The following is a 57671-nucleotide window of genomic DNA, read 5'->3' on the forward strand; positions in this document are numbered from 1 at the left end:
ACTGCCCGTCGCACAAAAAGAACCCCTTTCGGGGTTCAAAACCAACTCAACGAGTTAATGAATTATTAAATTTTTATTTCGCTACCTAATTCGGGTATTCCAAACTGCCCTAAGATTCCATTGAAATCTCCAAGCGAGAGTCCTGGCATAGTCTCCATTATACGAATATAGGTTTTATCAGGATCAGAATAATAATTTAATTTGTTATTTGATTTATCAAATAACTTTTGTGTTATTCTCGAACTTAATCTCATGCCTACACAAATCGCCATCAAAACATTAGTAGTCATGTTGTTATAGTTGTTTTTCTTAATTTTACCATGATAGTTTATGTGCAGTCCTGTCTCTTCGTTAAATTGCTTAGGATAGTCCCATTTTCTATTCTCCATCAAAAACCATAAACACTCGCACAGTGATTTAGTTGGGTCTCCTATCATCTTCATAAGTTCAATTTCTTCTTGTTCATCATAAGAAGCTAACTGTTTATAAAATGCTTGGTAAGCCTCTTCTGGTTCACACATTAAAGAAGACTGATATTTTGGATGGAATGTAAGAAGTCTATTGTCAATTCCTTCTACTTTTCTAAGTACCGCATAACCAAGAAAATCCTTATCAGCATTTTCATATGTAGTAAACTTTTGCTCACGAATATTAATAACACATTTAGCAAGATTTTTCTTTGCTTTAGCAGTTAAATGAAGCACTCCATCTTTTTGTTTTACATACTGGATGTCAGCGAGAACAAAGTACCCGTCAGCATAAACAAATCGTCCATCGCTTATCCATCCTTTAAGAACTGAATCTGTATCAACAATCTTTAATGCTTCTACTGGAGTTAATTTGACAAAATCTTTATTGCTATTGATTTCTTCATAGACATCTTCATAATCTGAAAACCTTGAAATTGTATCTTTAAGACCAACCTCACTCAATCTATATTTTACTGATAACCGTGACGTTTTAAAGAAGATACTTAAATCTTCAATCAAAGTGTCACACGATAATATAACATTTTCTCCAGCCTCTTTATATTGTTGTATAAACTCCAGTGCCTTCTTTTTAAAGCTGTTTTTTGGCATAAGGACTCTTGGTGCTAATCTATGTGCCTGCCATTCCAACCACCTTACTTCATTTTCTTTTGTGTTCTTTCCCTCAGGTGGAGTATAGAAAGTCTCAGATTGACGGCATAAAATAGGGTATAGCTTTTCAGATGCATTTTTATTTTTTATCTCAAGGATTTCAAAATACCTCTTATCTTTTTCCCAATGCAGTGCCTCATGGATTAGTGTGTTTCTGCTCGAACCTTCACCAAATACAGCTTCAGATAATGGATCAATCAATACAGTTCCAGCATTAAAAGCGGTTGATGTATATTGCCTTGTTTCTTGGTCATAAACATCGATATGTGCATCTAATAGCAAACAGCAACCAAAAACATCTAAATTGCTAGATAAGGACACTTCTTGTACTGTAAGTCCCATATCCTGAAGAATCTCCTCAACTGGAAGAGGCATTGGATCAACCAATGCCTGCTTACAATATTTTGTTAAAAATTTAGTTGCATAATCATCAAGTCGATTCTTTCCAAGTATCAATGCGCCCGATTTTTTATTAATATCAAAAATATCACTAGATGTTATTTTGCTCTTCATTCTCTACCCACTCCCCTTTTTCAATATAATCCAAAGGCAGCTCTGCTAATAGCTTTCTTGCCTCTTTCCAGGTAGGGTAGAACTCCTCAACAAGAGCATGGAATCTATGGGTGTGATTCTTTTCTATCAAGTGTACTAGTTCATGTATAACCACATACTCAAGACATTCGACTGGTTTTTTAGCAAGCTGCAAATTAATCCATATTCTTTTTTTATCAATATTACAAGTACCCCATTTTGTCCTCATATTTTTTATTTTGTATTCATTAGCATAAAGATTTGTCTTTGCCTCGCACCTTGAAACCACAACATTCAATACTCGTTTAAGTTCTTCTCTGTACCATTCGTTAAAAGCCCTCTCCCTAGATTCTTTGGTCGATCTCTCGGGAGCAGTTAGCATTATTTTATTTGGTAGTTTCGTAATTTCGTATTTGTTTCCTTCATAAACGACCTGCAAACGGTAAGGCTTTCCCCATAAATAATGTGATTCGCCAGACACATATTCACGTTCAGTTTGACGTGGTTGTGACAACATCCTATCTCTCACCTTGGTAATCTCCGGCATTTTCTTTAGAACAAAAAGCCTTATTTCTTCATCTGGATAATCACTAGGAGTGCTTACAGTTACATTTCCTTCTGGGGGATTAACCCTTATATAAAGATTTTTAAGATTTTGCTTTTTGATAATCTCTATTGGCATACCGCCAATTATTACTTCATTACACATCGTATTCTCCCTGTCTTTCAGCTATTTCGAAGACGGCATTGGTTTTATCAGTTGCTACATCTTCGTCATAACCATATACCAATAAATTTTGATATATAGCAAGTCTTATATTTTGTTGTTTCTGGAAATTTCGCTTCCAATCAGGACGTATTGCATTACGGATAGCATTGTCACTATTTATAGCCAGTTTTTCATCTTTATCAAAGTAATCAAAGAAAGCTCTTCTGGCTTCGCTATTCTTAACAGCATCCGGATAATCAGAATTTTCTTCTGGATGTAGAATCGCTTGTGCTAGTTCTACCACTTGACGTAGATACTCCTCATAACTCATAGCCTCAATTCGCCTTTGGTCAATAATTATTTGGAGCATTTCTGATAGCTTGCCATAGTAAACTTTATTTGAAGACATCTTTTTAACGATTTCATGTTGCAAGTTATTTTCAATGGTCTCAGCCTTCGCGTTATCACTTCCTGGAAGTTCTTTCACTAATGCATCTATTGGTGTTGTAGTTGTATTATTTAATAGCAACTCAACCAATGGCATATTGGCAAGTTCGCTTACAACCTTAGAATCGTCGGCCCGAATGTAGGTGTCGAGGATATAACGCATATCCGCCTCATAAGGCTTTAAGTCAATATAATCACAACTTGCAAGTTTAATCATTTCTTTTATTTTGTTATATCCAGAAATATCACTCCTAAGCTGGTTAACTTGATTCTCTGAATAACCATAGTTGCTCACAAGTTTATCGCAGCAATTTGCAAAGGAACGAGTCAGGGATGCAGTAAGAGCGTACAAAATATCCCGGCGGCCTGTTCTCTCATCATCCTCACTATTTTTACCACAGAAATACTCAATATAATCAGTATCCTCTTTTGAATCATTTACGTTTTCAAGCAAATCCTTAAGAGATGCAATTGCACCCACCATTTCAGATTTGGCTTCATCATAACGATTCTTAATAAGTCCTTCAACATCTTCTTTATCAAAGTTATCGAAAGCTTCGGTTGTATAATCAGCAACCGCCAACTGTACATTACGGAACAAATCCATATAATCTACAATGTAACCATAGTCTTTATCCTCACCATCCGGCCTATTAACTCGACAGATTGCTTGGAACAAGTCATGATCACGCATAGATTTATCAATATATAGATAAGTGGCACTTGGTGCATCAAAACCCGTTAATAGTTTGTCCACCACAATAAGAAGCTTCATTTTAGCCGGGTCTTTTTTAAAGCGTTCCTTTACTTCTTTTTCAAATTCAGCTAATTTTTTGCCTTTAAGCATACGCTCATAAATAGACTTCTTATATTCTTCTTCACCTTCTTGATTTAAGTCGCTCGTAGCCGTTCTAACACTTGCAGTTGAAGGTTCGTAAGAGGTGACAACAGCACATTTATTAAAGCCATTGCTAGTAAAGATATCCCAATATCTACAAGCCTCGTATATACTGTTGGCAACAAGCATAGCCGTTCCACGTTCATTTTTAAGGCGCGGTTTTAAATTCATATCAAAGATAATATCACCCGCAATTTTCTCAAGTCTTTGTCTTGAACTATATAATTTATTGATTGAAGTCCAGCTTTGTTTTAACTGTGTCTTTGCTTTTTCTGTAAGACCTAAGGTTTTATTATCAAACCACAAATCTACCTTTTCCCTATTGGATAAATCTTGGTCAACATCTCTTGCTTCATAACGTAAATCAAGAACAACACCATCTTCAACACCCTCATCAAATTTATAGGTGTGGATATACGATCCAAATGTTTCAAGGCTGGTTTTCTTGTCTTTTTTAAGTAGCGGCGTTCCTGTAAAACCGATAAGCACTGCTTCAGGCATCAAAACTTTAACAGCCTCGTGTAATTTCCCCGAGTTTGTACGGTGGCATTCGTCAATAAAGGCGATAATGTTTCCTTTTGCCTTAAAGTCAGCAGGCAAGTCCTTTAATAACTCTTTACGATACTGATCCACATCGGATTGTTTACCTGCATTGTGTCCATACTTATGAATCAAAGAGCATATGATAGAATCATCATTTTTATTTAGTATTTCTCTTAAATCAGAGCCACTCTTTGCTCTTTTAACTTTCTCATCAACGTCAATAAATAGGCTCTCTATTTGGTCGTCAAGCTCGTCACGGTCTGTAATGATAACTACACGGCTATCTTCCACATTTTCAATAATCCACTTAGCAAGCCAAACCATTATCAATGACTTACCGGAACCTTGTGTATTCCAAATGATACCACCCTCATTTGCAATAATCCTTTTTCTTGCAGCAATATTCGCAAAGTATTGATTATGTCTTGTAACCTTCTTCACTCCAGCATCAAAGATAATGAAGTCATGAATCAACGATAAAAAACGTTCTTTTTGACAAAGAGAGACTATAGCATCTCTTAGCTTATTCTTTTCTTTAGATTGAATATCCTTGACAGTTGCAGAAAGGTCATCGGTAGCTTTGATATCTTCTTTCCATTTAAGAAAATACTTTTCAGCCGTTTCGGTAGTACCATACTTAAGCCTCTCTGCCTCATTACCTGCAAAAATTAATTGAACGGTGCTAAAAAAAGGTTGAATATACTCCTTTTTTTGATTTGTAAGATTTTGACGAATACCTTCGCCAATACTCACGCATGAACGCTTTAACTCAAATATGCCAAGTGCGATGCCGTTTATATACAGTACCACATCGGGACGTTTTCTTTCTATCTGATTAAAACAAAGTACGCTTACTTCTTCAGCAACATAAAAATCATTATTCTCTACATTATCCCAGTCGATATAATGCACAGTTTGACGGTTTTTATTATCGTCCTTTACGCCTTGCTTTCCGTAACGAAGTAGGGAATAGACCTCTTTATTGGTTTGATATAGGCTATCCACTTGATTGTTTGCCTTAGTAACAAGTTCATTTACTGCTTTTGAAATTTGTTCTTTCGTATAACCGCGCTTTTCTAGATTCTTCTTTAGCAAATCCTCTTTAACTGGTGTGTTGTCTTGATCCTCAAGGTTGCCAAGATATGTGTAGCCTAAGCCACCATCTTTTTCTTCATCTATTAACCAGTGGAGGACTTTATTTTGTAATTTTCTTTCTAAATCAACAGACATAAACTTAACCTCCTCATACTGTAAGACGCACACGGCCTGTTAAAAGGTCGTCCATTGCACCTTCTCTAATTTGAATCATCTTTGCTTTTTCCATTTCAAGAGATTCTATTTCTTCATCCATTGCTGTTAGGATAGAAGATATGGCTTGTTGTTCTTCAATATCAACTGGAATTTTAAATTCAAAGAGTGATATATCTTTAGCTGATAAGTTTGGTTGAGATGAGCCTGTATTGGCAGCTTCTATTCTATTTTTTATAATTGATGAAGACATCAATTGAGCAAGAAATAAAGGGTTGATTGTTTCTTTGGCTCTCACAATACAAAGAGATGATGCAGGTGCTCCCTCATCAAAATCTGCTAATGCAAACTTTCCAAGTGAACCACGCAAACAAAATAAAATGTCATTTTTTATAATCTTTCCACCTCCCAACAAACAATAATGCTCTTTGGATATGTAATCCATACCGTCGAACAAAACTTTTCCGTTGCTGAGATGACCTGCGTTCACAAATGGAACACCATAAGATGTAAACGCAGATTCTGATGGATAATTTACACCTCTGTCGCCATTAAGAATAGTAGTTACAGTTCCAAGGTTAACTTCTTTCCACTCACCGCCAAATCCATCAAGCCTAGTCCTGCCACTAACCAAATCCTCCAAAGCACCATCACGGATTGCTTTTTTCTTTTCGATTAGTTCGGTTAGGTTATCAATATGCTCGTCAAAATCTAACAATGCTTTAACAATCTCGTTTTGCTCAGGTAAAGGAGGATACGGAAACTCCATTTCAGCTATCATATCGCGTCGCACTGAATCAACTGATGATTTAGCTGTATATTTTTCAACTTCTTTTCCGAAGTTGTTTGAGAAATAATAGTAGAAGTACTTACCATCAACATTTTGAAAATTGCTCATAACATAAACACGCTGATGTGCTGCAAACTTACCGTTAATGTAATGAAATACCTTTCCTGTACCTACCCCATCTCCTGCAGTCAACACAGCTTCACAATCAAAATCCACCACATCTATACGTTCAACGATAGGAGAACGTACAAAAAACGGATACCTTCCATTAACCTTGTTATCTTGAGTATCTCTGCAACCAGTTGTGATATTTGCAATATCTTTAATTGTATCGCATCTCCAACCTTCTGGATAAGTTACCATGTGTACCCCATCCTTTCTAGGGCAGACTTCACTTTTACTTTCGACCGAGCTGTCTTTTCCTCGATCTCACCTAAAGTATGCTCATAGCGTTTTGCAATTAGAACAACTCTTGACGCTAGAGCATTTAACACCTGGTCAATAGCATTTGTAATATCACTCTCAAGCCTTGCAGTCCACTTTTTATCGAATAACAAGTATTTAATTTCATCAACTGATAACTCACCATATTTTGCAAGTACTAAATCATCAAGTGCCTTTTGGGCTTCTTTTACTTCCTTGTCAGCTTCTTCTTTTGCTAACATCTTATCTTGATATGCAAGTAATGCGTTATACTCTTCTGCATAAATCTCTGGAATAGTTGCCTTGTCGCTTGCCTCTTTTAAAGCTGTCTTTAGCTTTGATTTACCAAATGAACCGTTCTTATTTCTAAGTTCGTAACCCTTTAACTCACTGTTATCTTTGACGGTTTTCTCCATTTCAATTGTATTGCCCTCATCAAACAATTCAATCAACTTTATAATATCGCTCATTACAGGTGAGGTCTTTTTACTTTCGAGTTCCCTAATCCGCTTATTAAGATTTGCCTTTGGAATGCTGTCACCTTTTTCATTTAGGGCATTTACAAGCAAGCCTTCATCACCGGATTCATCTTCACGTATTTCATCCAGTTCAGATTCAAGCAAGGTTGATTTTTCGCTCAACTCATTAAGTACAATTAACTCTTTTTCAAAATACTCATGTTCGATAATTTCTCTTGGAATTAACGCCCCTTCAAACGACTTCATTTTAGAAGTATCATCAACTTTTATTACTTCTCCATTTTCATCTTTTGCTTTCTTTTGAGCATACACATATTCAATCTCACGACCAGCCTCATATCCACTAGCCTTAATAACATACACATCATCTTGCATTTTCTCATTCCAATAATTTAGCAAGAAGTCGTACACATCATAATTGTCTAAAAGCTGTGCCGATTCGAAATTGTGCAGGATTTCAAGGCCAATGTTACGAATTAACTCCTTTGGATTTGTATCCTCATTGATGTTTAGCAGCACGTTTTTTACTGCAGTTCTCCAAGCCCCGAATAGTTCACCACACTCGGTTTCCTTTTGGCTCTTGATATTTTCATCTTCAGAGATAACCGTTTCAATCTCGTTTGGTGACATAGCAAGGTCATAGACATTATGCTTTTCATCAACACAGGTAAATATCTCTTGTTTCAAATTTGGTGAAACCGTCCATAGTTTTTCTATTGAATCAATATCAATTTCCGGAATTCCACCCTTTAGATGGGATGCAATATTTTGTGGCAGTGTATCATCAATCTTTTGGATATATCGAGGGACATTCAGGTTACCATCGTTTTCTTCTAAGATTTCTTTATAGGTAACAAAACGAGAATAGCCCCTAATTTCTTCTTTATTTATGCATGTTTGTACTATTTTCTCAATATCTTGTTCACGAAGGCGATTCTTGTTACCGTCTTTCTTAAATCCACGACTTGCATCTACCATAAAGATGCCCTCACGATTATCAGCATTTTCTTTATCAATAATTATGATGCAAGCAGGAATACCTGTGCCGTAAAACAAATTAGCGGGCAGACCAACTATGCCCTTGATGTATCGCTTATCAAGAACTGCTTTTCTAATGGTCTCTTCTATATTCCCTCTAAATAGCACACCGTGGGGCAGAATAATTCCTGCCTTACCATTACTATCTAACGCCTTTAAAACGTGCAAAAACCATGCATAATCACCATTCTTCTCTGGTGGAATGCCATAGCCATCAAATCTTTTAAATTTATCTTCTGTGATTTTTATTCCATCACTCCAGTCCTTATCAGAGAAAGGAGGATTCATAACAATAAAGTCAAATTTCTTAAGCCCACCAAAATCATCGGTATATGCTGGGTTTGCTAATGTATTACCACTCTTAATTTCACCTGTACCTTTGTTATGCAGGATAAAGTTCATCTTTGCTAAACCTGCAGTATCGGGATATTTTTCTTGACCAAATATTGTAACGATAGAGTCACCATTTTCGTCCATAGGGGCTTCATCTGCTGCACGAATTAGTAGGGAACCACTGCCCGCAGCAGGGTCATGAAGTGTCCATTTCTTTCCTGTTTCTTGCTTAACATCACCAATACCAATAAGTCTAGCAATGATACGTGACACCTCACTAGGCGTATAAAATTGACCCTTGCTCTTACCAGATTCTTGAGCAAATTTCATCATGAAGTACTCATAAGCATCTCCGATGATGTCATCGCCACTTGCTCTGTTACTTTTGAAGTCAATAGCAGGATTTTGGAATATAGCAATAAGTCCAGAAACTTTATCAACTAGTTCCTTGCCAGAACCCAGTTCATCTGGGTTATTAAAACTAACATCAGGAAGAGAACCTTGAAGACGGTTTTCCTCTAGAAACTTTTGGATAATCTTATCTACTCGTTCACCGACATCGCTCTTGCCCTTTGCAGCAATTAAGTCATCAAATGATGCACCTTCGCTTACCGTAAACTCAGCAAATCGTTGTCCTTTGTATCTATCTGATACATATTTAAAAAACAATAGTACAAGTACGTAGTCTTTGTATCTTGACGGCTCTACGCCACCCCTTAATTTATTACACGCTTCCCATAGTAGGGAATATAGTTCTGATTTTTTCACGGCCATTCATTTTACCTCGCTCATCTTTAATATTCTGTTATATCAATACCTGATTTCAAAAGCCTTTCATAGCGTTCATTAGACAGTAGAACAGCAATAGGCTTTCCATTTTTTAAAACGAAAGCAGTCCTATCCTCATCAGATAATTTAGTTATTAATTTCGAGGATTGTCCTCTTAAAAAATCTGACATATTATAAAAGTCCATAGGCTGTTTTTGCACTTTATCTTCACTTTCCATATCCACACCTGCTTTTTCTTTTTATTATACCAAGAAAACCAGTCTATAGGAATGACTATTTACACCTGAAATGTAATTACTTTTTCAACTCAAATATTAAGATTTGTATATCTATAATATAGAGATAGGGATATCCCTTCATTTCAAAATTAGGGAATATTTCATCTTTCCTATCTCCACAACCTCATGAAGTTATCTAATCTGTCTCCACAACCCTACGAACATTTTTGCAGCAGATATGTTTCCTAAAAAAAATAAAAATAAGGATCTTCAAGGCTAAAAGGTACCGCCAGATGTTAGGCAGAAAATCCTCCAATCTTGAAAATCCTTTATTTATAAGTGTTTTGAATAGTCCTATTTCTCCACCCTTGACATCAAGACAACACACTCAACGTGGTTCGTATGCGGAAACATATCTACCGGCTGTACCTCGATTGTTTTAAATCCGCCATCTTCTAGGATACGCAGGTCTCGTGCCAGTGTTCCCGGGTTACAAGAAACATAGACTACCCGCTTCGGTTTCATTTTAATGATCGTTTCAAGTAGTTCAGTATCACAGCCTTTGCGAGGCGGATCGACAACGATGACGTCAGCTTTAATACCTTGTTGATGCCATGCCGGGATGATTTCCTCTGATTTTCCTACTTCAAACTCAACATTAGTCATGCCATTAAGTTTCACATTTCTTTTCGCATCTTCAATCGCTTCAGGCACAATCTCTACTCCGTACACTTTCATAGCTTTTTGCGCTAAGAATAATGATATAGTTCCAATCCCGCAATAAGCATCAATGACCGTTTCTTCACCGGACAATTTAGCGTATTCTAATGCTTTATCATATAAAACCTTTGTCTGTTCCGGGTTAACTTGGTAAAAGGAACGGGCTGAGATTGCAAATTGAATATCTCCAATTGAATCGTATAGATATTCGTCGCCCCATAACACCTTTGTCTTATCACCAAAAATGACATTTGTTCGCTTTGAATTAATATTTTGGATGATTGATTTTACTTGTGGAAAAGCTTCATGAATATCGTCAATGATTTTATCTTTATGCTGAAAATTTTCAGTTCTCGTTATAAGCACAACCATAACATCCTGCGTTTTCCGACCATAGCGAGTTACAATGTGGCGGAGTGTACCTGAATGTGTTTCTTCATTATAGGCTCTCATTCCGTATTTTTCCGCAATTCGTTTAACACCTTGAACAACACGGTCATTCTCCTCTGCCTGGATTAGACATTCTTCCATATTAATGATCGTATGACTCCGCTGTTGAAAGAATCCTGCCACCAAGCCACCTTCGATTTCACCAACTGGGACCTGTGATTTATTACGATATTTCCACGGGTCCTTCATTCCAAGGACGGGATGGACAGTGATATTTTCCAAATGTCCAATTCTTGTTAGTACTTCTTTTACTTGTTTTTGCTTAAATTTCAGCTGTGCTTCATAACTTAAATGCTGAAGCTGGCAGCCACCGCATTGCTTATAGATGGGACAGACTGGTTCAATGCGATCAGGGCTTTTTTTGTAAAATTCAAGAATCTTCCCATATCCATACCCTTTTTTCACTTTAACAATCTTGATTTGGGCCTGTTCTCCAGGTAAACCATTGGGGACAAATAGCGGGAACCCATCAACCTTTGCTACCCCTGCCCCTTCATGTGTTAAATCTTCAAAAGTTACCTCTATCACATCGTTTTTATTTATCGGTGCTTCTAGTTTTGCCATGTCAATCTTCCTTTATTGTTATTTCTTAAAGTAGAAAAAGGCAAACCATTTATCGGTTTTGCCCTCATTTTTACTAGAAATCTTTTGGTACAAACACTTCAATATGCTGATAATAATTAATAAACTCCGCAGGCAAAACACCGCCAAATTCACCATCAAGATTAAGCTGGACTTTTTCATCAGACGTCACTTTTATACGATTAGCTTTCGTATAAATGATCAGATCATCGTTAAGATGCTCCCCTCTTAACACTAATGTTGCAATCCTTAAAAAGTCAGCCATATTCGCTTTCTTAAGGATTAAAAAGTCAAATAAACCGTCTGCAAGATCGGCTTTTGGGGCCAACCTCTCAAATCCGCCGACAGAGTTCGTATTAGCCACTAAAAATAGCATGACTTCACCTTCAAAAAGCTTTCCGTCATACTCTATTTTCACCGGAGTTGGTTTAAGTGTTGGGAGCATTTCGACTCCTTTAATATAATAAGCAAGTTGTCCTAATACCGTTTTTAACTTACTCGGAACCTCATAAGTCAACTCAGTCAAACGCCCGCCACCAGCAATATTAATGAAATATTGATCATTTACTTTTCCAATATCCATTTTTTTCGAATAACCTGCAGCAATTATATCGACTGCTTTATCTATCGAACCATTCGCTTTAATTGCACGTGCGAAGTCGTTCGTTGTCCCAACAGGAATAATTCCAAGTTTCGGACGGACTTCATGAATAGCTAAGCCATTAACAACTTCATTAATTGTCCCATCACCACCAGCTGCAATAACGACATCAAATCCCCGATTAGCCGCAAGACTGGCAGCAATCGTTGCATCCCCAGGACCTTTTGTCGCATGACATGAGGTTTCATAACCAGCAGCCTCAAGCTTCATTAAAACCTCCGGGATATGTCGTTTAAAAAGCTCTCGTCCAGAAGTTGGGTTATATATAATACGCGCTCTTTGCATATTTACCATCCTACCATTTAATTCAATTTTTCAATTCCACTATTTAACATCATATCGAATTTCACATGGATAAGCAATTCTTTTAGGGCTCTAGTCCATTTGTCGAAAAACTTGGTTTATTGTTAAATAAAATCATATTAAAAAACTTTTTGCACTCCATGAAACGTCTTATAGATAGAAAGAGAAAAGAGGAGGTGTTTCCGGTGAAGAATAAGGAGCTGGAAAAATTACTAACCGATTTAATTATCGCAGAAAAGGAGAAGTTCTATAGATTGGCCTTCTCTTATGTAAAAAACAAAGAAGATGCGCTGGACATCATTCAAGAATCGATCCATAAGGCCCTGAAATTCGTATATAGTCTTGAACGCCCAGAAGGATTGAAAAGCTGGTTTTATCGGATCGTAGTAAATACTTCACTGGATTTATTACGTAAACAGAAACGAGAAATTAGTGTCGATGAAGAAACTTTGGAGTTTGTTAGTCCCAATAGCAATGATACTTATGAAAATGTTGATTTAACAAGAGGACTGGATCAACTCCCACCAAAATATCGGGTTATTATCATTCTAAAATTTTTTGAAGACCTAACTCTTCGTGAGATTTCAGAAATCCTGCATGAGAATGAAAACACAATAAAGACCCGTCTATATAGAGCACTTAAGCTGCTCCGAATCCAAATTGAGGACAAAGATCAATCCATTCTAGGAGGTAAGTTAAATGGATAAAAAGATTGAAAAATTAAAGGCTGATTATGATAATATCCCTATTCCTAATGAATTAGACTTTGTTGTAAAAAAAGCCCTTCAGCAAAAACCGAGGAAAAATAGAAAAACAAAATGGATTGCAGGAGTAGCAGTTGCTTCGGTGGTGTTCGTTGGTGGATTAAATGTAAACGAGACATTCGCAAAAACGATGGCTGAGGTTCCTGTTATCGGAAACATTGTGAAAGTATTGACCTTTGTCGAATTTAAAGTTGATGAAGAAACCTATAATGCTGACATAAAAACACCTGCCATTCATAACCTTAATAATGAGGGACTGCAAGCTACTTTAAATGAAAAATATTTAGAAGAAAGCAAGGCACTATATGAACAATTCCAGGCTGATATCGAGGAACTAAAAGCAGCTAATGGAGGCCATTTAGGGGTAGACAGCGGATATGAAATAAAAACAGATACCGATCGAATTTTATCAATTGGACGCTATGTTGTGAATACAGTTGGCTCCTCTTCAACGACCTACCAATTTGACACGATTGATAAACAAAAAGGCTTACTCATCACATTGCCTAGCCTTTTTAAGAATGATGCCTATATTAACGTGATAAGCGAGGAAATTAAAAGACAAATGCTCTCGCAAATGGAAAAGGACACTTCCCTAATTTATTGGGTAGATAATCCTAATAAGCAAGAAGAAGATCTCTTTGATCCATTTGAGAAAATAAAAGCGAACCAATCCTTCTACATTACTAAATACAACAAATTAGTGATTGTATTTGATAAATATGAGGTGGCACCGGGTTATATGGGTGTTGTGGAATTCACCATTCCATCAGAAATCTTAGCGGACACTCTTGTTAGTGATGAATATATAAAATAATGGGATGAAAAAAAATGGAACACGAGACCCCGTGTTCCATTTTGTATATGATCTATTATTCTTATTAGACTAATTGTAGTTCTTTTTCCTTTTCTTTTTCAGCTTCTACTACTTTTTCCACTACTTTTACACTTACTAACTCTTTAACTTGTACTACTTCTTTTACTTGGGCAATTGTTTTTGCCTGGAACTCATTATCTACATAAACAACGTGCTTCTCATTGAATTGTCTTGGTGAAGTTAAGCCTGCAGCGGCTGCCAACATGAACAATTCTTCACGAAGAGTTGTCATATAATTGGTTACCCGGTATCTCTTTTCCTCGATAACTAGAGCTTTTTGCAGCTTAGGATCAGTTGTTGCTACACCAACAGGACATTCATTGGAGTGGCATTTTTGTGCTCCAATACAGCCTACTGAAATCATAAGTCCTCTTGCGATTTGGATAACATCTGCCCCTAGTGCTAGAGCTATCGCAATTTTATCAGGAGAGAATAACTTGCCGCTTGCGATAATGGTTACTTTGTCGCGCATTTTGTATTTCTTCAATACCCTTTGTGCAATCATTAAAGCTGGTTTAATCGGAAGACCTACAGAGTCAGCCATTGCTTGATAAGTGGCACCTGTACCGCCTTCTCCACCATCAATCGTAATGAAATCAGGGTAACGATTGGTTTTAGCCATAAAACCAACAAATTCTTCAAAGGTCTCTTCACTGCCGATTACAATTTTAATTCCAACCGGTTTTCCAGATACTTCTCTTATCTTTTCAATAAAGTCCATCATGGTCTTCATGTCATGGAACTCTTCAAAACGGTTTGGTGAATCAATTGTTTTATATGGTTCTACACCGCGAATTTCTGCAATTTCTGGTGTAACCTTAGCAGCTTCAACGTGACCACCGCGAATTTTAGCACCTTGGCCAAGCTTTAATTCAAAGGCTTTAACCTGTGGAATTGCAGCCTTTTTACGAAGTTCCTCATATGAAAATGAACCGTCTTCATTTCTGAATCCAAATTTGGCCGGGCCAATCTGAGCAATGATATCTGCTCCACCTTTTAAATGGTAGGGCGAAATTCCACCTTCCCCAGTGTTCATATAAGCACCTGCGTCTTTTAAACCATATGATAAAGCAGTAATTGCATGATCACCTAAAGCACCATAACTCATACCACTCATAGCTACTGGACTTTTGATTTTATAAGGAATGCGACAAGTGTCTTTTCCCATGACAACAGCGTCACGATCTGTATAATGCCAAGGTTTGATCTGTGCCTCCACACTATGTTCATGACGTGCAAATAATGTATCTTTATCAGTTACATATTTTTGTGTATCAATTAATTTCTTGTTATCTGCTTCTAAATCTGTTATTTGTTTTGCAAAAAAAGCATTTCGAATATAAAAACCTGGCTTCTCAAAATCCCGCTTACTACCAAAAGCAATAATCGTTTTAGCATATTTACCAGCTTTGACAATAAATTGGAAATCCAATCGAGAAAATGGCTTTGCTTCATGGTCTCCTTCGAAAAGGTACTGTCTTAGTTCCGGTCCGATATGTTCTGAAATATAACGGATATGAGAAAGAACTGGGAAATTCCTTCTAATAGAATGCTGCGTTTGCTGTGTATCCCTTTTTCTCAATACCATGTATAAAATGAACCCAGATACAAGCAATGCAAAAACAATAAATAGAATTAGTGCTGCTCCTACCATAACAAATAAATTAATATTTTCCATTACTATATTCCCTCCCGGCTACCTATCTATGAAATTATTAAACGCTTCCATTTTTCCCTCGATAGCCTTAACACATTATAATCCCATCCTACAAAATCCGAGTCAATCCAATAATTTTAAAATTTTTTATGTGTTTAATGTTTGGAAAAACTTAATATTTACTACTTGATAAATTAAGAGTATATATTAAAGAAGAAATAATTATTTTTATAAAGTATATAGACAAGAATTCGGAGGCATCATAAATGGATGAATTTAACTTAGGGATGTTAGCTTTCTTAATTATTTGTGGCTTTGCTGCTGCTTTTATCGATTCGGCAGTTGGAGGCGGCGGGCTCATTTCCATCCCTGCCTTATTATTTACTGGTCTACCCCCATCCATTGCGTTAGGTACTAATAAGTTAGCAGCAACAATGGGCTCTCTAACTAGTACCATCTCCTTTCTTAGTTCAGGAAAGGTTAATAAAAAGATTGTTTTAAAGCTTTTGCCACTGTCTATCATTGGATCGGCGATCGGTGTTTATGTTGTCCATTTAATACCGGCTGATTTTTTGAATAAGCTTGTTTTGATTATGCTAATTCTAGTTACGGTATACACAATCTTTAAAAAAGATTGGGGAGTTAAATCAAAGTTTAAGAAACTATCAACAAAAATGATGATTTTCATTGCTTCTACTGCCTTCATTTTAGGATTCTATGATGGGGTTTTGGGTGCAGGGGTTGGATCGTTTCTTATTTTTTCTTTCTTATTTTTAGGCTTTGATTTTGTAGAAGCAGCCGGGAATGCTAAAGCTTTAAATTTTTCTAGCAACATCACGTCTCTTATAATCTTTATCATTTTCGGCTCCGTTAACTTCCAATACGGCATACCAATGGGGATTGCGATGGTCCTTGGTGCATTTGTGGGGTCGAAAATGGCGATAAAAACCGGGGTTGCTTACGTAAAAGTGTTATTTATCGCAATTACAGTTGTGCTAATCGGGAAAAATATTTGGACTTACATGCATAAGATTCATATTTTCTAAATAGATCACGGGGGCTCGTACCGCGGGGTCGGGTTCTCTGTCCCACTATTCAAAAAGCCTTGCTGATATTTGATATCATCAAGGCTTTTAGTATTTTAGTATGTTTATTAATGATTCACTAGTGTCCTAGATAAGCTTCTTTAATGCTTGAATCCTCCAGCAATTGTGCTGCAGGTCCTTCCGCAACAACCTTTCCAGTTTCAAGTACATAGCCGTAGTCAGCTATTTTTAATGCTTGGCGCGCATTTTGCTCTACGATTAAAACTGTTGTTCCTGTAGTATTAATTTCTTTTACAATTCTAAAAATATCTTGAACGATTAGCGGTGCTAATCCCATGGATGGTTCATCTAATAACAGAAGCTTCGGCTTAGACATAAGCGCTCTTGCAATAGCAAGCATCTGCTGCTGTCCACCAGATAACGTACCGCCTAATTGGGATTTTCGTTCACGAAGGATTGGGAATCGGTCCATTACCATTTCCAAATCCTGTTTTACTTCTTTATCATTTCGGTGATAAGCTCCCATTTCAAGATTTTCTAATACCGTCATGCCTGTTAAAATTGCACGACCTTCTGGTACTAGAGCAATCCCTTTTCGAACGAGTTGAAATGGCTCCAATTTTGTAATGTCCTCGTTTTGGAAAGAAATCTTCCCTTCCTTCGGATGGAGCAGACCACTTATTGTATTCATAGTCGTAGTTTTACCGGCACCATTTGCTCCTAGAATGGTGACAATGGTACCTTCTTTTACTTCTAATGAGATGCCTTTCAGCGCTTGTATTTTCCCATAATAAGTACTAATCCCTTGAACTTTAAGCAAGTTCCTCGTCCTCCTCTCTGCCAAGGTAGGCTTCGATTACGACAGGATCATCTTGAATTTCCTTTGGGGTACCTTCGGCTATTTTTTGTCCGAAATTGAGTACAGCAATACGATCACATGCCTTCATTACTAAAGGCATATCATGTTCAATTAATAAAATCGTTAAGCCTTTGCTTTTGATTAAGAAGATTAAATCTAATAAATCTTGTGTTTCTTTTTCATTCATCCCAGCCGCTGGTTCATCCAATAATAATAGTTTGGGTGAACTAGCAAGAGCCCGGGCAATCTCCAAACGCCTTTGCTGACCATATGAAAGATTTTCGGCAATCGTATCCTTATATTCTAGCAACCCTACTAATTCTAGAAGGCTTTCCGCTTTTTCTATTACCTCTTTTTCTTCCAGCTTTTGCGACTTTGGTCTGAAAACACTTTTCCAAACACCAGATTTTGTTCGGCAATGTGTACCAACCATTACATTTTCAAGTACAGTCATTTGTTGGAATAAACGGATATTTTGAAATGTCCGGCAAATTCCTTTATCCGTTATTTGGTAAGGCTTCAAACCCGTGATATTCTCTTTTAAAAATTTAATCTCACCGACAGTTGGTGGAAACATAGATGTAATAATATTAAACATCGTTGTTTTCCCGGCACCATTCGGACCTATCAACCCGAAAACTTGACCCTCTTCAATTGAAAACGTTACATCAGTTAATGCCTGGAGACCACCAAAGCTTTTACTAACTTGTTTAATTTCAAGCACCATGGTCAGCACCCCTTTTCACTGAAGTTTTACGTTTTTTAGATAGTTTTATATTTCTAAACCAAATTGGATCAAGAATACCTTGTGGACGGAACGCCATCATTGCTACAAGGATAGCTCCATAAATCATAAAGCGATATTCTGCGATACCTCTTAAAAACTCTGGTAACGATGTTAGTAATGCTGCACCGAATACAGGACCCCAAATGACTTCACTACCACCAAACACAGCGAATATTAAAATTTCTACTGCCTTATGATAAGAGAAATCGGCCGGGCTAATATAAGCAACAACATGAGCAAATAACGTCCCTGCAAATCCCGAAATCATAGCACCTTGTACAAAGGCTAAAATTTTATAGTAAGTTATGTTAACACCCATAGCTTCCGTCGCTTTTTCATCCATTCTGATTGCGGCAAAGGCGCGGCCAACTCGTGAATTATTTTGACGGATGAAAAACCATAACAATATGATCACAATTAACAATAAAAGAACGAAAACTGCTAAACTAATAAATTGATTGTTTCGAAGACCCCAATCAGCAGGATTAATTCCCCACTCTTTTGCTGTTGCAAGAATTTCACGTCCAATATGCGGGATTCCGGAAATTCCCACAGCTCCATTAGTTACAGATTCCCAGTTAATAAAGAAAACCCGGACTACTTCACCAAAACCTAGCGTACAAATAGCTAAAAACACGCCTTGAAGTCTTAATGTTGGTAAACCTACTAAAAGACCAACAAATCCAGCCACAATTGTTCCCAATACTATTCCTATAATAATAGGTAGATCAAAGTGGATTGTAACAAGCGCTGAAGTATAAGCTCCAATCCCCATAAAACCGGCATTACCTAACGAAATCTGACCAGTAGCGAGTGTTATATAAATACTGATACCCAGAATGATATTGATTAATACGAATGAAGCTACTTGTAAATAATATGGATTAATCATATTTTCTAACATCTCATCACGGCCTTTCCGCTGTCGCAGATCCAAATAGTCCTTGAGGACGAACTAATAGAATGATGATGATCATAACAAAGGCAATCGCGTCACGATAACCTGAATCACCAAAAGCGACAACAAATGTTTCAGATAAACCTAAAATTAAACCGCCAGCCATAGCGCCTCGGACGCTACCCATGCCGCCTAAAATAATAATGGCAAGTCCTTTTAGGCCCATCGAAAGACCCATTTGCGGTGTAACTGAGTTAAATGCCATTCCAACTAAGATACCCGCAATACCTCCCATAGCAGACGCAAGGATCACGGTTAAAGTAATGATTCTTTTTGTGTTTACGCCAAGTAAGCTTGCTGCATTTAGGTTTTCTGCACTAGCCCGTAATGCTTTTCCGGCTTTTGTCTTTGATAACCAATAGGATAGCCCGATCATTAATATGACGGAAATAACAAAAATAACAATTTGCACAACGTAAATTGTTATGGATCCAACCTTTATACTAATCTCTGAAAAAGAAGTTCTAAATGGGTGATTCCCCGCACCAAATAAATGATGGGCAAGATTTTCAAGAAATATAGATACCCCTATGGTACTTATAAGAGGAGCAAGGTGTGATACACCTTGCTTCCCTCGTAGTGGCCTTAATGCGAAACGTTCCAAGAAATAACCCATAATGCCTGTAACAGCAATAGCAACTAGGAACCCTACCCATAAAGGCAATTGATAAGTCTGAGTTACAAGCACTCCCATAAAGGCACCGAACATAAATATTTCACCGTGTGACATATTGATAATATTTAAAACACCGAATACTAACGTAAACCCCAGTGCTACTATTGCATAAATACTACCAAGCGTTATGCCGTTGATTAACTGCTCTATAAACAATTGGTGCCTCTCCTTTCACAAACCATTATTCAAATAATTTGAATTGACCCCCGTCAATTACCAATACAGTTGGATCCATTACGATATCCCCAACTTCGTCAAATGACATAACACCTAAAATACCTTCAAAGTCTTTAATTTCTGCTAACGCATCACGAACTGCATCACGGTCTGCTTCACCTGCATTTTTAATAGCTTCTGCAAATAAGTAAAGGCCATCATATGCTTGTGCCGCGAATTGATCAGGTTCTTTACCGAATTTTTCAGTATATTTCTTAACAAATTCTTGTACCTTTGCATCTTCTTTAGCACCAAACCAAGGTGTTGCAACGATTAAACCATTTGCTGCATCACCAGCAATTTTGATAACTTCTGGCGAGTTAAATCCATTACCGCCAACGAATGGTACTGTAAGTCCCATCTTACGAGCTTGGTCCATAATTACAGCCCCTTCATTATATAAAGCAGAACAAAGAATTAACTCAGGATTTAAATTCTTAATTTTTGTTAATTGTGCATTATAGTCTGATTGACCTTTTTGGAATGTTTCAATTGTTAAAATTTCTAAGCCCATTTCTTCTGCAGTAGCTTTCATTGTGTCAAAACCTGACTTTGTGAATACATCGTCGTTTCCATACATGATTGCTACTTTTTTAACACCATATTTATCGATTGCTTTTTGCATCGCTGCTGGAATTGCTAAAGACTCAGGAATGGAATCCCTAAAAATATAGTCCCCAATTTCTGGAATACCCTGTGCAGTTGTTGACGTTCCCATTGTAGGCACACCGGCTAAATCTGCTTCAGGTCCAACTACGTTCATTTCAGTACTTAATGTAGGTCCAATTAAACCAGTAACATTATCAGAGTTAATTAACTTTTGTGCTGCTGATAATGCTTGCTCCTGCTTACCAGCAGAATCTTCGACTACTAGATCAATTTTCACTTCACCTTTAGCATTGATTTCTTCAAGCGCTAAGTTAATTCCATTTGTAATTGCTTCCCCATAACCAGCGCCAGAACCAGTCATCCAAGCAATAACTCCGATTTTTGCTTCAACTGCGCCAGCAGACTTTTCTGCATCTCCTCCAACTTGTTCTTTTGATTCATTGCTGTTTGTAGCTTCATTACCCCCACCACAAGCAGCTAGGAACATTGCCATCATCATAGTCAATGCCAACAATAAAATTTTGACATTTTTCATCATAATCCCCCTAAAAAATTATTTTTATATTATTCTATTAAATTATATTTTCTGAATTTTGTAAATAGAAATAGTATATTTATTTTTTTGAAAACGGTTTCTTGTTAAATGGGGTACAGGAATAATCGACGGTAAAATAGGTTTATCGTATTTTATATTAATATGTGGACTTTATTTAACTAGTAGAACATGCTATATGAGGAATTATTTTAGGGGAATATTAATACACCAAAATACAATAAATTAATTTAGGTTACTCTGGAAATTTCACAAGGAAAGCCCGTTTATCATAATATAACGAATAGCCATTGGAAGAATGATAGAAACGGAAAATGTATTGCAACAGATTAATCAAAGGTTGGATGGACTAGAAGTCCAAGTTAAAAATATTAAGACAGATTTGGAAGATCCAGTTAAAGATTTAAAGACTGATTTAGAAAGTCAGATGGTTGATTTAAAATCAGACCTCGAGGGTCAAATGAATGAATTAAAGATCGGCCAACTGGACTTAAAAGATGGACAACAACAGATATTGAAAGTAATCAGTTAAATCCCAGAACAATATGAATATGAGGAATTAAAAGCTTTTGTTCGAAACCAAGAATGAATCATTGAAACGCTTTCCTGTCGTTCTATCAAGTAAGGGGTTGAAATTAAGGATTTAAATAAATTAGTCAGAAATCAATGAGAAAGATTTATCTCTCTATACCATAATTTACCAACCTCATTTACGTCTATCTCCACTAGTTTCATTAATCTACTAAATCTGCCAACTTGCCCTACAAACAAATTAGAATTGCTACAATAATAATTAATATTAGACCATTGATTAAATTCGCAGTCATCTTAGCTTCACCAAATCCACGCATCCGCGTGGGATGCGACGGCTTATTTCCCCAGAAGGACCCATGTTTTTTCTATTTCAATCCACGCATCCGCGTGGGATGCGACTTATTTAAAAAAGCTATATCACAACAGCAAAGGATTTCAATCCACGCATCCGCGTGGGATGCGACCCCTCTTCCTGCATGTTTTTCACCTGCTTTACGAATTTCAATCCACGCATCCGCGTGGGATGCGACCCATTGCACTGGTGTTATTCCATGCTCTTTAACATTTCAATCCACGCATCCGCGTGGGATGCGACACAACATTGACATAATTCTGTTAAATATTATCAATTTCAATCCACGCATCCGCGTGGGATGCGACTTATTTAATCTTACTTTCTACTAGTAAGACTAAGATTTCAATCCACGCATCCGCGTGGGATGCGACACGTGAAAATACAAAAGAGTGGACAGGTGGTAGTATTTCAATCCACGCATCCGCGTGGGATGCGACAGTCCATTCAAATTTGCGCTCACGGTCTTTACTTATTTCAATCCACGCATCCGCGTGGGATGCGACTATGCGTAGCTGTTTGTGGATATTTATCAGCAGGATTTCAATCCACGCATCCGCGTGGGATGCGACTCAACTAGACACCTATGGTGCATTGCTTCAAGGGATTTCAATCCACGCATCCGCGTGGGATGCGACAATTTGCAAGAGTCATAACAAAACGAAACTGTTATTTCAATCCACGCATCCGCGTGGGATGCGACTCATTCCAATCAATAAAAATATCTTACCGTTTATTATTTCAATCCACGCATCCGCGTGGGATGCGACGATGATGTATATTGTCACGTTACAGGATGCTACATTTCAATCCACGCATCCGCGTGGGATGCGACCCTAAAAAGAAGGTGAAGAATATGAAAAAGATTTGATTTCAATCCACGCATCCGCGTGGGATGCGACATTAATCAAAAACAAAATTAAAAATAAATATAATATTTCAATCCACGCATCCGCGTGGGATGCGACTGTTAATTTTAATTTTTCCCAATCTACATTACCATTTCAATCCACGCATCCGCGTGGGATGCGACCAGCATAAAAAAATGAATTCATGGGCGTTGTTTAATTTCAATCCACGCATCCGCGTGGGATGCGACTTTGAGTGTCTTTTATGGTGCATAGTGTTTTAACTATTTCAATCCACGCATCCGCGTGGGATGCGACTTTAGAGGAAATAAAAAAGGACACCCGAAATTCATTTCAATCCACGCATCCGCGTGGGATGCGACTCTTACATTTTCTACTGGTAGATCGGGATTCAAAGATTTCAATCCACGCATCCGCGTGGGATGCGACAGCACTTCTAGTTGTTGTTGTCTACGTTACGATAGATTTCAATCCACGCATCCGCGTGGGATGCGACTGAGCGAGCTGATGCTGTAGCAATCTTAATTATATTTCAATCCACGCATCCGCGTGGGATGCGACTACTATACGGTAGCTTTTCCTCGTTATCTTTCATAATTTCAATCCACGCATATTTCAATCCACGCATCCGCGTGGGATGCGACTACTATACGGTAGCTTTTCCTCGTTATCTTTCATAATTTCAATCCACGCATCCGCGTGGGATGCGACTACTATACGGTAGCTTTTCCTCGTTATCTTTCATAATTTCAATCCACGCATCCGCGTGGGATGCGACATTAATTTACCGACATATAAACTCAAATCTAAGATTTCAATCCACGCATCCGCGTGGGATGCGACTTTGGCTATGATGTAGTTTTTATAGTTCAAGATGATTTCAATCCACGCATCCGCGTGGGATGCGACGGAATAGTTAGAACCCACTCAAAACTATTTCCCAATTTCAATCCACGCATCCGCGTGGGATGCGACGCACTTCTAGTTGTTGTTGTCTACGTTACGATAGATTTCAATCCACGCATCCGCGTGGGATGCGACACCAAATGGCCCCCATGTTAAACCTGAAAAATCATTTCAATCCACGCATCCGCGTGGGATGCGACCTTTGAGTACCTATCTATTGATGTTACTACTGGTATTTCAATCCACGCATCCGCGTGGGATGCGACATCAAAAGAATCAACGCTAATATTTATAGGTTTTATTTCAATCCACGCATCCGCGTGGGATGCGACCGCAAAAAATGGATTGCATTTCTCTCACAGTCTCGATTTCAATCCACGCATCCGCGTGGGATGCGACTCCACCCGCAACCGGTAGAGCCTCACCAATTGAAATTTCAATCCACGCATCCGCGTGGGATGCGACGCTTAAAGCATTTACGACTTGTTCGTCAAACACTGATTTCAATCCACGCATCCGCGTGGGATGCGACGTTCATCTGCTTTTACATTCCAATCCCTAGAATTATTTCAATCCACGCATCCGCGTGGGATGCGACGTAATCAGTAGCTATACTATTCTTAAAATCTACAATTTCAATCCACGCATCCGCGTGGGATGCGACTTTTATGGTTATTTCACAATTAGTACACTAAAAAATTTCAATCCACGCATCCGCGTGGGATGCGACAACGGTTTCAAAGTTTTATTCGTACTGGTACTGGTATTTCAATCCACGCATCCGCGTGGGATGCGACATTTGCTATTTATTATGTTATTAGATGGTTATTAAATTTCAATCCACGCATCCGCGTGGGATGCGACATGTTCAGCAGGAACTCCACCTCTATTGACTATAATTTCAATCCACGCATCCGCGTGGGATGCGACCGTACCCTCGATATAACTATTTATTTAAAGTTTTATTTCAATCCACGCATCCGCGTGGGATGCGACGCTTGGCTTTTCTATAACTAAATTAATTTCAATTATATTTCAATCCACGCATCCGCGTGGGATGCGACTGCCTACCTTTTTTTATTTTAGGTAGGTGACGAGATATTTCAATCCACGCATCCGCGTGGGATGCGACAGCATTTAGGACATTATTTCATGGTGGTCGAGGAATTATTTCAATCCACGCATCCGCGTGGGATGCGACTATTATCTTCTTGCAATGGTGTTGCAAGTGAATAATATTTCAATCCACGCATCCGCGTGGGATGCGACTGTAGCTTCAGTTGTGATTGCTGATGTAGATAGATTTATTTCAATCCACGCATCCGCGTGGGATGCGACAAATAATCTGTAGTTTGTTGTACCTACAACTTCGTATTTCAATCCACGCATCCGCGTGGGATGCGACGACTTGCTTAGAGCAATAGTAATGTATCTCTTAAATTTCAATCCACGCATCCGCGTGGGATGCGACTGTATATACAATGTATTATAATAAGAGTATCAAAGATTTCAATCCACGCATCCGCGTGGGATGCGACTTATTTAAAACTACAAGACCAGTATGCTCCTAATATTTCAATCCACGCATCCGCGTGGGATGCGACTTATATCAACCCCCTGAGTTATTAAACACTTTTTATTTCAATCCACGCATCCGCGTGGGATGCGACTGACTAGGGCCCTTTATGTAAGTTGACTTAAAAATTTCAATCCACGCATCCGCGTGGGATGCGACGTTAAGGCTTTTTAAAGAGTATGCGGAATGTATATTTCAATCCACGCATCCGCGTGGGATGCGACGTAATCAGTAGCTATACTATTCTTAAAATCTACAATTTCAATCCACGCATCCGCGTGGGATGCGACAGTATGCTCCTAATGAATTTCAGTTTAAAGTATTAATTTCAATCCACGCATCCGCGTGGGATGCGACTTTAATAGACTCGTTGACTATTTCATATTCACCTTATTTCAATCCACGCATCCGCGTGGGATGCGACTTGGCTTTTCTATAACTAAATTAATTTCAATTATATTTCAATCCACGCATCCGCGTGGGATGCGACGATAAGGTCACTAAGCGTCTTAAAGAGCATATGAAATTTCAATCCACGCATCCGCGTGGGATGCGACATTTTTGTTCTGTTTTTAATATAAATAAAAAAAAGATTTCAATCCACGCATCCGCGTGGGATGCGACATCAAAAAATCTTTTAATCTACTATGAATATTTATTTCAATCCACGCATCCGCGTGGGATGCGACTTTAAGTTTACGAGTAAAACTATTCATCATGGTAATTTCAATCCACGCATCCGCGTGGGATGCGACCGCAATTAGCAAGCAAAATCCATAAACAATGTAATTTCAATCCACGCATCCGCGTGGGATGCGACATAAATAATGTTCTGGAAGCTGAAAAGGTAAAAATTTCAATCCACGCATCCGCGTGGGATGCGACGGTTATGTTGTTGGTCTAGCTATAAACCTTCTGATTTCAATCCACGCATCCGCGTGGGATGCGACCACGTTATCATATAAGCCAGAAGGTATGATTGTAATTTCAATCCACGCATCCGCGTGGGATGCGACCTTATTATATTGTCAGAATTGCAGCACGTTGGTTATTTCAATCCACGCATCCGCGTGGGATGCGACGGTTCAAAATTGGTACTAGCATAGTGCTGGTAACATTTCAATCCACGCATCCGCGTGGGATGCGACAACTGTGTCTTTTACGCAAGATGTAATGGATTGGTGATTTCAATCCACGCATCCGCGTGGGATGCGACCATTTATGGATAATGGACAAGGATATTTCACTTTCATTTCAATCCACGCATCCGCGTGGGATGCGACAGTGGAATCCCAAAACAAGAACATGGGAAGATTCATTTCAATCCACGCATCCGCGTGGGATGCGACCAGATGATGGACACCCTAACTGTTTATTTATCTACAATTTCAATCCACGCATCCGCGTGGGATGCGACGTAAAACAGCGGAGAAACATGGATATTATTACGTATTTCAATCCACGCATCCGCGTGGGATGCGACGGAGGTTTACCACCCGATAAACCACCTGATGGTATTTCAATCCACGCATCCGCGTGGGATGCGACTAGTTGATATACATTACAAAGGTCTAACATTACTATTTCAATCCACGCATCCGCGTGGGATGCGACTGGAAGTACAGTCATCATAAACAGTATGACAACCATTTCAATCCACGCATCCGCGTGGGATGCGACGTAGATAAATAAACAGTTAGGGTGTCCATCATCTATTTCAATCCACGCATCCGCGTGGGATGCGACTTCTAATGTTATTATAAACGATTTATATTTTAAATATTTCAATCCACGCATCCGCGTGGGATGCGACCAGAAGGAACAACCAAAGCATTGATTAAAGCAGTAATTTCAATCCACGCATCCGCGTGGGATGCGACGAAACTGGCGAAAAAATAGCTTAGGTTTGTTATGATTTCAATCCACGCATCCGCGTGGGATGCGACACGAAACTGGCGAAAAAATAGCTTAGGTTTGTTATGATTTCAATCCACGCATCCGCGTGGGATGCGACACAAAATTGTTAGTTTCTAAATAATTTCGTAGGATTTCAATCCACGCATCCGCGTGGGATGCGACTGAAATGTTTCCAGATATTAATGGGGCGATTTTAATTTCAATCCACGCATCCGCGTGGGATGCGACGTATTGTGGGAAGGAACAAGACACCTATATACTATAATTTCAATCCACGCATCCGCGTGGGATGCGACAAATCGTTTCTGGCTCCAACAAAATCTATTTCATCATTTCAATCCACGCATCCGCGTGGGATGCGACTGGCTAAAATCGCAAAAACTTTTCGCCTAGACGATTTCAATCCACGCATCCGCGTGGGATGCGACAAGTGTAATTTATAATGTTATAACTTTACCTCAAGATTTCAATCCACGCATCCGCGTGGGATGCGACAGCGAATCCCGAACAAAATAGCATAATATTGTACTTTTTGTTCTAAAACTCGCTATTTTCTTTAAATAAATAAAGAACACTTAACAAAAATACACAAAATCCACAAAAAAAACAGTGAAAAACCGGTGCGAATGTATATGGAATTCTATGTTCACTATACATTCGCACTAAAAAATCAAAGGTCCTTCCAAATCTATTGATTCTTTTACACCAATATGTTCTACTTTTGTTTTATAATTATTACCTAACTGATAGAATCTAAGACTATCTTGATTGTGGTCAATGATATCGGCAAGTTCATATTTTAATGCTGTAAATTGTGCAGCATCCACAATACATTCAAACACTGAGTTTTGAACCCGCTGACCATAGTTTTGACACACTTTTGCAACCTTCCGCAATCTTTTCTGCCCCGAACCACTAACTGTACTGACATCATACGTAATTAACACTAACAAATATTACACCTACTTCCACAAAAATGGTGGGTATTCATCTAGATCATTACGCAAAAACCGAGCCAACAATATGGCTTGAGCATGTGGCACTAAGCCCCAAGATATCTTTTCACTTAGATATGGATGTGTTATCTTTTCTTGCTTTCTATTTTGCCAAGCGGCTAAAAATTTCTTCCTAGCCTCCTCCGTCATAATAACAGCACCATTTTCTTTCCGATAAAAATCGCCCTTATTTACAACTTTTTTATTAATTAATGATAGTACAAAACGATCTGCATAAACCCCTCGCAGTTCTTCCATAACATCTAAAGCCAATGATACCCTTCCTGGCCGATCTCTGTGCAGAAAACCAACATATGCATCAAGGCCTACTCCTTCCAATGCCGATGCCACATCATTTGCTAATAATGTATAAGCAAATGATAGCATAGCATTTACATTATCCAACGGAGGTCTTCGTGAACGAGAATGAAAATAAAAATCGTCTTTTTGTTGTAAAATCATCTGATTAAATATTCTATTGTAACTAATAGCTGCTTGCCCTTCTAAACCTCTTAATCTTTCTAAGTCATCACAAACTCTTACTTCCTGAATAAGAGATGATAAATGTCGAGAGATTTCTTTAAATTGGGAGACATCTATCCGCAATGGATAATCTCTAGTCATTCTTTCAATTATCCATTTATTATTGTATATTTTTCCAATAATAAAATTCCTAGCAATCTTAGCTGACACGTCTTCATCTTCAGACATTAAATATTGTTTCTTTCTTAAAACAACATTGCCTTTACTTTTTCCAATCACTCTTGCTAAAAATCGTCCATTCATTGTTAGAAATACTAATGAAATATTTCTTTCAGCACAATAACCCATTAGTGCCGGACTTGCACCAGTGTAACCAAAGGAAACAATGGATTCTAAGTTATGGAGAGGTACCCTCCCCAACTTTTCCTGATCCTTTAATGCTACGACATTATCTCCCTCCAATGATAAATAAACATCGGTTTGAGTTATAAATAATGTATTAAGGAGCTTTTTCATTCATTGATCATCCCTTCAATATAACTTTTTACTGAGCGTTTATTCATTATTTTTGGTAAACAAATATCTTGAAGGGAACAGTTATTACAAAAAGAACCAGTCTTTACTTTCGGTGTATAGTTGCGTTTATAATATTCATGCATTTCTATAAAAATAGATCTTACCTTGTTTTTTATTTCTTCTGTTAATGGTATTTCAACTCTATGTTTTGTTTCATTATAAAATAAATAACCTTTGTTAATCTCACAGAGTAGCATTTCCTCTAAACACATAGCTTGTGCTGCTAATTGTAAAACATCTGAATCATTCATTTTAGGCTTCCCACGTTTATATTCCACTGGATAAGCGACATACTTTCCTTCTGCACCATCAATTTCAACGCCACTATTATCTTTAATGAACTCTACTACATCACATATTCCTGATATTTTAAGTTTACTAGATTTAACAGGCATTCCTCGAACAATAAGTCTGTCCCCCCGTTTTTCTCTGATATATGGATTATCAGCCTTTTCATGAAGGTGTTGCCCTTCGATTGTTCTAACATTTTCTTCCCACTGCTGTTCAATATGGATTAAAGCCCATTGGCGTTTACAAAACTGAAAATGCTGAATGCCTGATAACATAAGATAATCTTCTTCTACGCTATTATCCATAAATGATTCCAGCTTCAGCCCTCCCTTCGCTATGCCTAATCAATATTTATTTTATAACAAACCTATAGTTTCTCTAATATCTCTAACCCACTTGGAATATTTTCATAATCAATCACTATATCAAAATTTCCGATATTGCGTGGTATATCAATATCTTTCTTTAGATTTACTTTTACTCTTTCAAATAGCTTATGTGAAGGTGCATTTCCAAAAATTGAATCATGCTTGAATACTATTAATTTTTGCGCCATCATCTTTCCTCTTGATGAAGATCTATCAAACTCAAACATGTTAATCAGCGCATCAAAAAACAAATTCAAGTCCTCCTCAGTAAAACCTGTTCCACCGTTCTCCAAAATAGCTTGATTAGCATCAATGTAGCCCTCAACGCGATATAAACCATATGGTATATATGTTTTTCTACCCATAGTTTGACCCTTTTCTTCATCTTTTTCATTAGTAACAGCCATCCGAGTAATTGTTAATTCCTGAGGAATAACAGGATGAACACTTTTAGAAAAATTAATCTGAACAGGCCCTCTAACTTGTCCACAATTATAATCACCAGTAGTCATGACTGCTCCAAAAGTTCGAACATCAAAAAAGTTCTGACACATAAAGCTTCTTGCCTCAATCTTGTTTTCCTTACTTTTCTTTTCGCCCTTCTTAATTCCAAGTGATTCATAAGCATATTTTTGTGTATTATTTAAAACTGTTCCCTCTCGAACATATATATTGTAACCAATTTCCCCTTTTTTCCGTAAATCTACATAATTTCTAATCTTACGCTTCAAACAAACATCTGTTACAATTCCAATACTTGTTTCTGGATCGATGCGTGGTAAATTCCCTGCATCAGGATCACCATTTGGATTTCCGTTCTCAACATCAAATAACAAAACAAACTCATATTTATTTTCTATTACAGTACCCATTATTCTCTATCTCCTTTTCTATATAATTCTTGTTTTTGTTGGTAATACCCAAGCATAAAATCTCCTTGCTCCTCTAAGTTTAATTGAGGAGGTACAGTTGCGATTTTTTCTAAAATTTGGGTAATCAATTTGTCGTGATTGACTTGAAGCCCTTTCATCTCCTTTGCTAGTTTATCTTGATGATATTGATTTAGTCGAAGTAATGTTGAAAATACGACTTTTGGTGTTGAACTTGCTCTAGAAAAATAAGTTGTCCTTAACGTTCTTTCAATGCCAGGATTCGCCGCAAGTTGGGTACTTTCCAAAACCGCAAATAATCTACCAAATAAATAGGCAAAATCTTCTCGATCCTCATTTAACGACACAGTAATCAACCTCTCCCTTACTATATTATTCTCAAATCTAGCCTTTCTCACCAAATACCCTTTTATAGAAGCTGCTTTATAATGATTAATGCTTTGCTCTGCACGTATTCGCAGTAGTATTTGTTGATAAAACATATTTGGATATCTAGTTCCATTTAGTAAAGTCTTTAACAAAGTACCTCCCAATAATGGATGAACTTTATCGTTTACAGCCGTCTCACTTAACATTCTCCATGGAATAAGTGGTGCATAATTATTTTTTGAATACAATTCAGTATCTTTGTAGTGTCTTGCAATATTTTGAACAGTATCACCAAAACTCTTTTTATAAAAATATCGAATAGAAATCCTGGCATTGTTTGGGGAGAGGCCTAATATATAAAATTCAGTGTTACGATCTATATTTGTATGATCCCAATCTATCGGATTTCCCTTTTGTATTCCCTTTAAAAATGAATGAATAAGCATAGTATCATGTTCATTTTCTTTTTTTTCTTCAGATTCTGCTAATTCATTTTCAATATCTCCCCCTGTTAACAAAGCATATATAGCATTAGTCTGATCAACATTGTTAGTTTCAGACCAAAAAACCGTTGTAGCATCAGCAATTTGAATCCGTTGTCCTTTCCTAGAAAGCAGATAATTTAGCACTGTTGTATATTGAAACATTTCTTCTTCAGTAATTGGGGAGATGTATCCTTTTTCATGTCCATATGATTCAAATGCCTTAGCATTAAATGATACAATCCTTGCACCTGCTGATTGTGCATCTTTTACCCCACTTATTGTGGCATGATTCTCTGATATTGAACCTTCTTTACCAGAGATTAGTGAAATCCCTTTAACATTACCTTCCTTTTGACTGTAGTAATTTTCCCACACTTTCTTTATTGCTGGTCTCTCATGAAGATATTGGGAGTCCCCTTCGAGTCGAAAAACTAATAACTCCCCATTGTTCAAATCATCTTCAATCTTTGCTATTAACTCATTTTGACAATTATTCTTCTTATGTTTATCCAAAAATAACAGCAAAGCGGTTGCACCAGCATCAGATGTATTTTTTAATATACTTTCATGTAAATTGCAGAAAAATTGAAATCTCTTTTGTGTCATTACTTTTTTATCAACTTTACCCTTATCTTTTTTCTTTTCCACCCCAAGAGCATATTCAGCATTTTCCCAAAAACAGTTTGATCTAATGCCACTAGACTTTTGGACACGTTCAGGCAATGTTAATTTTATCGGAACAAGCTTCGATGATTTTTTATTATCACTATTATCTCTAAGATCACGCACACTTTTTAAATTACCATCCTCATCTAACATAAGACAGAAATGCACATTTTCCTCGCTATAACCAAGTTTAGGTATATGACTATCATTTTGATTTATAAGCATCTGATAATAGTTAACTAGCGATTGCAATATCATTTTTTCACCTCCAAAGATTGGGAACCTCTATTTCTCCATTTATCATCTTAGGGCGATAAAATATCGGTTTACAGTTGTCAGCAAAATTTATATCGTAAAGCATCCATCCTAAATCTATTTCACTATCAATATATTCAGATCGTACTGTATCAGTTTCCTCTACAATTTCAAAATGCGCAGAGAATTCCCGACAACCTAAATACGGACGACTATAACACTGCCCTTTTCTCAATCGTCTCAAGATGATGTTGTAATGTTTTTCAACTGTATCTGATTCTCCTGCATTATCTGTTAATTCAAAATGTGCCTCAATAATATATTCCACATCTTTAAGTAGCATCGTCGCTCTTTGCACTCTCTTAGAATTGGAATCTAAATATATTTCTGTATTAACACCATTAATAGCTTTTTCAATGGCGGATACTGACAATACTGGCATTTTATCTTCAACTTCATTTCTTCTTATATTGTCAAATTTAATTGGTTTAACAACAATAATCTTGTCAATTATCCATCGTATCGCTGGTTTCCAATGAACACTCTCCAATATTCCCCTTGCTGCAGAAGGGGTGATTACATCATAGCTTACCCTCTCAACTTTCATTTCCGGGCGAGTAAAGCAAGCATAATCACCCCATACTCTTACTTTAATTCCATATCCCATTTATCACACCCCGCTTATATATTCAAAAACTCAGTCAAATATTTACTTTCTACCTCAACTAACAATCCCTCTTCTTTAGTGTATAAACTGTCATCGTCGTTTAAGACATATAGACCATCCTGAACTAATGCCACCGATTGATTGATTATCAATTTATTTAATTCATACGGATAAACATTTACAATATATCTTTGTAGTTTTCTAACTATTGATAGCGGATATTGTGCATAATGTAATTCCTTTATCAATTCTTTTGCATCGTCATTCCCCTGTATAATAACTGGGTACGTTTGGCTATCAATTAAAGAAAGCATTTCTGATAGTTCTTTAAAGTTATAATACAAGGCATTTTTATTATATTCTTTGTATATTTCCTTTTTATCAAGTACTGTTGCATCCTTAGAAAATAATTGTTTAAAATATTCTTCAATAGCCCCTAATGAAAGTGGATCTTGATATTTACCTAGAATTTCTTTTCCAATACTTGCTGTATAACTCATCCATCCTTTTGGTAATGCATGTGCTTCGCTGGATTCGAATACAAAAACCTGACCATTCATCTCGTTTCCATGTTCATCCTTGAGCACTCCTTCCCTATTACATCTACCAGCAGCCTGGGCAATGCTATCAATACCTGTCAATGATCGATAAACATACGGAAAAGAAATATCCACCCCCGCCTCAATAAGAGATGTAGAGATAACAATACATTTCTGCTTGGATTCAAGCCTTTTTCTTATTTCATTTAATGTTTCTTGGCGGTGCTTCGGATACATGTGGGTGCTTAAATGATAGACACCTTCTTTATTGCTTTTACTCACTTTTTTATATAGGAGATGGGCATGCCTTTTTGTATTTACAATACACAAAGCCTGTTTATGTTCACATAACCTCTCACTTAACTGTTCATCGCAAATATCATGTAAATATATTACATCTACCCTTTTTAATTCCTCATATAATTTAATGGGTCTTGAAATAATTTCTTTAGGTGGAGCCCTATTTTTGAAAAATTGTTTAATATAAGGTTGGGTCGCTGTACATAATACAACTGTCGAATCATATGAACGAGATAACTCTTTTAGCCCCTCAAGACAAAGTCGAAAATAATCAACAGGGATACTTTGTGCTTCATCAACAATAATCACACTTTTTACCATATTATGTAGTTTTCTACACCTTGATGTTTTGTGATTAAATAACGATTCAAAGAATTGAACACTCGTAGTTACTATAAAAGGTATATCCCAATTTTCTGAAGCCAATTTCCATCTTTCTTGTTGAAGTGATTTGATATTGTTTTCATCATCAAAATTCTCACTAAAATCTACATTGCTATGATGCTCTAAAATCACATCTTCTCCAAGATAGTTACGGAAAACGTTTGCATTTTGCTCAATTATGGATGTGAATGGAATAACATAAATAATTCGTTCTAATCCATGTTCTTTTGCATGCTTTAAAGCAAAGGCAGCAGATGATAACGTCTTCCCTCCCCCTGTTGGTACTGTTAACGTAAACATACCTATATCATTCTTGGCAGCTTTTATACAATCTTCTAAAATCTCATTTCGAATTTTATTGATTTTAATTGGTTTTGCACGATTCTTCATATCTTCTATACCCTTGAAGAATTTTTCACTTAAGGATTCGATCGGAATATTAATTCCTCTTTTTATAGCCTTTTCTTTATTAATGAAACGCTCAGTATCTAAAAAATCGGCATCGACTAGACAAGAAAAAATCATTCGAATGTAAAAAGATAATGAAAAAGCCATTTGATCTTTCGACAAATTCTTTATATTAAGTGATACCTTCTCAGGGAACACAATTTCATTAATATAGTTATCAAAGTTTGGAAGCTTGTCTTTATCCATGTTTAATCTTTCCTGAATACTTGATCCACTACCTTGTATTCCGTAATAGTCCTTTAATCCCCCGTGATGTCCAGTAATGCCATAAGCTAAAATCAAACCAATAATTTCCTTATATTTTTCCATCATTACCTTGGCGCCAGCAGTAGAGTGATTTACCCTCTCAGTATCCCCAAACAAACGTTTTTGAAATTCAATACTGTACTTTCCAATATCATGTGCTAATCCAATAATTTCTCCCATTTCTTTATTACCGAATTTTCCTGCAAACTCTCCTGCTAGTTCGGAAACATTTGTCAAGTGCTCTTTTAACGACTGCCATTCTTCGAGTGGACTTCCTTCTTTTGAATGGGCATAGTACAAGTTTTCCACCTCCAATACATTCCAAAAAAACTTCTTATTAATTTAATTATTAATTAATATTTTTATTATTTCAGAAATCAATTAAACATGCAACAAAATTTAACACATAAAAAAATATGGTATACTATACTGGTCGCTTTATTAAGCGTGGATTGAAACTTATTAATTTATTTATTTGCGAAGGACTCATCTTTTTAATGACAGATGGGTCTTTCTTATTTTGGAATTTCAATCCTTATCCATTCCATACTTACCCACCATCTCCTTAATTTCTTCTTTGATTTCCTGCAGTAAACTTTCTGGTTCCATCACTTCTGCATATTTCCCAAAGCCTAAAATTCATTTTTTAATCTCCCACGTACCTTCGACCTCTACGGTAAAAACCAAGCAACCATCATCTAAACTTTCTAATCGCTGCGAATCATGCCAGATGGCTTCCGAAATAAGCTTTGAAATCGGTGGAGTGAATTTTATGACAACTTTTGTTTTTTCACCTTTTGCAATGGACCAACTATTTTTGATGTACTCATCTATATCGAATTCTTTGTCTAAAATAAATTTTTCATGTAACATTTGAAGTTCCTTAATACGATCAATTCGAAATGTTCGTATTTCATTTCGTAGGTTGCAGAAGCCAACTAAATACCAAAAGCCATCATGTAGAAAGACGTGATATGGGTTTATCGTTCTTCTATTAACTTGTTGACTTGAAAAAGAGTCATATTCTATTTCAATTTTTAATTTCGCATTCAATGCTTCCTTTATTTCAATGATCAACTTCTTCGTTTTTTCAGTGTTTCCTCTTGGTGGCAGCATAATTGAAAGGTAATCATCTTTCACGTTACTCATCTCAAATAAATTGCTGCTAATTTTATTTAAAATACTTGACAACTCGCTCTTAAACGGAAAACCTTCAGCGCATATTAGTGAATTCACCACTAGTGTGAGTGATGTTCGTTCTTCAGGCGTTAAAAAGAATGGATTCGACTTATATCCATTTCGAAGCAAAAAACCACCCATATGTCCACTGCTTGCTTCTATTATTAAACCGGCTTCTCTTAATTGTTTTACATAACGCTGAACTGTTCTTGTCGAAGTTTGAAGTTGATTGGCAATTTCTGATGAGTTGATTCCTGGTGAGGTTTGGATGATGGTTATTGTTTGCATTAATTTTTTTAATTTATCTTGAATTTGTGACAATTTATTTCACCTCGCATAAGACAATTATACCCTTTTCTTGAAATTTTGGGATAATTAATCGCGACAACTGGTTGTCAGTCAATATATGTTAAAATATACACAAAGAGAAGTTAAGCTGAGGTAAGGAAGGCAAATAATAAAAATTTTATTGAAAGTGAGATCATGGTTTTTGAGTTAGAAGGAGATTACTATCAAATTACAACAGTTGATAAAAATTTCATTCAAAAGCAAAAAAGTGAAATAACAAAATGTGTTTTCCAAAATGAAGGGACTCTTAAACAATTAAATAATTTACTACAGAAGATGATGATGAACTTATAGGAGCAATCGATGGGGCTCAACGTGATAAAAAGTACCACCAATTGAATTTGTCCTTAAATTGGCGGTACTTTTTTATATTCTGAAAAATATTTACCCAAACACAACCGTCTTATTTTTAAACGGAATTACTCGATCTTCTAAATGCCAGGCTACTGCTCTTGCTAACACGCTGCGTTCAACAGAACGACCGATTCGTTTTAAATCCTCGGCATTATTACTATGATTGACACGCTGCACCCCTTGTTCGATGATTGGTCCTTCGTCTAAATCATCTGTCACGTAATGCGAGGTTGCACCAATGATTTTTACTCCTCTATCGTAAGCACGTTCATATGGTCTCGCTCCGATAAATGCCGGTAAAAATGAATGATGGATATTGATTATTTTTAACGGTTGAGCAGCGATGAACTCTGGTGAAAGAATTTGCATATACCGTGCCAACACAGATACATCTATTTTATATTCCTCTAGCAGTTTTAATTGTTTTTGTTCAGCCTCTTGCTTAGTTTCCTTTGTCACAGGGATATGATAAAAAGGAATGCCAAATTGCTCTACTGTTGGCCCAAGATCAGGGTGGTTGCTAATTACAATAGGGATATCTGCAACTAAATCCCCCGCTTGCCACTGCCATAGTAGCTCCATTAAGCAGTGATCCTGTTTGGAAACAAATATCGCCACCCTTTTGATGTGATAGGCGTAGGCAAAATGCCAATCCATTTTAAATTTTTCTCCGATAATTGAAAATTCCTCTTCTAAATGTTTTTCTCGTCCAGATAGATTTGGCAATATAAATTCTACTCTCATAAAGAAGCGTCCGCCACCTTCTGGATCTATCGAATATTGATCCGATTGCAGAATATTAGCTCCATGATCAAATAAAAACTTTGATACGGCTGCTACTATCCCTGGTTGGTCTGGACATGAGATTAAGAGCCGTGCTTTATCCTTATTATTTTCTTGAAAAAGTTGTATCTTGCGTTGTCTTAAGCTTGTCATTTCTACCTCCGATGTAAAGTTTCAAAGTCTTCCAATATAAAAAACTATTCATTTTGAATTAGTAATGGATAAATCAGATTATACTATAATAAGGTAGCCATTTCCTATAACTTTGCAAGTAAAGTCAGCATAGAATTAAGATATCTAAAAAAAGATTTTTTATGGTGTTTAGACTGAAAGGGCTAATTAAACGTTTATTTAACAACTATCTTTATAATCGGATGTTGCCAATATTTATCCATCATTTACACCTTGAATTTTCTAACTATCTCATTTAGCTCCTCAGCCATTTTAGACAATGAAGAAGATGAGGCTGTGATTTCTTCCATTGATGCAAGTTGTTCTTCCGTTGCTGCTGACATGTTTTGGGTTCCAATTGCAGCCAAATCAGCGGTTTCAGCAATTAATTCAACTGATTGAGCCATTTGCTCCGCACCTACTGCCATTTTTTGAACGTCTGAGACAGCTTCTTGTATCTGAGAAGTAACTTCAAGAACTGCCTGTTTTATTTGTTCGAATAATTTACCAGCATCGTGAACAAAATTTATTCCTTCCGTTACTTTATTCGTTGTATCCTCCATTGCTTTTACTGTCTCGTTCGTATCCGATTGGATAGTTGAAATGAGCTGAGAGATTTCTTGAGCTGAACCTGCTGACTGTTCGGCTAATTTACGAACTTCATCAGCAACAACAGCAAATCCACGCCCATGTTCCCCTGCCCTCGCAGCTTCAATGGCCGCATTCAGTGCTAGTAGATTTGTTTGTTCGGCAATCCCTGTAATAGCTGCAACTATTTTGCCTATTTGATTTGAACGTGCGCCTAATGTTTTAACCATCACCGAAAGTTCTTGAACTGTTTCATTAATTTCATTCATTTGGGCAACAATAGTGGCCACCGCTTTGTTTCCTTCTACTGCCTTCTCTGAAGTATGAAGAGCTGTAGATTTTACAACTTCCGAACTAGTGCCAAATTGGCTTAATGAAGTTGACATTTCATGAACAGTTATTGAGGTTCCCTTCACACTTTCAGCTTGTTTAGCTGTTCCAATAGCAACCTCCTGTACTGTTAAAGCTATTTGCTCTGTCGCCCTTGTGGTTTCCTCGGAGCTTGCGGTTAGCTGTTCAGATGCCGCTGCCACTTGTTCGGCACTATAACCTACCTGTATTATTAATTCGCGTAACTTTCCAATCATGTTATTGAATGAACATGCCATTTCACCGAGTTCATCCCTTGAATCTAAATCAATGGTCTGAGTAAGGTCCCCTTCTCCTTCAGCAATTTCTTTCAAGCGTGCATTCATTATAGTAATCGGTTTACTAATAGATCTAATGATGAAAAACGCTATAATAATTCCAGCAATAGTAGATAATAGAATGGTTGAAATTAGTATATACGCCTCCGTTTTTTGCTTTTTAGCTAATAAAATTTTATCATTATTTATTTCACTAGTAATTCCACTTATAATCACTTCAATACTTGGATCCAATAATTCTTTACGGATGCTTCTCTCGTCTTCAAAATGGATTTTATAGGCCTTTTCCCTTTCCCCACCTAGAAACGCTTCTACCATTTTATTATTTGCTTCTTTATAGACTAAGAAGTTTTCTTTAATTTTATTAATAGGCTCTTTATCTAAATGTCGCATTTTTAAAAGGTTTTCAAAATATCCATTTATTTCTTCAACTTTATCAGCCATTCCAGAAATTAATTCTTCATCTCCAGTAAGAAGAAGGGATCTTTCATCATTGGATAAACCAGTGATTCTATACTGCAGTGATTTTAGCATTAGTTGTATGTCTTCATCCTCTTGCATTTCAAGATATGCTTCCCCCGCACCTTTCAGCTGGCGGGCCGAAAGTAAACCTGTAATGATTAGTCCCGTAATTAATAATGATACTAACAAAATTAATTTAACTTTAATTTTCACAAAAATCCTCCTCTTACATTCCAAATCTCGAGGTAAAAATATAGCCAAATATAACAGTATAGTTTTATTAATATAATTTTATATCAACCTTTATTTGAATTATATAATATATCACAAACAATGACTAATCATAACAAATAGTGAATTTTTATAAAACACGAAGAGCACCCTTACCAATACATTTTGCTGCATCAGTAAGGGTGCTCACTTTACAAGGTTGCAGCCAAGGGACCCATCCCCTAGGGCTCGCTACTCGATTACAATTTCTCCAACTCTTCCGCAATCAGTTGGTTAACCATTTGCGGGTTGGCTTTTCCTTTTGTTGCTTTCATGATTTGACCGACGAAGAAGCCAGTTGCCTTCTTATTGCCGCTCTTATAGTCTTCAATAACTTTTGGATTGCTGGCAACTACTTCGGCAACGATGCCTCGCAGTTCGCCTTCATCCGAGATTTGGACAAGTCCTTTTTCTTCAACAACCGTTTCAGGGTCGCCACCATTTTCAACTAACTCTTTGAAAATGTCCTTGGCAATTTTTGAAGAAATCGTTCCTTTTTGAATTAGACCGATTAATTTTGCCAATCCTTCTGCTGTTAGCTTAACATCATGTAACTCAACATTATTCGCGTTTAAATAAGCTGAAAGTTCACCCATGATCCAGTTTGATGCTTGCTTAGCATCCGCCCCGGCCGCAACTGCTGCTTCGAAGAAATCAGAAGTTTCCTTAGAAACGGTTAATACAGCTGCATCATAGGCTGGTAGACCAAGTTCACCTACATAACGCTCACGTCGTACATCCGGAAGTTCAGGAATTTCCGCGCGAACACGATTTTTCCATTCATCATCAATTCGAATATCAACTAGGTCTGGCTCAGGGAAATAGCGATAATCATCGGAACCTTCCTTGACGCGCATTAGGATCGTTTTCTTCTTTGCATCATCGTAACGACGTGTTTCCTGCTGAATGACACCGCCAGCAATAAGCACTTGCTCTTGGCGTCTTTCTTCATATTCCAAGCCATCGCGCACGAATGCAAAGGAGTTCAAGTTCTTTAATTCCGTTTTTGTGCCGAATTTCTCTTGGCCAACAGGACGAAGAGAAATGTTCGCGTCACAGCGTAAAGAACCCTCTTCCATTTTACAATCAGACACACCTGTATATTGAATGATAGACTTTAATTTTTCTAAATAAGCATAAGCTTCTTCGGGTGAACGCATATCAGGCTCAGATACGATTTCAATCAGCGGTGTACCTTGACGGTTTAAATCCACTAATGAATGGCCATCACCTGTGTGTGTTAGCTTACCAGCATCCTCTTCCATATGAATTTGCGTAATTCCGATTCGTTTCTTTTCCCCGTTCACTTCAATATCGATCCAGCCATTTTTCCCAATTGCATTTTCAAATTGAGAAATTTGATATGCTTTCGGATTGTCTGGATAAAAGTAGTTTTTGCGGTCAAATGTTGTATTCTGCGTAATTTCACAATTTAATGCCATGCAAGCCTTCAATGCAAACTCAACTGCTTGACTGTTGACTACTGGAAGTACACCCGGATGCCCTTGGCATATCGGACAAGTATTGCTGTTAGGGGCTGCACCAAATTCATTTGGACAATCACAAAAGATTTTTGTATTTGTTTTTAGCTCAACATGGACTTCAAGTCCAATGACTGTTTCAAAAGCCATTTCTCGTTCCCCCCCTTACAGATTCGGTCTTTGACGTGTAAAATCAGTTGCTTGTTCATAAGCATGTGCTACACGGTAGACCGTACTTTCATCAAAGTGCTTTCCAATGATTTGTAAGCCGATTGGCAGACCTTCACTTGAAAATCCGCATGGAACTGAAATTCCTGGCACACCTGCAAGGTTCATAGGAATCGTTAAGAGATCTTCAACGTACATTGTTAACGGATCATTTGTTTTTTCACCAATTTTGAAGGCTGGTGTTGGGTTTGTTGGTCCAAGGATGACATCATATTTTTCAAACACTTTGTCAAAATCATTTTTAATTAATGTACGTACCCTTTGTGCTTTTTTATAGTAAGCATCATAATAACCGGCACTTAATGCAAAAGTTCCAAGCATGATGCGGCGTTTTACTTCCTCACCGAAGCCTTCGCTGCGTGAATTTTTATATAACTCGATAATATTTTTCGCATTATCAGAACGGACACCGTAGCGGACACCGTCAAAGCGTGATAGGTTTGCAGATGCTTCTGAAGAAGCTAATAAGTAATAAGTTGCAACAGCATATTTAGAATGTGGCAGTGAAACCTCTTCCCATACAGCACCTTGTGCTTCAAGTACCTTCAATACATTCATAACTGCTTCTTTAACATCTGCACGAACGCCTTCGCCAATATATTCCGTTGGAACAGCGATTTTCAAGCCTTTTACATCTCCTGTTAAGGCTGATAAATAATCAGGTATTTCAACATTAGCTGATGTTGAGTCCATTCTGTCATGTCCAGCGATTGTTTGTAATATGTAGGCATTATCTTCAACGCTTCTTGTAATTGGACCAATTTGGTCTAATGAGGAGGCATAAGCCACTAATCCAAAACGTGATACTAATCCATATGTAGGCTTCAAGCCAACGACACCACAAAAAGCAGCTGGCTGTCGAATAGAGCCACCTGTATCAGATCCTAATGCAAATGGTACTTCACCTGCTGCAACTGCCGCAGCAGAACCACCACTTGATCCACCTGGTACATAGTCTACATTCCAAGGATTTTTTGTTGGATAAAAACCAGAGTTTTCATTTGATGAACCCATCGCGAATTCATCCATATTACATTTACCAATAATAATAGCTTCAGCATTATGTAATTTTTCTGTAACAGTTGCATCGTATACAGGGTCAAAGTTTGCTAGAATTTTGCTGGCACATGTTGTGCGAAGCCCTTTCGTTACGATGTTGTCCTTCACACCGATTGGCATTCCAAACAATAGACCGAACTGATCCTTTGCACCAATTTCGCTATCAAGCTTTGCTGCCTGCTCTCTTGCTGCTTCTTCATTTAATGTAATAAATGCTTTTACTTTATCTTCTACTTCACCAATTCGCTTGTAAGACTCGTCAACAAGGTCGGTAACAGTAATTTCCTTTTTATGTAACATTCCATGTAATTCTGAAATTTTGTTTTCAAATAAAGACATGCTTTGCCCTCCTCTCCTTATTCAATAATTGATGGCACTCTAAATTGACCGTCTCTTTGTTGTGGCGCATTTTTCAATGCTTCCTCTTGTGTTAGCCAGTGACGTGCAGTATCTTCTCTTAACACATTTTTAATGTCTAAAACATGTGTTGTTGGTTCTACATTTTCTGTATCAAGCTCATTTAAAAGTTCTGCATATTCAATAATCGCATCTAAATGCTGAGTGAATTTTTCTGCTTCTTCCTCTGTAACCGCTAAACGGGCTAAATGCGCAACGTGCTTTACTTGTTCTATTGAAATTCGTGACATACCGTTCCCCCCAATCTTATGTAAAAATGTAATTATAGATTAGTCTACTAAATTAGACATAATTCATTAGCACAATACAATGATAATACCAAAGATTTGTGCAATTGTTCAAGATATGTCGAGATTTGCTTAGGATTGATGATGAAAACGAACCAATTATTGCGACCAGCCTTTGATCGGACTATATAGGAATCTTGATATTTCACATACTAAGTCTCCAAGCGTTAAGACACGAATGTTGTCTCACTTCCTGAACTACCCAGATGTTCATTCGTGTTAGCTTAGAGACTTATTGCTTACTGAAAATTAGTAAGTCCGATCAATAGCTTGGGAGCAATAATTGGATTAGTGGATGGAACACTAGAACCGTCCCCATGTTCCATTACCTATAAATATGAACAAATGGTTTTTCCTCGCCGCCATTCCACCTTATCAGCGCTTCCTGCCCATCAATGGAGGTTATATAAACCTGAACAGATATGTATGGAGGAAAATGATCTAGCATAAGCCCTGTAATATATTCTGTGAAGCCGATGATTTCCGCTTTCCCATAAAACTGGATTGGAATATCAATTGTCATTTCCTGCAATTGATCATCCACATAGTAGCCGCGGCCGACTACACCAACAAAGTTCGGAAAATACTGTTCAATATCGCTTTTAAAGTTAATCATTCGTTGATAGTCATCGTAATAGGAGTCTTTCCCTTCTTGAGATGGGAACAGAACGTACCGCTCATTAATTTTTTCCCATTTAGAAATTGAATTGCTGTTTCCACTAATATAAGTCTTTGCAAAGAAATTTCCTGGTACAACAGATTCCCTTGGTTTTTCCTGAAATAGTGCGATAACGATTGGGACACCATCTAACGCCTTGATTCCATGCAGTCTTTGCAAAACTTGTGTAGCAATTGCTTTTCCTTGCTTTTCAATTTCCTCTAGTGGTATTGGTTCCTCTCTTGGATACCCCATTGTTGGCTCATTAAAATTATAAACAGATTTTAATGCTAACCCAATAACGACCCCACCGAGTTCTACCTTATTTTCATTGTCCTTTTTTAAATAATTATGCTCCATGACATGGGAAAGGTATTTCGGATTTTGCCGAAACTGCTCAGTAGTTGCTGTTTTTTCATTTAATGGCGGATTCAAACCCTCCGTATTTTTTTCACTCTGTCTTCCAACCCATTCCTCTACCATATCAGAGGTCACATATTGTCCTTCTTGAAAATAATAATTATTTGGATCAAAATGTTCCTGTGCCACTCGCATTAAACCCATTTCGATCTCATCGATATCCAAACGGTTATAAACCGTGTAATTTACCAAGCCTCTAGCCTTTCCAGTTTTGAATGGTAAAATTGTTCGATAATATTCATCTGAGATTTTATATTTTGGAATGATCGCTTGTTCCGTAGTTTCTTCTGTTTTTTGAACAATTTCTTCATCTTTTCCAAAATTAGGGGTACATGCAGTTAATACTAGTAAGAGGACTAGTAGCACTTGAAAACTTTTTTTCATTTTTTTAGCCCCCTTTTATCTCTTTAATTCTTGAAGCATTCTTGCCTCATCCCAAACTTCTAATCCTAGCTCTAATGCTTTATCAAGCTTTGAACCGGCATCTTCCCCAGCAATGACAATATCCGTTTTTTTACTTACACTGCCTGTTACCTTTGCTCCGAGTGCTTCTAATTCTTTTTTAGCATCGTTTCTACCCATCTGCTCAAGCTTTCCGGTCAAAACAATCGTTTTCCCTGCAAAAATCGAATTGATTTCTTCAACATTTACGATTTTTGGTCCTTTATAGACCATATTGACATCATAGGATTTCAGCTCATCAATCAATTGACTAACTTCATTTTTTTCAAAATAAGTGACAACGGAATCAGCCATTTTTTCACCAATTTCATTAATATTGATTAAATCTTCCATTGTTGCTTTTTGCAAAGCATCGATCGTTTCAAATGCTTGAGCTAACGTTTTGGCTGCTTTTGCCCCAACATGGCGGATACCTAAGCCAAACAACAATTTTTCCAACGAATTGGACTTCGAAGCTTCGATCGCATTTAATAAATTATCAACCGACTTCTCGCCCATTCTTTCCAACTTTAAAAGCTCATCGCGATCGAGCCTATAAATATCGGCAACATCTTCAATTAAATTGGCAGCAAATAATTGAGTGATGACCTTTTCCCCTAAGCCCTCAATATTCATGGCATTTCGGCTTACAAAATGAATGAGGCCTTCACGAATTTGGGCATGGCACTTTGGATTAATACAACGAAGAGCCACTTCATCCTCTAAACGGACTAGCTCGCTGCCACATTCCGGACAGCCTGTTGGCATCATAAAGTCCAGCTCATCGCCTGTACGTTTTTCTTCAACAACACTAACAACTTCGGGGATAATATCGCCTGCTTTTTTAATAATGACATAGTCACCGATTTTAATATCTTTTTCACGAATTAAGTCCTCATTATGCAGAGAAGCTCTTTTCACTGTCGTACCTGCCACACGAACTGGTTCTAAAATCGCAGTAGGCGTTACTACGCCAGTACGACCGACACTTAGCTCAATATCAATTAGTTTTGTCATTACTTCTTCAGCCGGGAATTTATAAGCGACCGCCCAGCGCGGGCTCTTTGCTGTTGTTCCTAGCTGCTCTTGTTGTTCGAAAGAATCTACTTTTACAACAATACCATCAATTTCATAAGGAAGGTTTGGACGCTTCTCCATCCACCCCTCTATAAATTGAATAACTTCATCCATATTAGCGCATCTTCTTCGTTCAGGGTTTGTTTTAAACCCAAGACGTTCTAAAAAGTCAAGTCCATCACTATGTGAATCGATGGGAAGTTCTTCAGTCGAGCCGATGCCATAAAGGAAAATATCTAAATTTCGTTTCGCTGCAATTTTCGGATCAAGCTGCCTTAAAGAGCCTGCTGCCGCATTACGCGGATTTGCGAATAACTCTTCCCCGTTTTCTTCCCGCTCTTGATTTAATGCTTCAAAAGAGCGCTTCGGCATAAAAGCCTCGCCGCGAACCTCGATATCAATATTTTCTTTTAACCTTAACGGAATCGATTTAATCGTCCTAAGGTTCATTGTAATATCCTCACCAATGTAACCATCGCCACGGGTAGCCCCTTGCACAAACAAACCGTCCTCGTAGCGAAGTGAAATCGCCAGCCCATCTATTTTCAACTCACACACATAGGAAACTTGCTCGCCGATATCCTGACGAACACGGCGGTCAAAATCACGCAAATCTCCCTCATTAAAGGCATTCCCAAGACTGAGCATCGGCACACGATGTTCCACTTTTTCAAATGACGAAAGTGGCTCACCGCCAACACGCTGGGTTGGGGAATCTGCTGTTACAAGTTCAGGATACTTTTCCTCTAATCCTAATAATTCCTGCATCAGCTTGTCATATTCAGCATCAGGGACTGTCGGTTTATCGAGCGTGTAATACTCGTAGCTGTATTGATTTAACAAATCCTTTAATTCACCGATTCGTTTTTTATCTTCTTGTAAAGTCATATAGTACCTCTCTATCAAATACGCCTTGGCGTATTTGCGCCCAGATTTTTTTCGATCTTGCTCGAAAAACTACCTTTAAAAAATCCGAGGCATCCGCCGGAGGCTTTAATTTTATTCAGCAGGGATTTAACTCCCCCACTGAATTGCATACTGGTTTTCTTTCATCCCACCACTTATGGAAGTGGTGGATACCGCTGAATAAAATTAAATCTTTGTAATTGGTGCGAACTGCGCTAACAGTCTCTTAATACCGGTTGGCTGTGGAAAAGCAATATCAAGCTCTTTATCCGTACCTTCCCCTTTAACACTCACAACCGTACCAATGCCCCATTTTTTATGTTCCACTTTATCACCGACACGCCAGCCAACTTGGTCTCCACCTGTTTTTGTTGCAACAGGGCGAACAACCGATTGCTGAATTCTTGGCTTTGACACTCCAAATGGCGTCGCAGCAGTTGGTTGTCTTTGTGTTTGTTTAGCAAACTCTTCAGCAAGGTTTTCGATTAACTCATCCGGAATTTCACCGATAAACCGTGAAACAGGGTTCATTTGCGTACGTCCAAATAGAGTTCTCATCCGGGCGTTTGTAAGGAACAATTCATTTTCAGCACGTGTAATCCCAACATAGGCAAGACGTCTTTCCTCTTCCATTTCCTCGTCATCCATTAAGGAACGGCTATGCGGGAAAACACCTTCCTCTAAGCCCATTAAAAATACAACTGGGAATTCAAGTCCTTTTGCTGAATGAAGTGTCATTAACATAACAGAATCCTGACTGCCTTCTTCTTCCTTATCCGCCTGGTCAATGTCAGAGATTAGCGCCAAATCTGTTAAAAAGGATACTAAGCTCTTATCTTCATTTGTTTTTTCAAAGTTTTTTGTAACAGATAAAAATTCATCGATATTTTCAAGTCTACCCTCAGCTTCTATCGTCTTTTCAGCCTTCAGCATGTCGCGGTAGCCTGTTTTTTCAAGAACCTCTTCTACTAATTCAGTCACTGATAAAAATTCCTGCATTTGATTCCAGTTACGAATCTGGTCACGGAACTCTATTAATGTATTTGTAAATCTTGCTGAAAGACCCATGAAGTCTACTTCATTTAATGCTTCATTAACAGACATACCCGCTTGAAGGGCATATTCACCAATCTTGTCCAATGTTGAAGCACCAATCCCTCTTTTTGGAACATTAATAATCCGGGCCAGGCTTATATCATCATCAGGATTAGCAATCAGGCGTAGATAAGCTAGAAGATCTTTAATTTCCTTGCGATCATAGAACTTCATGCCGCCGACGATGTTATATTGAATGTTGGATTTTAGTAAAACTTCCTCCATTACCCGAGATTGGGCATTTGTTCGGTATAAAATCGCAATATCTTGGTAGCTGTGTTTTCCGCTCTCGACGATTTCTTTTATTTTCCCTGCTACAAAATGGCCTTCATCCCGCTCCGTATCACCACGATAATAGACTAATTTTTTACCTTCATCATTTTCAGTCCATAGTTTTTTCGGCTTCCGATTTGAGTTTTTTTCAATCACTTTATTGGCTGCATCCAAAATTCGCTTTGTTGAGCGATAGTTTTGCTCCAGCATAATGACGTTTGCATTTGGATAATCCTTTTCGAACGATAAAATATTGGCGATATCCGCGCCACGCCAACGATAAATGGACTGATCGGAGTCACCAACTACACAAAGGTTTTTAAAGCGGGCAGCCATTGATTTCACGAGCATATATTGCGCTCTGTTTGTATCCTGGTACTCGTCAACATGGATGTATTGGAACTTACGTTGATAAAATTCGAGCACTTCCGGAACACGGTCAAAGAGTTGAATCGTCATCATGATGAGATCATCAAAATCCAATGATTGATTTTTCTTCAATCTGTCCTGATAGGCTTTGTAAACATCACTTATCGTATTTCTGTAGTAGTCACTAGCACTTTTTTCGTACTCTTCAGTTGTAATAAGCTCATTTTTAGCACTGCTTATGGACCCTAAAATCGTCTTTGGGTCAAATTTTTTCGGATCGATATTTTTTTCCTTCAAAATTTTCTTGATTACTGATAACTGGTCGCTTGTATCAAGAATCGAGAAATTACGATTCATACCGATTCGATCAATATCCCGACGTAAAATTCGCACACACATCGAGTGGAAAGTCGAAATCCAAATTTCTTCTGCCGTTGGTCCAACAATATTGGCAACACGGTCCTTCATCTCGCGGGCAGCCTTGTTTGTAAATGTAATCGCAAGGATATTCCATGGAGCAACATCCTTCTCACTCATTAAGTAGGCAATGCGATGTGTCAACACTCTTGTTTTTCCACTACCCGCGCCTGCCATAATGAGCAAAGGGCCTTCTGTTGAACGTACTGCTGCCTGCTGCTCAGGATTTAACCCGCTTAATAACCTTTCACTTGTTTGCAAAACGAACACTCCAATCTTAGAAAAGCGCAAGCGCCTTGTTCATCGCCGTACAAACTGGAGGGTCTTCGACTGAGATAAAGGATATCCGGCTACGAACGAAGTGATTCCCTCTGTTGACTTATCGTAGGGAGGAGACCTGAAGTTTGCTAGGCGATAGGCGCTGGAGCTAGACAATAATTTACTATACTATTTGCTTTTTTTAACCGCATCTACAGTTTTCAAAGCCTTTTTCACATCATCATAAACACTATTTCCAACAATAATGGTATCGGCATATTGTGCCATTACCGCAGCTTCCTCTTCATTTGTAATACCGCCGCCATAAAATAGCTGAGTATTATGTAATGCTGCTTTTACGCTTTTCACAACATTAGGGTCCCCGTAGGAGCCACTATATTCTAAATAAAAAATAGGAAGATTGTAAATCCGCTCTGCCATACTTGCATAAGCCACAATATCATCCACTTCCAAATTCGTAATGGCTTCCGTTTGCACAGCGACCTTGGAATCGGCATTTAATACACAATAGCCTTCAACCATAATTTCATCCCAATTCATAATCGCACCATATTCTTTTACAGCCTCGTGATGCAATCCCACAATCCACTTTGTATCCGTACTATTAAGTATCGTTGGGATAAAATAAAAATCAAATCCCGGTGTAATCGATTCAATATTGGATACTTCTAAAACACATGGGACTTGATATCTTCGTATTCTTGAAAGCATATAGATCGTATTATCAAGTGTGACCCCATCCGTTCCGCCAATCATGACAGCATCCGTGCCGGATTCACAAATTAATTCCAAATCTCGATCCGAGATTTCTTTATTGGGGTCTATTTTAAAAATGTGTTTCCATTGTTTAATTTCATACATGAATTAGATCCTCCTGCTTACATAACTAAAATGTATTATACCAAATTTTTTTATCGAAAACTTACTACAGTACACTTATCTAGAAATTAACTGCGTATGCCCGTAAGTTCGGGTCATTTACCCAGAAATCTAATATAAAAACAGAAAAAGCCGACTCACAATTAGAAATCGACTTATTTTCAACCTTTTATTTACTTTTCGACTTCGACATCTTCGTTTTCGTTTTGAATCCGATCCAACGCCATCGTATAAGCATCGTTTCCATAATTCAAACATCTTTTTACTCTAGAGATTGTGGCAGTACTTGCGCCTGTTTCCGTTTCAATTTTGTGATAGGTAAAGCCTTCTCGTAACATTCGTGCAACTTCAAGTCTTTGGGCTAGTGATTGAATTTCGTTCACCGTACATAAATCATCAAAGAAACGATAGCACTCTTCAATATTTTCCAAAGAAAGAATGGCTTCGAAAAGCTGATCAAGTGATTTCCCTCTTAGTTTATCTATTTGCATGTCTTTCGTCACTCCTGTTCTAAAAATCAAAAGAAACCATTTTTTCTAGACCTGGACTAGTTGGAATCACATTTACCCATGTTTTACCTGGAACAAGCCCGGCTTCCTTGCCATCCATGTAAGGGATAATGCGGCCATTAACATTTTTCCATTCTACTTCATGCCTAATACCTAATTGAATTAGATAGCCTTTGCCGCTCCCGTCAAGATCGATATCTCTTCGTCCCGCACTATCAACAACCCTGTGCGGAGCCTCTATAATTAAAATATTATCCACAGTAATCGGAGTTTTTGTTTCACGGTCATTGTATTCTTTGCCGTTAACAAAACGTTGGTACTTTGCTGAATTCTCATCATATATAAAGCTCGTTTTATACGAATTCGAATAGGTTACCGCAACTTCACTAGCTTCTTCCCCACTTACAGTTTTCATTTCTTCTACCGATAAAAATGAGAAAGGCTTGATTTCTTTCGTAAGCGAGAAATTTCTTTTTTCAGCACCCTCTATCAATTTTTCAACTGTCGTATACACGTTATGGGGGGCACTACGAAAGTTTGCCCGATAAAAAAACTGATCATCTGCATACCCTTTACGAACGATGCCTCCGATATAATCAGTAATTTCACGATACTGCAGCAAATCAAAGGCCTCCGGACTTCCACCATAATTAACGTAAATAGCCCCTAAACCTTTGCTCAAATAAATGTAATAATCCCTTGCACTGCGAACAGGGCCGACAACTTCAGGTAGTTCACTTTGAAAAACAGCCAAAAATCTAGTAACAGCACCTTCGGCCAAAATTTCATAGACGATATCCGCCTTATGCAGTCCTGACTGTGGGCGTGCCTTAGGGTGGTTGTTAACCATCACTGCAAATGCACGCTGATTAACTTCATTATATGTACCTATTCCCGTCAATGGATAGTACCCAGAAAACGGTATGTTTGATTTTTTTAAAATTTCTCCTCTTAACTGTGGATCTACATATTCAATAGCAGGTTGATCAACCGGGGTACCTGAAGTGCTTTTGCTACAGCCGGTTACAAAAATAGTAGCAATTGCTGCAACTGTGCATAATAATTTCATCGGATTCTTCATCTAATCCACGACCCTTTTTAAATGAAAGACATAACATCTATCTAATAAGACAAATACTATGTCTTTCTCTTTTATACTTTATCAGTTTAACGCATAATCGAAGGGAAGAGTATAGTTTTTTTCATAACATCGAAAATTCCTTGAGGTGTAACCCGAATATATGGTAAATGAGTTGATGATAAAAATAACAAAGTATATACTGGGTCAACAAACTTATAGCCTCTCTCTTTTAATAATGCAAACAATGTATTTTCTTCTTTTATTAATTCTTCAAGATTTTTAGAAGACATGATTCCGTTCAGCTTTAGTTCAATTTCATGAATAATTTCACCATTCTCCACAAGAACAAGACCGCCGCCAATTTTTTTCATTCTATTAAATGCTGTCAACATGTCTTTCTTATTCTTCCCAATTAATACGATATCACCTGTATTGGAATAAGAGCTTGCAAAACCACATACTTTGTTGGCAAATCCTTTGATAACAGTATTGATTCTCCATTTTCCGTTTTTGTCAACAAGCATTAAGAAGCTTTCATCATGGTCCATTGGCAGTTCATCCACAGAAACGTCAAAACCGATAGAATAAGGCTTCGTTATCACTGAGTTTATCATTTCCATTCCAAACGGCATTGAAAATTGCAAATCATCCGCTGTTAGTTCCCAATCTATTTTTAGCGGTTCCAAGCTGTACTTATCCCATGGGAATTCAGAAACATTAACGATTGGTTTACCGTCTCTTCGCACCCATTTCCCTTTAGCAATAACGGAAACCGGACTCGGATTTCTAATATCATCTAAAATATTTAAATGTGCGATTCTTCCAGGTCCAATCATACCATGAACATGATCAAGATCATAATGCTTGGCAACATTATAGGTTGCCATGTTATAAGCGTCTATTTCAGGGATACCTTTGTCAATGGCGATTTTTATCATTTTATCCAGGACCCCATCCTTGTAAAAGGCAGGTGGTGAACCGTCAGTTGTAAATGTCAATCGATCGAAATTATCGATTCCGAGTTCCAAGATTTCTTCTAAAATCTTAGGCAAGTCAGGGCGTATCGATGAGTACCGTAAAGAAGCCGTATAACCTTGGGTAAGCCTCATTAATACATCTTCACCTGTCATTGACTCATGATCACAATCTACACCCATCAGGCGCATTTTTGTAAGTGTTTTTTCAGATGCACCTGGTAAATGTCCTTCAATTGGCTTTCTTAATCTCTTCGTTTCTTGCATCCAATGAAGCAGTAAATCATCCCCGTCTAAAACCTTTGGCCAAGAGGTCAATTCCCCTCCCTGCATGACCAAATCATGTTCAAGCCATTCTTTAATATTTTCTGGAGAAAAAATTTGTTCCTCCCCCGGAATCTCTGTCTGCGGGTCATACCTGCACCACCAATACATGGAGCTTGGTAAACAATTTAGTTCATCAATCAAAGAAAACGCTTTCTTTTTAGGTAACATTAGTACAAGCATTAAGTTGTCGTTTATCAATGTTGTTGTTCCAGTTTGTGATGCATATTGAGCAAATGTTAGGGGATTATATAATTGAAAAGGATGAACATGTGGCTCAATATAACCAGGAACAACAAATTTATTTTCACAATCTACAAATTCGGTTTGCTCATAAATCTCAGGGAGATCGCTTCCTACGTATACAATGCGGTCTTCGTAAATCCAAATATTGGCCTTTAGCCACTTACGTAACGCTTGATTTAAATAGGTCGCATTTTTTAGTACGATTGATGGTGACTTTTTTCCATTGAGTATCGAAATTTGTTCACGGATGAGCTTTGTCCTCCATCGATAACGATCAGGCATAGTGATCCTCCATTCTCATAACACATTCGTACTCTTATCGTACCATATTTCTTAATTTAACGCACTAAAGAGGCTTAAGAATTTTTGACAAAATAAAGGAGGTAAAATTTTCTTTATGGTTAAACCTAATATTGGTACTATTAACGCCCTTATTCGCATGACATTCGGTTTTACAATGCTGGCATGGGCAACAGCAAAAATGGTAAAAAACCCTTGGCGCGATTCCTATTTCTGGGTTGCTGTCATGGCTGCCATGAAAGTGGCTGAAGGAATTACAAAATTTTGCCCTTTAACCGCTCTTTTTGAGCAATATCAGGATAAACAACAGGACAAAGTCCATGTCGAGGAAACACCATTGGCATTACCGGATGACATTACTGAAGGCATCACAAATCCAACATAAAAGTAAAAGTGGCTAACCATTGGGTTAGCCACTTTGATCTAATTTTCTATTGATGAGCCTTTGCATAAGCAATCGTGCGATAGCCTATATCCTTGCGATAAAATAGACCATCACAATGAACTTTTTCTAATTGTTTATAGAGTTGATTCTGTGCCTCAGCAAGGTCATTTCCTTTAGTCGCAGCGAGGAGGACACGTCCACCATTAGTTACAAAAGAGTCATCTCTTTTCTTCGTTCCTGCATGAAAAACAAAAATGTCATCTGACATAGCATGTAGGCCATGAATCACATGTCCTTTTTCATACTCATTTGGATACCCTGTTGCTGCAAGAACAACCCCTATTACAGCTTCATTCGACCACCTTAGTTCAACCGGCTTGTCATCTAAAATATCATTAATAAGCTCTGCCAAATCATTTTCAAGTCGAGGTAAAATAACCTGTGTTTCCGGATCGCCAAAGCGTGCATTAAATTCAATAACTTTTGGTCCAGTTGCTGTTAAAATAAGACCAGCATATAAAATGCCAGTAAAGTAACGATTTTCAGCAATCATCGCATTGGCTGTTGATTGTAAAATTGTTTTAAAGGCAGTATCAAGTGCTTCCTCAGGAATTTGCGGTACAGGTGAGTAGGCACCCATGCCACCTGTATTCGGACCTTGGTCCCCATCATAGGCGCGCTTATGGTCTTGAGAAATGACCATTGGATAAACCTTCTCTCCCTTCACAAAGGCCATAAAAGAAAATTCTTCACCTTCTAGGAATTCTTCAACAACAACCTTGCTGCTGGCTTCACCAAATTTCGCTTGATTCATCATCTCATCGATGGCAGCAAGTGCGTCCTCTAGTGTTAGCGCAACAACTACACCTTTACCCGCTGCTAAACCGTCTGCTTTAATAACAATTGGAGCACCTTGCTCCTCGATATAGGCTCTTGCCTCTTCGTAAGAAGTAAAGGTTTCATATTTTGCAGTTGGAATATTGTACTTTTTCATTAAATCTTTAGCGAAAGATTTACTTCCCTCTATGATTGCTGCCTCTTTACGCGGTCCAAAGGCACGCAATCCCGCCTCCTCAAAGCGATTGACAATTCCTTCTGATAAAGGGGCTTCCGGTCCGACAAAAGTTAAGGATACCTCCGCTTCCTTCGCAAAAGCAATAAGGCCGTTGTGATCATTTTCATCAATGGCTACCAGCTCGGCAACGTCCGTCATACCGTCATTACCAGGTGCTACATATACTTTTTCAACGTTTGGACTTTGGGCAAATTTCCACGCAAGCGCATGTTCACGACCACCACGTCCTACAACAAGTACTTTCATTAGCTAACCTCTCCTTAATGTTTAAAATGACGAACTCCTGTAAATACCATTGCAATTCCGAACTCATCACATTTCTTAATGGAGTCTTCATCACGAATCGAACCACCTGGTTGAATAATCGCAGTGATGCCAGCCTTTGCTGCTTCCTCAACAGTATCTGGCATTGGGAAGAAGGCATCCGAGCCCATTGCTGAGCCGTTAGCTTTTTCACCAGCTTGTTCAATCGCAATTTTTGCTGAACCAACCCGATTCATTTGGCCAGCACCAACACCAATGGTCATATTATCCTTTGCTAATACAATCGCATTTGACTTAACGTGCTTAACAACCTTCCAAGCTAGCTCAAGATCCTTCCACTCTTCCTCAGTTGGCTTGCGTTTAGTTGGAATTGTGATGGTTGCATCATCCAAACCAAATGTATCCTCATCTTGAACAAGAAGGCCGCCGTGAATCGATGTCATTTTCTTCTCTGGCTTTTTATCTTCTGCAAAAGAAAGTGTTAATAGACGTAAGTTTTTCTTAGAAGTTAAAATTTCCAATGCTTCTTCACTAAAGGAAGGAGCAATTATAATCTCTAGGAAGATCTCTTTCATTTTTAGGGCAGTGGCTGCATCCACCTCACGATTTGTTGCGATAATGCCACCAAAAATAGATACTGGGTCTGCTGCGTAAGCTTTGTCAAAAGCTTCTTCAACAGTTTCACCAACACCAACTCCACATGGATTCATATGCTTTAAAGCAACAACAGCAGGTTTCGTAAATTCTTTAACAATACTTAAAGCAGCGTCTGCATCGTTAATATTATTGTATGATAGCTCTTTTCCATGAAGTTGATTTGCTGCCGCAATCGAAGATTCTGAGCCTAATGGTTTTTTATAGAATGTAGCTTTTTGGTGTGGATTTTCTCCGTAACGTAAGTCTTGACGCTTTTCAAATGTTACAGTTAGTGATTCCGGGTCTTCTTCACCAGCCTGTTTTGTTAAGTATTCAGAGATAACCGCATCATAGGCAGCTGTATGACGGAAAACTTTTGCAGCAAGCTTTTGTTTTAGTTCCTTACTTACATCTCCAGTTTCCTTAATATCAGCTAATACGCGGTCATAGTCAAGAGGATCAACAACAACAGCAACATCACCATGGTTCTTGGCTGCAGAACGAAGCATTGTTGGACCACCGATATCAATATTTTCAATTGCATCTTCGAATGCAACATCCGGCTTCGCAATCGTAGCTTGGAAAGGATAGAGGTTTACTACAACAAGATCAATTGGAGTGATATTATGCTCCTCTAGCGCTTTACTATGTTCAGGATTATCACGAACCGCAAGCAATGCACCATGAATATTGGGGTGAAGTGTTTTTACCCGTCCATCCATAATTTCTGGGAATCCTGTTACTTCAGAAATTCCAATGACCTTCACACCATTTTCTTTTAAAACCTTGCTTGTACCGCCAGTTGAGATAACCTCAACCCCATTTTCAACAAGTGCTTGCACGAAAGGAACGATCCCTTCTTTATTAGAAACACTAACTAGTGCACGTTTAATTGCCATTACTATTTCTCCCCCTTAGAAAGACACGACTTTCCGCCCATAATGGCGGAAGTTGATGTCCTTTCTTATACTGATTTCCACCGAAATTTATACTTTCCTATCAGTGGAACATAATTTTTGTATAACACGTGGATATAATAAATGCTCAACTTGATGGATTTTCGCTTCAAGGCTTTCCCGTGTCTCATATTCATCCATCTTCACCGCTTCTTGAGCAATGATCGGACCTGTATCCATACCCTCGTCAACATAATGAACCGTTACGCCAGTAATCTTCACCTTTGCTTGAAAGGCTTGTCCGATCGCATCTTTTCCAGCAAAAGACGGCAATAGGGACGGATGGATATTTACAATTCTTCCTTCATAGGCCGATAACAATGTTTCACCGATCAAACGCATGTACCCAGCGAGTACAATTAATTCTACTCCGCTCTCATTAAGCTTTTGTAAA

Annotated in this window: 43 protein-coding genes and 1 CRISPR repeat array (1 of these 44 running past the window's edge); of the genes, 5 read left to right on the forward strand and 38 right to left on the reverse strand. The window is 37.8% G+C overall.

Features of this window, described 5'->3' with window-relative positions; all coding sequences use genetic code 11:
- Positions 1–65: 65 nt before the first annotated feature.
- From P9E47_RS06540 to P9E47_RS06575, 8 genes are all read right to left on the reverse strand, one after another.
- Complete coding sequence (locus P9E47_RS06540; protein WP_326162894.1) at positions 66–1652, reverse strand: ImmA/IrrE family metallo-endopeptidase; 1587 nt, start codon at positions 1650–1652, stop codon at positions 66–68.
- The gene (locus P9E47_RS06545) at positions 1630–2379 is read right to left on the reverse strand and encodes a M48 family metallopeptidase (protein ID WP_326162895.1); all 750 of its coding nucleotides are present in this window, start codon (positions 2377–2379) and stop codon (positions 1630–1632) included. Before P9E47_RS06545 ends, P9E47_RS06540 begins: the two co-directional genes overlap by 23 nt.
- Entirely contained in the window at positions 2372–5497 is a 3126-nt protein-coding gene (locus P9E47_RS06550; RefSeq protein WP_326162897.1) for a type I restriction endonuclease subunit R, read from the reverse strand. The genes P9E47_RS06545 and P9E47_RS06550 overlap by 8 nt, the downstream gene beginning before the upstream one ends.
- Positions 5498–5510: 13 nt before the next feature.
- A complete protein-coding gene (locus P9E47_RS06555) occupies positions 5511–6668 on the reverse strand; it encodes a restriction endonuclease subunit S (protein ID WP_326162898.1) in 1158 nt (385 codons plus the stop codon).
- Positions 6662–9352, reverse strand: a complete 2691-nt coding sequence (locus P9E47_RS06560; RefSeq protein WP_326162900.1) for an N-6 DNA methylase — start codon at positions 9350–9352, stop codon at positions 6662–6664. Before P9E47_RS06560 ends, P9E47_RS06555 begins: the two co-directional genes overlap by 7 nt.
- A gap of 20 nt (positions 9353–9372) precedes the next feature.
- Positions 9373–9585, reverse strand: coding sequence for a type II toxin-antitoxin system Phd/YefM family antitoxin (locus tag P9E47_RS06565; RefSeq protein WP_220155756.1), 213 nt, complete (start codon positions 9583–9585; stop codon positions 9373–9375).
- 354 nt (positions 9586–9939) lie between these two features.
- The gene (gene rlmD / locus P9E47_RS06570; protein ID WP_326162902.1) at positions 9940–11319 is read right to left on the reverse strand and encodes a 23S rRNA (uracil(1939)-C(5))-methyltransferase RlmD; all 1380 of its coding nucleotides are present in this window, start codon (positions 11317–11319) and stop codon (positions 9940–9942) included.
- Between the two features lie 73 nt (positions 11320–11392).
- On the reverse strand, positions 11393–12283 hold the full coding sequence (locus tag P9E47_RS06575) for a diacylglycerol kinase (protein ID WP_003331366.1): 891 nt from the start codon (positions 12281–12283) through the stop codon (positions 11393–11395).
- A gap of 203 nt (positions 12284–12486) precedes the next feature.
- On the opposite strand from P9E47_RS06575, the gene P9E47_RS06580 reads away from it, so the two are divergent.
- Entirely contained in the window at positions 12487–13008 is a 522-nt protein-coding gene (locus tag P9E47_RS06580) for an RNA polymerase sigma factor (protein ID WP_326162903.1), read from the forward strand.
- The gene (locus P9E47_RS06585; protein WP_003331364.1) at positions 13001–13882 is read left to right on the forward strand and encodes a DUF3298 and DUF4163 domain-containing protein; all 882 of its coding nucleotides are present in this window, start codon (positions 13001–13003) and stop codon (positions 13880–13882) included. The genes P9E47_RS06580 and P9E47_RS06585 overlap by 8 nt, the downstream gene beginning before the upstream one ends.
- Before the next feature lie 64 nt (positions 13883–13946).
- Here the strand turns inward: P9E47_RS06585 and P9E47_RS06590 are convergent, their stop codons facing one another.
- On the reverse strand, positions 13947–15620 hold the full coding sequence (locus tag P9E47_RS06590; RefSeq protein WP_326162904.1) for an FMN-binding glutamate synthase family protein: 1674 nt from the start codon (positions 15618–15620) through the stop codon (positions 13947–13949).
- Between the two features lie 245 nt (positions 15621–15865).
- Here P9E47_RS06590 and P9E47_RS06595 point away from each other — a divergent pair, with 245 nt between their 5' ends.
- Complete coding sequence (locus P9E47_RS06595; RefSeq protein WP_035198636.1) at positions 15866–16645, forward strand: sulfite exporter TauE/SafE family protein; 780 nt, start codon at positions 15866–15868, stop codon at positions 16643–16645.
- 118 nt (positions 16646–16763) lie between these two features.
- Here the strand turns inward: P9E47_RS06595 and P9E47_RS06600 are convergent, their stop codons facing one another.
- From P9E47_RS06600 to P9E47_RS06620, 5 genes are read right to left on the reverse strand one after another with little or no spacing between them, the layout of a single operon-like run.
- The gene (locus P9E47_RS06600; RefSeq protein WP_003331360.1) at positions 16764–17465 is read right to left on the reverse strand and encodes an ABC transporter ATP-binding protein; all 702 of its coding nucleotides are present in this window, start codon (positions 17463–17465) and stop codon (positions 16764–16766) included.
- A complete protein-coding gene (locus P9E47_RS06605; protein WP_003331359.1) occupies positions 17458–18231 on the reverse strand; it encodes an ABC transporter ATP-binding protein in 774 nt (257 codons plus the stop codon). The genes P9E47_RS06600 and P9E47_RS06605 overlap by 8 nt, the downstream gene beginning before the upstream one ends.
- Positions 18221–19195 carry a branched-chain amino acid ABC transporter permease gene (locus P9E47_RS06610; RefSeq protein ID WP_003331358.1) on the reverse strand — a complete coding sequence of 325 codons (975 nt, stop codon included), beginning with the start codon at positions 19193–19195 and terminating at the stop codon, positions 18221–18223. The genes P9E47_RS06605 and P9E47_RS06610 overlap by 11 nt, the downstream gene beginning before the upstream one ends.
- 4 nt (positions 19196–19199) lie before the next feature.
- Positions 19200–20081 (reverse strand): branched-chain amino acid ABC transporter permease, encoded by an 882-nt coding sequence (locus P9E47_RS06615; RefSeq protein ID WP_003331357.1) that lies wholly within the window; start codon positions 20079–20081, stop codon positions 19200–19202.
- A gap of 25 nt (positions 20082–20106) precedes the next feature.
- On the reverse strand, positions 20107–21285 hold the full coding sequence (locus P9E47_RS06620; RefSeq protein ID WP_003331356.1) for an ABC transporter substrate-binding protein: 1179 nt from the start codon (positions 21283–21285) through the stop codon (positions 20107–20109).
- A 316-nt stretch (positions 21286–21601) separates the two neighbouring features.
- Between P9E47_RS06620 and P9E47_RS06625 the strand changes: the two genes are divergently transcribed.
- A complete protein-coding gene (locus P9E47_RS06625; protein ID WP_326162905.1) occupies positions 21602–21835 on the forward strand; it encodes a hypothetical protein in 234 nt (77 codons plus the stop codon).
- 303 nt (positions 21836–22138) lie between these two features.
- Positions 22139–27952: a CRISPR direct-repeat array (repeat unit 32 nt; unit sequence ATTTCAATCCACGCATCCGCGTGGGATGCGAC).
- 167 nt (positions 27953–28119) lie between these two features.
- On the opposite strand, the gene cas2 is transcribed toward P9E47_RS06625, so the two are convergent.
- The 21 genes from cas2 to P9E47_RS06725 form a co-directional block, all read right to left on the reverse strand.
- On the reverse strand, positions 28120–28410 hold the full coding sequence (gene cas2, locus P9E47_RS06630; RefSeq protein ID WP_003331593.1) for a CRISPR-associated endonuclease Cas2: 291 nt from the start codon (positions 28408–28410) through the stop codon (positions 28120–28122).
- A 9-nt stretch (positions 28411–28419) separates the two neighbouring features.
- Positions 28420–29451 carry a type I-C CRISPR-associated endonuclease Cas1c gene (cas1c, locus tag P9E47_RS06635; protein WP_326162906.1) on the reverse strand — a complete coding sequence of 344 codons (1032 nt, stop codon included), beginning with the start codon at positions 29449–29451 and terminating at the stop codon, positions 28420–28422.
- The gene (gene cas4 / locus P9E47_RS06640; protein ID WP_326162907.1) at positions 29448–30107 is read right to left on the reverse strand and encodes a CRISPR-associated protein Cas4; all 660 of its coding nucleotides are present in this window, start codon (positions 30105–30107) and stop codon (positions 29448–29450) included. Before cas4 ends, cas1c begins: the two co-directional genes overlap by 4 nt.
- Before the next feature lie 62 nt (positions 30108–30169).
- Positions 30170–31042 carry a type I-C CRISPR-associated protein Cas7/Csd2 gene (gene cas7c, locus P9E47_RS06645; RefSeq protein WP_326162909.1) on the reverse strand — a complete coding sequence of 291 codons (873 nt, stop codon included), beginning with the start codon at positions 31040–31042 and terminating at the stop codon, positions 30170–30172.
- Positions 31042–32838, reverse strand: coding sequence for a type I-C CRISPR-associated protein Cas8c/Csd1 (gene cas8c, locus P9E47_RS06650; protein ID WP_326162911.1), 1797 nt, complete (start codon positions 32836–32838; stop codon positions 31042–31044). Before cas8c ends, cas7c begins: the two co-directional genes overlap by 1 nt.
- A 4-nt stretch (positions 32839–32842) precedes the next feature.
- Positions 32843–33502 (reverse strand): type I-C CRISPR-associated protein Cas5c, encoded by a 660-nt coding sequence (gene cas5c / locus P9E47_RS06655; RefSeq protein ID WP_326162912.1) that lies wholly within the window; start codon positions 33500–33502, stop codon positions 32843–32845.
- Positions 33503–33516: 14 nt separating this feature from the next.
- The gene (gene cas3, locus P9E47_RS06660) at positions 33517–35739 is read right to left on the reverse strand and encodes a CRISPR-associated helicase Cas3' (protein ID WP_326162914.1); all 2223 of its coding nucleotides are present in this window, start codon (positions 35737–35739) and stop codon (positions 33517–33519) included.
- A 228-nt stretch (positions 35740–35967) separates the two neighbouring features.
- Positions 35968–36078, reverse strand: a complete 111-nt coding sequence (locus P9E47_RS23035) for a WCX domain-containing protein (RefSeq protein ID WP_456115115.1) — start codon at positions 36076–36078, stop codon at positions 35968–35970.
- The gene (locus tag P9E47_RS06665) at positions 36079–36939 is read right to left on the reverse strand and encodes a helix-turn-helix transcriptional regulator (protein WP_326162917.1); all 861 of its coding nucleotides are present in this window, start codon (positions 36937–36939) and stop codon (positions 36079–36081) included.
- A gap of 411 nt (positions 36940–37350) precedes the next feature.
- On the reverse strand, positions 37351–38256 hold the full coding sequence (gene purU, locus P9E47_RS06670; RefSeq protein ID WP_326162918.1) for a formyltetrahydrofolate deformylase: 906 nt from the start codon (positions 38254–38256) through the stop codon (positions 37351–37353).
- A 245-nt stretch (positions 38257–38501) separates the two neighbouring features.
- Positions 38502–40184 carry a methyl-accepting chemotaxis protein gene (locus P9E47_RS06675; protein ID WP_326162919.1) on the reverse strand — a complete coding sequence of 561 codons (1683 nt, stop codon included), beginning with the start codon at positions 40182–40184 and terminating at the stop codon, positions 38502–38504.
- A gap of 257 nt (positions 40185–40441) precedes the next feature.
- Positions 40442–41872: an Asp-tRNA(Asn)/Glu-tRNA(Gln) amidotransferase subunit GatB gene (gene gatB / locus P9E47_RS06680; protein ID WP_326162920.1), complete on the reverse strand. Its 1431-nt coding sequence runs from the start codon at positions 41870–41872 to the stop codon at positions 40442–40444.
- Positions 41873–41887: 15 nt separating this feature from the next.
- Entirely contained in the window at positions 41888–43348 is a 1461-nt protein-coding gene (gene gatA / locus P9E47_RS06685) for an Asp-tRNA(Asn)/Glu-tRNA(Gln) amidotransferase subunit GatA (protein WP_003331582.1), read from the reverse strand.
- Between the two features lie 17 nt (positions 43349–43365).
- Complete coding sequence (gene gatC / locus P9E47_RS06690; RefSeq protein ID WP_003331581.1) at positions 43366–43656, reverse strand: Asp-tRNA(Asn)/Glu-tRNA(Gln) amidotransferase subunit GatC; 291 nt, start codon at positions 43654–43656, stop codon at positions 43366–43368.
- A gap of 382 nt (positions 43657–44038) precedes the next feature.
- Positions 44039–45175, reverse strand: coding sequence for a CamS family sex pheromone protein (locus P9E47_RS06695; RefSeq protein WP_003331580.1), 1137 nt, complete (start codon positions 45173–45175; stop codon positions 44039–44041).
- A 15-nt stretch (positions 45176–45190) separates the two neighbouring features.
- On the reverse strand, positions 45191–47197 hold the full coding sequence (gene ligA / locus P9E47_RS06700; RefSeq protein ID WP_003331579.1) for an NAD-dependent DNA ligase LigA: 2007 nt from the start codon (positions 47195–47197) through the stop codon (positions 45191–45193).
- A 204-nt stretch (positions 47198–47401) separates the two neighbouring features.
- Positions 47402–49630 (reverse strand): DNA helicase PcrA, encoded by a 2229-nt coding sequence (gene pcrA / locus P9E47_RS06705; RefSeq protein ID WP_003331578.1) that lies wholly within the window; start codon positions 49628–49630, stop codon positions 47402–47404.
- Positions 49631–49816: 186 nt separating this feature from the next.
- Positions 49817–50509 (reverse strand): heptaprenylglyceryl phosphate synthase, encoded by a 693-nt coding sequence (gene pcrB, locus P9E47_RS06710; RefSeq protein WP_003331577.1) that lies wholly within the window; start codon positions 50507–50509, stop codon positions 49817–49819.
- A 191-nt stretch (positions 50510–50700) separates the two neighbouring features.
- Positions 50701–51018, reverse strand: coding sequence for a YerC/YecD family TrpR-related protein (locus P9E47_RS06715; RefSeq protein ID WP_003331576.1), 318 nt, complete (start codon positions 51016–51018; stop codon positions 50701–50703).
- A 19-nt stretch (positions 51019–51037) separates the two neighbouring features.
- On the reverse strand, positions 51038–52117 hold the full coding sequence (locus tag P9E47_RS06720) for a DUF3048 domain-containing protein (RefSeq protein WP_326162922.1): 1080 nt from the start codon (positions 52115–52117) through the stop codon (positions 51038–51040).
- An 86-nt stretch (positions 52118–52203) separates the two neighbouring features.
- Positions 52204–53943 (reverse strand): adenine deaminase C-terminal domain-containing protein, encoded by a 1740-nt coding sequence (locus P9E47_RS06725; protein ID WP_003331574.1) that lies wholly within the window; start codon positions 53941–53943, stop codon positions 52204–52206.
- Positions 53944–54058: 115 nt separating this feature from the next.
- Here P9E47_RS06725 and P9E47_RS06730 point away from each other — a divergent pair, with 115 nt between their 5' ends.
- Positions 54059–54346 (forward strand): YgaP family membrane protein, encoded by a 288-nt coding sequence (locus P9E47_RS06730; RefSeq protein ID WP_003331572.1) that lies wholly within the window; start codon positions 54059–54061, stop codon positions 54344–54346.
- Positions 54347–54392: 46 nt separating this feature from the next.
- Here P9E47_RS06730 and purD read toward each other — a convergent pair whose 3' ends face one another.
- The 3 genes from purD to purN form a co-directional block, all read right to left on the reverse strand.
- Complete coding sequence (gene purD / locus P9E47_RS06735) at positions 54393–55667, reverse strand: phosphoribosylamine--glycine ligase (RefSeq protein ID WP_003331571.1); 1275 nt, start codon at positions 55665–55667, stop codon at positions 54393–54395.
- 14 nt (positions 55668–55681) lie between these two features.
- A complete protein-coding gene (gene purH, locus P9E47_RS06740) occupies positions 55682–57220 on the reverse strand; it encodes a bifunctional phosphoribosylaminoimidazolecarboxamide formyltransferase/IMP cyclohydrolase (protein ID WP_326162923.1) in 1539 nt (512 codons plus the stop codon).
- A gap of 87 nt (positions 57221–57307) precedes the next feature.
- A protein-coding gene (gene purN / locus P9E47_RS06745; RefSeq protein ID WP_326162924.1) for a phosphoribosylglycinamide formyltransferase crosses the window boundary here: on the reverse strand, positions 57308–57671 show its 3' portion. The gene runs 215 nt beyond the window's last position; only the last 364 of its 579 coding nucleotides appear in the window; its start codon lies off the right edge, out of view; the stop codon is at positions 57308–57310.

This window comes from Schinkia azotoformans (assembly GCF_035811335.1).
Lineage (GTDB): Bacteria > Bacillota > Bacilli > Bacillales > Bacillaceae_J > Schinkia > Schinkia azotoformans.

Bases quoted from the DNA above. Each gene is read 5' to 3' on its own strand.
- cas8c (WP_326162911.1), bottom strand. From the start codon at position 32,838: ATGATATTGCAATCGCTAGTTAACTATTATCAGATGCTTATAAATCAA.
- P9E47_RS06555 (WP_326162898.1), bottom strand. From the start codon at position 6,668: ATGGTAACTTATCCAGAAGGTTGGAGATGCGATACAATTAAAGATATT.
- P9E47_RS06720 (WP_326162922.1), bottom strand. From the start codon at position 52,117: ATGAAGAATCCGATGAAATTATTATGCACAGTTGCAGCAATTGCTACT.
- P9E47_RS06620 (WP_003331356.1), bottom strand. From the start codon at position 21,285: ATGAAAAATGTCAAAATTTTATTGTTGGCATTGACTATGATGATGGCA.
- P9E47_RS06725 (WP_003331574.1), bottom strand. From the start codon at position 53,943: ATGCCTGATCGTTATCGATGGAGGACAAAGCTCATCCGTGAACAAATT.
- P9E47_RS06715 (WP_003331576.1), bottom strand. From the start codon at position 51,018: ATGCAAATAGATAAACTAAGAGGGAAATCACTTGATCAGCTTTTCGAA.
- cas7c (WP_326162909.1), bottom strand. From the start codon at position 31,042: ATGGGTACTGTAATAGAAAATAAATATGAGTTTGTTTTGTTATTTGAT.
- cas4 (WP_326162907.1), bottom strand. From the start codon at position 30,107: ATGGATAATAGCGTAGAAGAAGATTATCTTATGTTATCAGGCATTCAG.
- pcrB (WP_003331577.1), bottom strand. From the start codon at position 50,509: ATGTATGAAATTAAACAATGGAAACACATTTTTAAAATAGACCCCAAT.
- P9E47_RS06590 (WP_326162904.1), bottom strand. From the start codon at position 15,620: ATGGAAAATATTAATTTATTTGTTATGGTAGGAGCAGCACTAATTCTA.
- P9E47_RS06545 (WP_326162895.1), bottom strand. From the start codon at position 2,379: ATGTGTAATGAAGTAATAATTGGCGGTATGCCAATAGAGATTATCAAA.
- P9E47_RS06695 (WP_003331580.1), bottom strand. From the start codon at position 45,175: ATGAAAAAAAGTTTTCAAGTGCTACTAGTCCTCTTACTAGTATTAACT.
- ligA (WP_003331579.1), bottom strand. From the start codon at position 47,197: ATGACTTTACAAGAAGATAAAAAACGAATCGGTGAATTAAAGGATTTG.
- P9E47_RS06585 (WP_003331364.1), top strand. From the start codon at position 13,001: ATGGATAAAAAGATTGAAAAATTAAAGGCTGATTATGATAATATCCCT.
- P9E47_RS06730 (WP_003331572.1), top strand. From the start codon at position 54,059: ATGGTTAAACCTAATATTGGTACTATTAACGCCCTTATTCGCATGACA.
- gatC (WP_003331581.1), bottom strand. From the start codon at position 43,656: ATGTCACGAATTTCAATAGAACAAGTAAAGCACGTTGCGCATTTAGCC.
- P9E47_RS06540 (WP_326162894.1), bottom strand. From the start codon at position 1,652: ATGAAGAGCAAAATAACATCTAGTGATATTTTTGATATTAATAAAAAA.
- rlmD (WP_326162902.1), bottom strand. From the start codon at position 11,319: ATGGCAAAACTAGAAGCACCGATAAATAAAAACGATGTGATAGAGGTA.
- purH (WP_326162923.1), bottom strand. From the start codon at position 57,220: ATGGCAATTAAACGTGCACTAGTTAGTGTTTCTAATAAAGAAGGGATC.
- P9E47_RS06550 (WP_326162897.1), bottom strand. From the start codon at position 5,497: ATGTCTGTTGATTTAGAAAGAAAATTACAAAATAAAGTCCTCCACTGG.
- P9E47_RS06610 (WP_003331358.1), bottom strand. From the start codon at position 19,195: ATGTTAGAAAATATGATTAATCCATATTATTTACAAGTAGCTTCATTC.
- cas5c (WP_326162912.1), bottom strand. From the start codon at position 33,502: ATGGGATATGGAATTAAAGTAAGAGTATGGGGTGATTATGCTTGCTTT.
- P9E47_RS06605 (WP_003331359.1), bottom strand. From the start codon at position 18,231: ATGGTGCTTGAAATTAAACAAGTTAGTAAAAGCTTTGGTGGTCTCCAG.
- P9E47_RS06625 (WP_326162905.1), top strand. From the start codon at position 21,602: ATGATAGAAACGGAAAATGTATTGCAACAGATTAATCAAAGGTTGGAT.
- P9E47_RS06595 (WP_035198636.1), top strand. From the start codon at position 15,866: ATGGATGAATTTAACTTAGGGATGTTAGCTTTCTTAATTATTTGTGGC.
- purD (WP_003331571.1), bottom strand. From the start codon at position 55,667: ATGAAAGTACTTGTTGTAGGACGTGGTGGTCGTGAACATGCGCTTGCG.
- gatA (WP_003331582.1), bottom strand. From the start codon at position 43,348: ATGTCTTTATTTGAAAACAAAATTTCAGAATTACATGGAATGTTACAT.
- cas1c (WP_326162906.1), bottom strand. From the start codon at position 29,451: ATGAAAAAGCTCCTTAATACATTATTTATAACTCAAACCGATGTTTAT.
- P9E47_RS06565 (WP_220155756.1), bottom strand. From the start codon at position 9,585: ATGGAAAGTGAAGATAAAGTGCAAAAACAGCCTATGGACTTTTATAAT.
- P9E47_RS06560 (WP_326162900.1), bottom strand. From the start codon at position 9,352: ATGGCCGTGAAAAAATCAGAACTATATTCCCTACTATGGGAAGCGTGT.
- gatB (WP_326162920.1), bottom strand. From the start codon at position 41,872: ATGGCTTTTGAAACAGTCATTGGACTTGAAGTCCATGTTGAGCTAAAA.
- P9E47_RS06575 (WP_003331366.1), bottom strand. From the start codon at position 12,283: ATGCAAAGAGCGCGTATTATATATAACCCAACTTCTGGACGAGAGCTT.
- purU (WP_326162918.1), bottom strand. From the start codon at position 38,256: ATGACAAGCTTAAGACAACGCAAGATACAACTTTTTCAAGAAAATAAT.